The sequence below is a fragment of the Gordonia aquimaris genome (assembly GCF_026262595.1).
Lineage (GTDB): Bacteria > Actinomycetota > Actinomycetes > Mycobacteriales > Mycobacteriaceae > Gordonia > Gordonia tangerina.
The window spans coordinates 1-55,974 of the sequence record NZ_JAPKFM010000032.1 but is presented as its reverse complement, the minus strand read 5'-3'; the positions used below and the strand labels follow the sequence as shown (position 1 = coordinate 55,974).

The following is a 55,974-nucleotide window of genomic DNA, read 5'->3' as shown; positions in this document are numbered from 1 at the left end:
CGCCCGCCTCGATACTGAGCGACGATCCACCGCCAATCCTCACGTGACCAACGAACCGCACCGCCGATCGTCGAGTAGCCAACGAGCCGCTAGGCGAGGAGGCGTATCGAGACCACAAGACACACAGCAGATCTCGATACGGCCCTCGCCTAGCGGCTCGAACCTACTCGATCAGCGACAGAAGTCGAGCCCGACGCCGCCTCGATACTGAGCGACGATCCACCGCCAATCCTCACGTAACCAACGAACCGCACCGCCGATCGTCGAGTAGCCAACGAGCCGCTAGGCGAGGAAGCGTATCGAGACCACAAGACACACAGCAGATCTCGATACGGCCCTCGCCTAGCGGCTCGAACCTACTCGATCAGCGACAGAAGTCGAGCCCGGCGCCGATTCGATACTGAGTGGCGATGCACCGCCAATCCTCGCGTAACCAACGAGCCACACCGCTGGTGGTCGAGTAGCCAACGAGCCGCTAGGCGAGGAGGCGTATCGAGACAACAAGACACACAGCAGATCTCGATACGGCCCTCGCCTAGCGGCTCGGACCTACTCGATCAGCGACAACCCGCCGGGTCAGTTCCTGATCGCGCGCATCGGGCCGGGAGTCCACAGGCCGCCGTGGTCTTCTTCGGTCAGTACGAGCTCGGCGTCGACCTGGGGTTGAAGCGGGGTGAGCCGCTGCAGGCTGCCCCAGTCCTTGGCCCAGCCGTTGCGGAGATACGACGGCAGCACCACGGGCCGCAGTTCGTTCTCCACGATGCCGAGCGGACCACCGTAGTCACCGGCCATCCAGCGCCGTGAGTTCACCCGCTCACCTTCGGCATCGGGCGTGATCCGCCACTGCGGGGTCTCCCACACACCATTGACCACCGTCGCCGGCCGCTGACATGGGAAGGCGAAGGCGACCTCCCAGTCCAGCAGCACCGGATCCTCGCTGCCCACCAGCGAATTCAAGGTGACCAGAGGGGTCACCCGCGGCGGTGTCACAGCCAGCCACTGGGCCGGATTGCCCGAGGTGTCCTCGGCGACGATCCGCACCACCGACGCCCGCGGCGGGGCCTGATCCCGCGGGAACCGCAGGTTGCGCCATTCGGGGTCGTTGCCGATGTCCAACGGCACCATCGATGCCACGGTGGTGACCCGGCCGTCCGATTCGACGCGACCGAATTCCAGTCGCAGCTTCTGCCCCGGATGGGTGACGGCCAGTTCGTCGACGTATTCGATGGTCCCGGCCACCGACATGGTGACCAGCGGTGTGTCATCGGATCGCTCCGGCAACTGATACCAGTCGGACGTGAGTTGCCCACGCCCGGTAGGAGTTCCGTAGGTTCCCAACACCGGTACCCGGCTCTGGTCCAGACCGAACGGCAGCCGCACCGATGATCCGTTGACCCCGCGGGTCGCGGTGGTGCCGCCCCCGGTGTCCGCCGATCCCGCCGTACCGCTGGGTTCGGACTGGGCATCGGTGGGATCGGTCTGGGTCCGGTCGACGCCACTGGCGGTGGTGTCGGCTTCTGCTTCGCTCTCCAGATGCGCGGAGACCCCGTTCGGATCGAACCCTTCCATCGAACCGGTGCCTGCGCCGGCGAGCGCACCTCCGGGAGACCGATCACTCTGTCCGGCAACACGGGCCGGCGTCAGCAGACCCTCGTTGGGATCGGCCTCCACCAGCACGGCGTCGGCAAGTGCGCACGGCTCACCCTGTATCGCGTTCAGGTTGGAACTGGCCCATGACCACGAATCACGTTGTGTCTGATACGCCTTGGCGAACGAGACGAAGTTGAACAACAATACGGCCGCGGAGACGATGGCCAGCGAATACGTCGGCATCCGCTGGATCAGGCTCGGCGACGAACCGGCCTCCGGCTGCACGCCGCTCTCGGCCGCCCGGTCGTCGCGGTAGTACTGCCAGACGCCGAGCGCGGTCAGCGCCACCGCCACTGCGACGATCGGAATGAACAACCCGATGCCCGCGACGTTGGGGGTGTCATCGGCCCACGGGATCCCGTAGCTGCCGACGTACCACCACTGGTTGCGTCCGGCGAACGCCACCGCGAGGGCGTAGGCCGCCGCGGCGGCGATGAACGTCCGGTTGCAGCGCCGCCGCATCACCTCCGGGCGCAGGAAAACGGTCGCCGCAGCTGCGAGAACACCGGTGAGACAAGCGAAAGCACCCATCTGATGGGTGGCCTTGGTGGGCACGAAGGCCAGCACGGCCACCGCACCCGCCGCGACCGCGAGCAGCCGCCACAGCGGCGCCGTGGCCACCCCCGGCACTCGCCGCTTGCTGAGCAACGTGAGCACGATGATGATGGCGGCGAGGAAGGTGACGAAGATGCCGACGCGTCGCGCGATCGACCCGTCGGGGGTCGGGTTGAGCAGGATATAGTAGCGCATCGCCTCGGTCCACCATTCGTTGGTGGGGCCGACGACACCTTGCACGTCAACGCCTTCGAGGATGGTGGCCAGGGTCTGATCGACGAAGATCAGGAACAGCACGGCCAGGCCAGAGGCGAGTACCGGCATCAGCAGCGGCAGCAAGCCGTCGTCGGCGCGGCGTCGGCGCAGACGCCGCAGCAGCGGGCGCAGCGCCGCCAGCAGCGGCAGAATCGCGATCGCACCGGCCGGGTGAATCGTCAGGGTTGCCCACGCGGCCACCACCGCCAAGGTCAGTGGGAAGAATCGCCCCGTCGCGATGGCGCGTTCCACCAGCACCCAGGTCAGCAGGATGCCCACGCTCAGTGCCGGTTCCACCCGGAGTCCATTGTTGAACGGCAGCCACACGGCCAAAAAGCCGAGTCCCGCCGCCCAATACGCTGCCCGGGAGGTGCGAACCGCCCGACCGAGGCGGGGCAGTGCGAATCGACTGATCAGGAACCAGCCGACGAGCGCGAACAGCAACGGCAGCAACCGCAGCCACGGGGTGGCGGTGCTGACCTCCATCCACAGCGCCAGATAGCGGTAGTGCCAGCCGAACGGATCCTGTGGCGCACCGAAGTAGCGGTAGTAGTTGTCCAAATAGCCGGCGTCGGGCGCCACACGCCCGACGGTCACCTGGTAGCCGTCATCAGCGGTGTTGCCGCCGACGAACAGCCAACCGAACAGCACTGCGGTGACCACCCCGTCGAGCAGGGTCGGCCGCCACCACCGCGCCGGCAAGCCCAATCCGAACCGGTGCCCGTCACGCGAGTCGAGCACCGCCAGCGCGGCCATCGAGGCGATCGTCATCACGATGCCGACGATCAGCACCAGACCCTTGAGCAGGGTCGGGCTGGTACTGAACCTGGTGTCCACGGTGGAGGTGAACGAGAGTCCATCGGTCGGGGCGTCGGCCGGCAGATCGGTGTAGACACCGATGATCTGGGGTCGCGCGTTCGGATCGGCGAGGTCGAAGGTCGCCGGATCTCCGTCGGCGGGCGCGAATCCTTCGACCGATCCGCGGGTTCCGCTGGTGTCGGAGTCGATCACGATGCGGCAGTCCGCGCTCTGCGCCGCGGCGGCGCGGGGGACGTTGAGCAACACCGCGTTACGCTGCGTCACCAGCAGGCGGTCGGCGGTCGCGCGGATGAACAGGCCGACGGTGTTCGCCTCGGCACCGTTCTCGGGGACCGTCGACAGCAGCACCCCACCGGAGGGAGGCAGGTCGGAGGCGAGCGCGCACGGCACCGAGATGTCCATCGACACCGGCACATACGAGACGTTCGGCGCCGCGACGTTCTCCAGGCTGCTACTGCCGGGCTGCGGCCACTGCAGTTCGGCCTTGGTGTAGGTCACCGGTAGGAACGGCGCGAGGATCGCCAGCAGTACTCCGATCGCTCCGGCCACCACGGCGACGATCTTGGCGTTCTTCAGCTTTCGCGCCGACGGACGGCGTGCCTGCGCGTTCTCAGTCATCCTGTGCCACCACCCTGATCGCACCCGGGCGCATCCAACCCCAGGTCGACGACGTCCCGGTACTCACCCGGGCCGGCTGAGCCTCGGGCACCAACGGCGTCAGACGTCGCAGACCTCCCCAGTCCCGATACCAGTCGCCGTCGAGGTAGGTCGCCATGGTGGCCTCACGTGTCAGTGCCTCCGGGGTGGTCAGGATGCCGCCGTTGATCGCGGCCTGCCACGTCTTGGACTTCGAGTTGGTGGTGGTCTGGTCGGGCACGATGCGCCATTCGGGGATCTCGGCGACGCCGTGACGGGTTCCCATCGGATGCTGGCACGGGAATTGGCTGCCCACCGAGAGATCCAGCAGCACCGGCGTTTCTGTGCCCACCACTTGCTGCAGGGTCTGCAGTTGCGGTGCCCGAGGCGGGGTGATGGCCAGCCATTGATCGGGACTCACGTTGTTGTCCACTGCACTGATCCGCATGGCGGTGGCGTTCTCGGGTACCGCCGACATCGGGATGCGCAGGTTGCGCCACGGCCGATTCGGCCGCTCCGGACCGGGATCGATCGGCACATATGCCTCACCGACCTGGCGGAAGCCCTCGGGGCCGTCTCCGGCTCGCCCGAACTGTACCTTCAGCGAGCGGCCGCCGCGTGGCACACCGTCGGCGTCGACCGAGAACACCGGTCCCGCTGCGGTGATCACCAGCAGCGGCGAGGAGTCGCGGGCGGGCAGTCGGTACCACATCGACGTCAGCTCGGCGATACCGTTGTCGTGCCCGTAGGTACCCAACACGGGGGTGGTCTCGGCCGACAGACCGAACGGCAGTGCGGCGGTGGAACCGTTGATTCCCTCGGGGCCGCGACCGCCGGTGGTGCCCGGGGCACCGCCGGTGACGATGAACGGCCGCGACAGGTCCCCGGAGGTGTTGATGGTACCGGCGCCGAGCGCGGTGGGGTCGGGCATCAGGTCCCCGGCCACCCCGTCCGGCCCGAAGCCGGTGGATTCGCCGGCCAGCGCGCGGGAGATGTCGTCGGTGCCGATCGGTTGCAGTGCACCACGATTCGGGTTGTCCTCAACCAGCACGTCGTCGGCCATCCCGCAGGTGTCACCGGTCAGCGCCCGCGTGTTGGCACTGAACGTCGTGTAGGTGTCCGACCGCGCCACCGCGGCCTTGGCGAACAGCAGCAGTTCGACGATCACGACCAGCGTCGCGATCACCAGCATCGGCGCCGACGACACCGCCAACTGGGTGCGCGACACCGGAGCGTGATCGTCGCGGACCTTCCCCTTCTCCGCGTCCACGTCGATGCGCAGATGGAACCAGATGGCCACCGCCAGTGCGAGCGCGGTGAGTACCAAGAAGATCGACGACAGCGGGGTGCCGGCGATCGACGGCGCCTTGTCGAACCAGGAGATGCCGAAGTCGTAGGCCCAGCCCCAGGCGTTCTCCCCCGCCATGGCGAGCGCGCAGGCGAACATGAGCACCGCGATGTACATCCACAGGTTGCGCGGCGAGCGCCGCGCCGACTGGGCGACTGCCACCGTCGCCACCGCCGCCATGGCGGCACCCACCCCGGCGTAGATGCCGAATTGGACGGTCCACTTGGTGGGCGTGAACGACAGCAGCAGCACGGTCAACAGGATCGCGCCGATGACACGCCACACCGGACCCGGATCGACTCCGCGGATGTGTTTGCGCCGCAACATCACCGCCAGCGTCACGAACACCGCGGCGATCAGCAGCAACATCGGGACGCGGCGGACCAGCGAGCCGTCCTGGGTGGTCAGCGACAGGTAGTAGAACCGCAGCAGTTCCTGGTACCAGACGAGGGTGGGCCCGACGGTGTAGCGCACGCGCACCGCCTCGGCGACCGTGGCGAGGGTCTGGTCGCGGAACACCACGATCACCACCAAGGCCGCCGCCGCAGCTACCGGAGCGAGCAGTGGGAGCAGACCGTTCTCGGCTCGGCGCCGACGCACAGTGCGCAGCATGGGCCGCGATCCGGCGATGAGCAACGCGACCGCGATCAACCCGTGCGGCGCCAACGCGAGGGTCATCCCGGCGGCCAGCGCGGCGCCGGCCGCCGGCAGCATCCGGCGGGTGGCCACCGCCTGCTCCACCCCCCACCAGGTGAGCAGCGAACCGAGCACGATGATGCCTTCGCTGCGCAGTCCGCTGGCCAGCGGCATCCAGAACGCGACGAACACCGCAGCCGCGGTGAACATCGCCCACTGGGACCGGCGTACGGCGCCACCTAGTCGGGGCAGCAGGACCCGGCTGAGGATGAACCAACTGGCCAGGCCCGCGAGCAGCGCGGGCAGTCGCATCCACACACCGGCCGTCGACACCGCCTCCCAGTGCGACAAGAAGGCGTAATACCAGTCGAACGGCGCCTCGGGGATGCCGAAGAAACGGTAGTAGTTGGCGAGGTAGCCGGCGTCGGACGCGTTGCGGCCCATCGCCAGGATGTAGCCGTCGTCGGAGGATCCCGCGCCGAGGAAATGCCAGATCACCAGGGCCGCGGTGACCGCGAGGTCGGCGATCCGGGGGGCGAACAGCCGACGCAGGTCGAGTCGCCCGATCCGGCGGTGATAGCCGTGCGCGACGTCGAGGGCGGCGATGGCGACGAACGCGACGATCACCGCGAGCACTCCGATGATCATCACCAGCAGTTTGATCCACGATGGCGACGACTCGAACCGGTTGTCGACGTCGATGTGCACCGCGAGCCCGTCGTCGGCGGCCGCGCGGGTCACCGTCTCGGGATCGAGGTCGGTGAAGATGCCGGAGACCTGCGGACGGGCGGCCGGGTCGGCGGTGGCGACGATGCCGGCGCCGACAGCGCGCGCCTCGACGCCGTCGAACGACGCCCGGATGCGTAGCCGCTGGCAGTCGGCGAGCCGGTCGGACGGGATGCGCAACAACTCCTGTCCGCGCAGGACCACATCGACCCCGGTCGGTGCGGCCGTCACGAACAGCGCCTTCGCCGACGCGTCGGTACCGGCCGGCGGCATCGTCGACAACACCATCGTCGGCCCGTTGGTCGCCGCGGCGGCCAGCGTGGCACACCCGATCGTGACGTCGAGCCCAGCCGGTGTCTGTGCCACCAGCGGCGCGGTCACCGACGCGCTCGCGGCGCTCGTCAGGTCCCGGTCGGGCCAGTCGATGGCGGCGGTGCGCTCGTTCACCGGCAGCAACGGCGTCGGGACGGCGGCGAGGATCGCCACGAATCCGGCGACGGTGGCAATCGTCGCCCACGTGCGCGCCGGCAGCCGTCGGGAAGTCTCAGTCATCAGTCGGTGACCCTAATCGACAGTCCTGAAAGTACCGTGAGCCGCTCCGCGGAGATGACCGGCGGCTGCGACCGTTGACTAGGTACTCACCGCGAAGTCGCTTAGCATCAGACATCGTGCCTGTGACAGCCCCGAACGCGGCGCCCGACGCGGCGCAGCCCAGAACCAGGGTGTCCGCGGGCACCGCACGCACGGTGGCGATCGTCGCCGGCATCGTCGGGGCCGTCCTTTGTGCGATCGCCCCGTTTCTGCCGGTGGAATCCACTGACGCCTCCTTCGTCTGGCCGCAGGGTCAGCAGCTGTCGCCCGAGTCGTCGTCGGTGGTGGCCCCGCTCATCGCGCAGACACCGCAGTCCCTCGACGCCACCATCCCGTGCAGCGTGCTCGCCGCGGCGCCGGTCGGCGACGTGCTGACGACGATGCCCGCGGACGCTCCCCAGAGCAGGTCCTCGGCGCTGTATGTCACCGCCGGCCGCGACGCGGTGTCGGTCACCTTCCGTAACTCCCTGGCGGCGAGCGCACCCCGCGATCAACTGTCGCAGTGCAGTGATCTCCGTGTCTTCTCCGAGCCGTCGGGGCCCGGCGCCCAGTTCGTGGGGCTCGGTGAGCCCACCGTGCTGCCGCCGGACAAACGTCCGCAGGTCGACGGCATCTTCTCCGATCTCTCCACCGCGGAAGTCACCGCCGCAGCTCAGGACGGGTTGCGGGTGCAGGTGCAGATCGACAACCGCTACGTCAGCTCGCCGACGACCCTGAAGCTGATCGTGATGGTGCTCGCGGTGATCGCGGTGCTGGTGGCGTTGATCGCGCTCGGGTTGCTCGACCGCATCCACGGATATCACCGACGGATCGGCGTGCGCACCCGCCCACGATGGCGCATCGCGGTTCCCAGCCCTGCCGACATCGTGGTCACCGGCGTGCTGATGGTGTGGACGGTGCTCGGCGCCGGCACCGCCGACGACGGTTACATCCTCAATATGGGCCGTACCGCCGACGCCTCGGGCTACCTCGCGAACTATTACCGCTGGTACGGCATCCCCGAGGCGCCGTTCGACTGGTACTACAGCTTCCTGGCCCACTGGTCGGCCATCTCACCGTCATTGTTGTGGATGCATCTTCCGCCGCTGCTGGCGGGCCTGGCGTCGTGGTTCGTGCTCAGTCGAGTCCTGCTGCCCCGGCTCGGTGCGGCGGTGCGCCGCAGTGGCTGGGCGATTTGGGCTGCCGCGTTGGTCTTTCTCGCGTTCTGGCTGCCGTTCAACAGCGGTTTGCGCAGCGAGACGATGATCGTGCTCGGGTCCGTGCTCACCTGGTGGGCCGCCGAGCAGGCCATCGCGACCCGACGGCTGCTGCCGGCCGCGCTGGCGGCCATCGCCGCAGGCTTCACCTTGGCACTGGCCCCGCACGGCGTGATCGCAGTCGCCATCCTGCTGGTATCCGCACGACCGCTGCTGCACATCCTGCTCGACCGCCGCCGCGAGGCGGGCACCCTCGCCCTGCTGGCACCGATGGCCGCCGCCGGGTTGCTGGTGCTGATCGTGGTGTTCCGCGACCAGACGCTGGCCACTGTCGTGGAGGCGATGAAGATCCGCTACCAGGTGGGGCCGGTGATCAGCTGGCATCAGGAGTACCTGCGCTACTACTTCATCTCCGTCACCACCGACGACGGCACACTCACCCGCCGGGTGCCGGTCCTGCTCCTGCTTGCTGCGCTGATCGTGACCGTCGCCGTCCTGCTGCGCCGCACCGGCATCCGCGGAGTCGACCCCGGCCCGGCGTGGCGTCTCGTCGGCGCCGTCGGCGTCACCCTGCTGTTGCTGACGTTCACCCCGACCAAGTGGACCATCCAATTCGGCATCTTCGCCGGGCTCGCCGCCGCGCTGGCGGCGACGGCCACCCTGGCGGTTGCGCAGTCGGCGGCGCGGTCTGCCCGCAACCTGACGGTGTTCATCTCCGGCCTGTTGTTCGCCCTCGCCGCGGCGACCGCCGGCTACAACTCGTGGCCGTTCGCCTACGAATACGGCATCTCCTGGTTCGACCGCGCCCCTGTGCTGGCCGGCCGGCCGGTGTCGACGATGTTCTTGGTCCTGGCGGTCGTCGCGGCCGCGGTCGCGGTGTGGCAGCACCTGCGGCTGGACTACGTGGAGAACAAGGGGCTCGCGCACGCCGGTGAGGGACGTGACCAGAGTCGCGCCGACCGTCGTCGACTGTTCTTGGCGTCGTCGCCGATCGCGGTGGTCGCCGGCCTGATGGTCATCGCCGAGGTGCTGGTGTTCGCCAAGGCCGCCGTCACCCGGTATCCGGCGACCACCGTGCTCGCCGAGAACATCGACGCCCTCCGCGGCAACAGCTGCGGCATGTCGGAGAAGGTCCTGGTGGAGCCGGACCCCAACTCCGGCATGCTGACGCCGGCGAACGGGCAGTCGATTACCGAGGCGTTGACCGGCTCCGATCCGGTCGGATTCACCCCGAACGGCATCCCGAACGACCTCCTGCCCGATCCGGGTAATCAGCGCCCCGGCCAGATGAACGTATCGGCCAGTTTCTCGCGCCCCTTCGCGATCACCGGCGGCCTCGGTGCCGGGACCACCGGCGGGCAGGGCCCCCGGACGGTCAACGGGTCCACTGCGGCATTGCCCTACGGCCTGGACCCGGCCACCACACCCGTCCTGGGGAGCTTCGGCTATCCGGGTCAGGCCCAGATGACCACCGGCTGGTACGAGCTGCCGGCGGTACGAGCGGTGTCGCCGCTGCTGGTGTTCAGCGTCGCCGGAGCGGTGTCCACGATCGACACCTTCGGGGTCCGTGTGTTCGGACAGAAGCTGGTGGTGCAGTTCGGGCGACCTGGACCCAATGGTGAGTTCGTCCAGGTTGGCCCCGACGTCTTGCCGATCGACCCGGGCCCGGTCATCACCAACCGGCCGTGGCGCAACCTGCGGGTCCCGATGGGCGCCGCTCCGCCGCGGGCCACCGCGATGCGACTCGAACTCGCCGACAACAATCTGGGCCGCGACCAGTTCATCGCCGTCACCCCGCCCCGCGCGCCGCGGCTACAAACCCTGCAGCGGGTCGTCGGGTCGCGGGCACCCACGCTGATCGACTTCATCGTCGCAGCCCACTTCCCGTGCCAGCGCCCGCTGCACATCGCCAACGGAGTCGCCGAGGTACCGCAGTGGCGCATCATGGGCGACTATCCGCTGACCAACTCGCAGTCGAAGACGTGGCAGGCAGGCGCCGACGGCGGCCTGCTCTCGATCTCCGAGTCGACGACGTCGGCGCAGGCTGTGCCGACGTACTTGAAGGACGACTGGACGCGGGAATGGGGTGCGCTGGAACGGCTCACGCCGCTGGTCCCGGGGGCCGCCGACGTCCGGCTCGACACAACGCAATCGACGCAATGGGGCTGGTCGCGCACCGGTTCGATCAGGGTGGAGCCGCAATCCGATGACTGACACACCGACGACCGACGCGCCGTCGACCGGCACCCGTGCACCGCGCATCGATCACCGGACCGCCCGGATCGTCGCGGTGGTGGCCGGTCTGCTCGGTTTCCTCATGGCGCTCGTCACCCCGCTGCTCCCGGTGAATCAGTCCACCGCGGAACTGAACTGGCCGCAGGGAGAGCAGGTCGGTGACGTCGCCGCCCCGCTGGTGTCGTATGTACCCATCGACATGGACGTGACCGTGCCGTGCGCGCTGGCGTCCGACCTGCCCGACACCGGCGGGATGCTGCTGTCCACCATCCCGGCCGGCGGGCAGGATGCGGCGGCGCGGGCCCTGATGATCCGGGCCACACAGGACGCGCTGCTCGTCACCGACCGTGACGTCGTGATCCTCAACACGCCACGCGCCGCGGCGCAGGCGAATCCGAACTGCCGCATCGTGTTCCACGCCGATGGCGACGGGGTCAACGCCCGCATCGACAACGTCACCGGCGACGGCCAACACACCTTCTCCGTCCCCGACCACGAGTTGCGCCCGCAGATCGTCGGCGTCTACACCGATCTTCCGGCGACGGCATCGCGCGAGGGACTGTCGCTGCACGCCACCATCGACACGCGCTACGTCAGCACTCCGGCGCCGCTCAAGGTCGCAGTGATCGTCCTCGGCATCCTGATGACGATCCTGTCGCTGATCGCGCTGGGCATCCTCGACCGGGCCGACGGCCGCAGCCACAAGCGGTTCCTGCCATCGGGCTGGTGGACCATCCGCGGTCCGGACATCGCGGTGTTCGCGATCCTGGCGTTCTGGTGGATCGGCGGCGCCAACACCTCCGACGACGGCTACAACTTCACCGTCGGCCGCATCGCCGGCGAAGCGGGATACGCCGACAACTACTTCCGATACTTCGGCGTCCCGCAGGATCCGTTCGGATGGCACTTCCAGGTCATCTCGGCGATGACCCATGTGAGCCTCGCCGCGCCGTGGATGCGGTTGCCGGCATTCCTGCTCGGGCTGCTCGGCTGGTGGTTGATCAGCCGAGAGGTGATCCCGCGACTCGGGCGGGCAGTGCGCAACAGCACCCCCGCGGTGTGGTCGGCCGCGTTCGTGTTCCTGGCGATCTGGTTGCCCTACAACAACGGTCTGCGGCCCGAACCGGCCGAGGCCGTCGGCGCGCTGCTCACCTGGTGCTGTGTGGAACGCGCCATCGCCACCCGGCGACTGCTGCCCTATGCCGTCGCCGTGGTGACCGCCGCGTTCACCCTCGCGCTCGCGCCGGGTGGCCTGATGGCCGTCGCGGCGTTGCTCGCCGGAATCCGGCCGGTCATCAAGACATTGGTGACGCGACGTCGGCGCGACGGACTGCTCGCGATGATCGCACCGATCCTGGCCGCCGGTACCGCGGTGCTGTACCAGATCTTCTTCGACCAGCCACTGGCCCCGCTGATCGCGGGCAACAAGGTCGCCTCCGACGTCGGGCCCACGCTGGAGTGGTGGTCGGAGCCGGTGCGCTACTACTACCTGATACTGCCGACCGCCGACGGCACGCTCGCCCGCCGATTCGGTGTGCTGATAATGATCTTGTGCCTGGTGGTGGTGTTGCTGCGGCTACTGCGCCGCGAGCACCCCAACGGTGTTGCCCGCGCACCGATCTGGCGACTCATCGCAGTGACGCTGGGCACCATGTTCTTCATCGCGTTCACCCCCACCAAATGGACCCACCACTTCGGTGTGTACGCCGGCATCGCGGCCGGTCTGGCCGCGGCAGCCGGCGCAATGATGGCACCGGCAATACTCCGGTCACGCCGCAACCGCACCTTCTTCGCCGCCGCAGTCCTCGCGGTCACCGCGATCTCGTTCACCGGAACCAACGGCTGGTGGTTTGTCGGCAGTTTCGGTGTGCCGTGGTGGGATCGGCCACCGTCAATCGCCGGGATCAAGGTGGGCTGGGCCATCCTGGTGATCGCGGTGGTGACCGCGTTGGTCGGTCTGTGGTACCACTTCCGCGACGACTACGTCGACGAGCAGACCCGCACCCGCGGCGGCTCCGGATGGTTGTCGAAGCTGAAGTTCTCACCCCTACCGGTGATCTCGGCGTTCATGGTGATATTCATGGTCCTGTCCTTCGTCAAGGGCGCCTACGAACAACGCGACAGTTGGTCGTGGCTGAAATCCAACGCGCGGGCGTTGACCGGCAACGAGTGCGCCCTGGCCAACGACGTGCTGGTGGAGGCAGACCCGAACACCGGGTTGTTGCTCCCGGCGGCCGTGGACGGTCGCGCGGCGCCGGATATCTCGGCGGCGCTCGCCGGCTCGACCAACCCGCCCGGCTTCACCCCGAACGGCGTCCCCAACCGCCTGTCGATCGATTCCACCGAGGATGCCGACACCGCAACGACGTCAGCACAGAACACGGCCCAGACCGGTGCCGGCGCCGACGAATCCACCGAGACCAGCGAATCCGCGCAGGGCGGCACGGAGGGTGGTCAAGGCGTCCGCGGCGTCAACGGCTCCACCGTGAGCCTGCCGTTCGGTCTGAACCCGGCCAACACCCCGGTGCTGGGCAGCTATGGTTCGCCCACCGGCACCGGATCACTGACCACCGACTGGTATCAACTGCCGGCACGCAGCGCCGACGCCCCGCTGCTGACGATCGCGGCCGCCGGTTCGGTGGAGGCCGTCGACGGATTGGGGGTCGTACATTCCGGCCAGCAGGTGAACGTGCAATTCGGTCGCACCGAGGCCGACGGCAGTGTCACCCCGGTCGGGATGATGTCGCCGATCGACATCGGCGAGGTACCCATCTGGCGCAACCTGCGCTACCCGCTCGCCGATTCCCCACCACGGGCGGATGTGGTGCGAGTAGAGGTGCGCGACAGCGCCGGTGCGCCCTCGGAGTGGGTGGCCATCACGCCACCACGCGTCACCACCTTGCAGACACTCAACGACGTCGTGGGCACCACCGATCCGGTGTTCATCGACTGGCTTCCAGGGTTCGTGTTCCCCTGTCAGCAGCCGATGGCGGTGTCCGACGGTGTGCTCGAGGTGCCGCAGTGGCGGATCATGCCCGACGCCGAAGCCACCCGGAAGAACAGTCAGACGTGGATGTCGGGCAAGGCCGGTGGCCCGCTCGGCATCACCGAGGCCATGCTCAAGCCCACCCTGCTGCCGACCTATCTGCGCAACAACTGGGGCCGCGACTGGGGCGGCCTGCAACGATTCACCGAGATCGCGCCGGCGCCGCCGGCCGAACTCGACCTCGGTACGGCGCGCCGGTCGGGACTGTACGACCCGGCGCCGATGCGGTCGAGTGGTTACTGACGGTCGATCTCGATACGCCACTCACTTCGTTCGCGGCTACTCGATCAGCAGGAGATACCCCACTCACTTCGTTCGCGGCTACTCGATCAGCAGGACGCCCCAACCGCTGGTCGAGTAGGCACGAGCCGCTGGGCGAGGGCCGTATCGAGACCCGCCGGCGCATCACGGTTACGCCTACGGAAAGCTACGGTTTGTGCCGATTTTCGGCACAAACCGCGTCGTCGGTGCCCATGATGGGGCATGGCCACCATCGACCACTACCAGCACGCGCATGTCGCGGATGTCCGTGCATCCCGGCACCGTCGCCGCATCCGCCGCACCGGCGACTTGGTGACAGGACTGGGCCCCACGATCGCCGGCGCCAATGTCATCATGCAGCTGGCGAACCCCAGGGTCGGGTACGGCGTGGTGGAGAGCCGTGTGGATTCGGGCAGCGCGGTCAAGCACCCGATCAAGCGCAGCCGGACCACCGGCACCTTCCTGGCCGTCGCCCTGCTCGGCGACGACGAGGACCGGCGCTACGTCCATGACGAGCTGAAGCGAGTGCATGATCTGGTGTACTCCACTGCCGAGAGTCCGGTCCGATACAGCGCCAACGACTCCCGGCTCCAACTGTGGGTGGCGATCTGTCTACTCAAGTACTTCATCGACCAGTACGAGCTGCTCTACGGCCGCCTCACCGTGGCAGAGAAGGAACGCATCATCGCCGACGCCCGGTGGCTGGGCACCACCCTCAACGTCCGACCCGACCAGTGGCCGTCGAGTTACCGGCAATTGCAGGAGTACTGGGACGATCAGCTCGGCGACATGGCCATCGACCCACCGGTGCGCGATCTGCTCCAACAACTCTCGGATCTGTCGTTCCTGCGCCATCGCTTCGGCACCGCGGGCACGGTGGCGCACAAAGTACTCGGCCGGCCGATGAACTACCTGATCAATGCGGGGCTGCCACCCGAGTTCCGCGACATGATGCAGTGGCGATGGGGCCCCGGCGATGAGCGGCTCTATGCACGGACGCTGCGCGTGGCCCGCGCGCTCGATCCTGCGACCGGCCGACTCATGCGGGGCATGCTGTTCACCTATGTGCTCGACATGCGGTTACGACGGCGGTTGGGGCTGAAGGTGTTCTGACAGTCACGTTTGGCGCGGCTCGCCGCCGAGCACCTCGATTGCGCACCGTGGTCCGTGCGCTCGTGCCAGGCGGGCGTCCATCGTGAGGAGCGTGGCGTCCATGGCCTCCGCGAGCGTGACGTAGAACGCATCCCAGCCGCGAACCGAATCGCGCAGCTCCCACACCCTGTCGAGCATCCACCGATGTGAGTGCCGGTCACCCGGCCAGTCCCGAAGGTCGTCGACCGCCAACGCGGCCGCCGTCTCGTCGAGTCGTCCTCGAAGATATTGCGCGCGAATGACTCCGAGCACCTCAACATCGATCACCTCGGGAGCGGCATGATCGGTGTCCGACGCGAGGCGTGCGCGGATGTCGTCGGCCCGTGGGGTATCGGCGACCACCTCGAACAGGCACGACGCGTCAACGACGAGCATCCGGCCACTGCCCCCGCCAGTTGTCGAGCGCATCCAACGCTTCTGCGGTCGAGATCTGCGATGGGCGCCGCGCGGTGCGGCGCAGCCATTCGGCCACCGACGGACGTGACGCCATGCGGGTGGCCTCACGTCGGAGCAACTCCGGCACACTGACCCCCTCCTCCGCGGCGCGACGTGACAGCGCGGCGTACACATCGTCGTCGATGTCACGAATCTGCACGGTTTTGGGCATGTGTGCATGTTAACATGCGTTCTTGCATCACTGCAGGTAGGGCCGCCCTTCGTGACACTCGCAAGCTCGCTCCTCAGGGAGCGGGTGGCCATGCTGAGGCAACCTTTGCCTTGCTTGCGTGAATCGTCCTGCGCCAGTTGAGTTGACCCATGACCGTCGACCACGAGCATCAGCACCGCAACGAGCCCCACCGCGGATCGCTGGCCAACCGGCTCAACTGGCTGCGGGCAGGCGTCCTGGGCGCCAATGACGGCATCGTGTCCACCGCAGGCATCGTGGTGGGTGTCGCCGCCGCCACCGCCGACCGGGGCGCCATCTTCACCGCCGGCGTTGCCGGCCTGGCTGCGGGCGCGGTGTCGATGGCGCTCGGCGAGTACGTCTCGGTGAGCACCCAGCGCGACAGCGAGGAGACGTTGCTGGCCAAGGAGCGTCGCGAGCTCGCCGAGCAACCCGACGAGGAGTTCGACGAGCTCGTCGGACTGTACGAGGCCAAGGGCCTGAGCCACGAGACCGCGAGCCGCGTCGCCTCCGAGCTCACCGAGAACGACGCCTTCGAAGCCCACGCCGAGGTCGAGTTGGGCATCGATCCTCACGAGCTGACCAACCCGTGGCAGGCCGCCGCGTCGTCGGCGATCTCGTTCACCATCGGCGCCTTACTACCCCTGATCGCGATCCTCGTGCCCACACCGTCCTGGCGCATCCCGGTCGCCTTCGTGGCCGTACTGGTGGCGTTGGCACTGACCGGCGCGACGGGCGCGACGCTGGGCGGCTCGCGTCCGTGGCGTCCGATGGTGCGGGTGGTGATCGGTGGCGCGATCGCGATGATCGTGACCTTCGCGATCGGTCGACTGGTGGGCACGGCCGTCGTCTGACCGGGTACTCAGCTCATTCGGCACCGTTACCGCTCCGTGACCATCGGTCTCGGTTGAGTTGCCGATCACGGTCGAAGGTCGTTGGAACCGAGGAAGGTTCCTAACGTCGGGGACATGACTTCATTCACCGCTCCCGGATTGTCCGTCGAATCAGCAACCACCGTGTCCGATACCTTGCAGGAACGGCTCAGCGCGCTCAACGATCTGCACCTCACGCTCAAGCACATCCACTGGAATGTGGTCGGCGCCAACTTCATCGGGGTGCACGAGATGATCGACCCGCAGGTGGACCTCGTCCGCGGCTACGCCGACACGCTCGCCGAGCGCATCGCCACGCTGGGCTCGTCCCCGCGCGGCACCGCCAAGGCCATCGAGGACGACCGTTCGTGGGGCGACTATTCGATCGGCCGCGATACCGCCCAGGCCCATCTCGGGGCGCTCGACCTGGTCTACGACGGCTTCATCACCTCACACCGTTCCGCGATCGAGAAGATCGGCAAGATCGACCCGATCACCGAGGACATCCTCATCGGCCAGACTGCCGAACTCGAGAAGTTCCAGTGGTTCGTCCGCGCCCACCTGGAGAGCTACACCGGCGAGCTGGCCAACGCCGGCCAGTCCAGCGAGTCCGCTGCCGCGGAGGCCGCTCGCACCGCCAACTGATCGCCGCCCGCCTTCAGGTGGCCGATGCCCGCTGCCGGCCCTCCAGCCAGCCTCCGCTCGACCGGGGAGCCGGCACCACCTTTGTTATCCTGGCCGCAGAGCAGCATGCTTGCATGTTTGCACTGCACAGGATGTGAAAAAGACCGCATCCTCCCACTTCATCTCGGAGCATTCACAGCTCTGACGGGAGGCGCCCGATGATCGCTGTTACCGCATGACCCCCGAGGTCAGGCAGGCACCGGCCACCGAGGGCGGGTTCACCCTGTTCGAGGATCTGGAGCTCCACATGCAGTTCGCGCCGGTGTGCCGGCTCACCGACGGTGCCCTCGCGGCCGTCGAACTGCAACTCCGCGGCCCCTCCGGTACCCGGTTGGGGACCGCGGATGCGCTGCGTCGAGCCGCTCGGTTGATGGAGCAGCATCACGTCCTGGACCGTCGACGACGTGAGCTGGCCCGCAGCGCGCGGGCACAGTCGGTGGCCAAGATCCTGCCGATGCTGGTCGGGATGGATCTCGAATTGTTCGACGAACTCGGCGACGACACCGTTGAGGTGCTCGAGCGCCACGTGATGGTGGTCCTGCCGAGCGCTGTGGAACGCAGCCCACAGCGCACCCTCGCCCGTGTGGCCCGAGCACGGGCTGCCGGCAAGGTGATCTGCGTCGACGGGTTGAGCAGCAGCGACCACGCCGCGACGCTGCTGACGCTGATCGAACCCGACATCGTGATCACTTCGGCCGAACTGCTGAATCAGAACTCCAACCCGGAATCGGCCCAGCTCGCGCACACCCTGGCCGCGCACACCGAACGCAGTCAGGCGGTCGTGGTGGCCGAGGGCGTCGACGACGAGGCGCGCCGGGTCATCGCCATGACGATGGGTGCATCATTCGGCATAGGGGCCCTGTATCCCTCGGTCGAGAACCCCGAGTCGCTGGCCACTTCCACGATCGTGCCGCTGCCGGAGCTGCCGGTGTGGTCTACGCCGGCACCTGACCAACAGACGCCCTACGCCATCGCCGCAACCTCGCTGACGCCCCGTCTTGGTGACAAGCGGCTGCTGATCGAGATGAGCAAGGCACTCGAGCACCAGGCCGCGATCGGTGGCGCCTCGATTGTGCTGGGCACCTTCCAACACGCCGACCACTTCACCCGCCGCACCGCGGACCGGTGGCGTGACATGTCGGAGCAGACCGGGCTTGCCGGTGTGTACGGCGTGGGACTGCCGGATGTCCGGGACGGCAACGTCCACCGCGCACCGCTCGACCCCGACGATGACCTGGTCAACGAATGGAACGTCGCCGTACTCGGACCCCACTTCGCCGCACTTTTATCTGCGCGCGATCTGCACAGCGGCGCAAGCGATCTCGACCGCACCTTCGACTTCGTGCAGAGCTACGACCGGCTCACCGTCACCCAAGCCGTGCACTCGATTCTGCGGCGATTCGACTGACTCGTACCCGTCCCGTGTCCGGCGGGATCACCGGTGGACGCCGCCGACCGGATAATCCACCCGGCGACGCTGCACGGTGATCCCGGCGGACATTGGCCGATGACCAGGAACCGTCAGATCGGCATCAGGTAGTGCTTGCGGGGCGTCCGGTATTCGGTCTTGTCCCGCAACTGCGCCAACGCCTTCCGGAGCTGCAGCCGGGTCTCGGCGGGCTCGATCACGGCGTCGATGTATCCGCGTTCGGCGGCAAGGTACGGGGTTGCCATCATCGTGTTGTAGAAGTCGATGAAGTCGCGCCGCACCTTGTCGGCTTCGGCCGCCGACATCCCGTCGGTCTGCCGCCGCGTGAGCACCGCCGCAGCGGATTCGGCACCCATCACCGCGATCTTCGCGCTCGGCCAGGCCAAGTTGATATCGGCACCGAGCTGCTTGCAGCCCATCACCGCATACGCACCGCCGTAGGCCTTGCGCAGCACCACCGTCACCTTCGGGACGTCGGCCTCCACGTAGGCATACAGGAACTTGCCCGACCGCCGGATGGTGCCCTTCTGCTCCTCGGCGAGCCCCGGCAGGATGCCCGGTGTATCGACCAGGAAGATCAGCGGGATGCGGAATGCGTTGCAGATCCGGACGAACCGGGTCGCCTTCTCCGACGAATCGGTGTCCAGCACGCCCGACATCACCGATGGCTGGTTGGCCACCACACCCACCGATCGGCCATCCACACGCGCATAACCGGTGAGGATGTTCGGCGCGAACAGCTCGCCGACCTCGTGGAACGCACCATCGTCGAAGAGCTTGATGATGATGTCGTGCATGTCGTAGCCGGCGTTGTCGTTGTCGGGCATGAAGGCGTTCAACGACAGATCCGACTCGGTGATCTCCGGTTCCAGACCGGGGTTGATGACCGGCGGCTGCTCATACGCGCTCGACGGCATGTACTGCAGGTACTCCCGCACCCAGTCGAAGGCGGCGCGTTCGTCGGGTGCGACGTGATGGATGTTGCCCCAGCGCGCCTGGTTGTGGGCGCTACCGAGGTCCTCGGCCGAGATGTCCTCGCCGTTGACCTGTTTGAGCACATCTGGTCCGGTGACGAACATGTAGCTCTTGTCCTCGACGGCCACCAGGATGTCGGTGTTGGCCGGGGTGTAGACCGCACCGCCGGCACACTTGCCGAGGATCACCGAGATCTGTGGGGCCAGACCGGACAGCAGCAGGTTTCGACGACCCATTTCGGCGTACCACGCCAGCGAGGTGACGGCGTCCTGAATACGCGCACCGGCGGAGTCGTTGATGCCGACCATCGGGCAGCCGATCTTTCCGGCCCACTCCATCAGCGCAGACACCTTGCGGCCGAACATCTCTCCGACAGTTCCGCCGAACACGGTCTGATCGTGGGAGAACGCGGCAACTGGTCGGCCGTGCACCAGGCCGTGCCCGGTGACCACACCGTCGCCGTATCCCGAGTGCGCGGCACCCGGCATCTTGGCGAGCGCACCGATCTCGACGAAGGTGCCCGGGTCGAAGAGCATCGTCAGCCGTTCGCGCGGCGAGCAGATACCCTTCGCCTCGCGTTTGGCAATCGCCTTCTCGCCGCCGGGTTCCTGTGCCGATTCCAGCTTCTCACGCAGATCCGCCAGCTTCGCCGCGGTTGTCGCATTGGCCGGTGCTGCCGTCCCGACCTCGGTCGTGTCAGTCACGATGCTCGCTTTCTCCCACCTACCGAACTCACCGGCGTGCGTCCACTTCACGCAGTCGCCGGGTGAGATCCGCACCGATCTTGGCGATGAACGGCTCGTCGACGATCGACAGGTGATCGCCGCCGATGTGGATGATCTCCAGATCGTCCACGACCTCACCCCACCGGCCGTCTTCGTCGATGTTCGCCCACTGCGGTTCCAGTTCGATCGCACCGTCGTGCATCTTGTCGGCACGATAGAGGACCACCTTGCCGTCATAGTCGGTGGGTTCGATGTTGGTCAGCGCACGGTTGTCGAGGAACGACGTGCGCTGGTGTTCGATGATGCCGCCTGGGATCTTGGTGCCCGACATCGACATCATCTCCATGATGATCTGGAACTGCCCCTCGTCGTCGGCTTCCACGAGCCGGTCCATCGGGATCGGGATGTCGTCGTCGAGATCGTAGGTCTTGACCGCGAAATCGCGCCAACGCTCGAGCCGGGCACGCTTGGTCTGTTCATTCTCCACCACGGGTTTGGATGGCCGAACCACGTCGATCAGGCCGACGAAGGAGACCTCCTCACCTTCCTCACGCAGCACCTGGGCGCACCCGTAGGCCAACGCCCCGCCCAGCGACCAGCCGATGAGCACGTACGGGCCGTGCGGCGCAACCTCGCGCAGCCGCGGCAGGTACTGGCGCACCCGCTCCTCGATGGTTCCCTCGACGCGGTCGAAGCCGATCACCGGCTGATCGTCGGGCAGCCGTTTGAGCAGCGCCTCATACGCCGAGGTGTTGCCGCCTGCCGGGTGGAAGAGCAACGCCGGCACCGGATCTCCGGCGGTCGTGTCGTAGCTCTTCTTGCCGTCGACCACCCGCAAGAAGCGCAGGAAGCCGTCGGTGTCGGCGCCCGCATCGAGGTACTCGCGGACATAGTTCGACATCTCCTCGATCGTTTCCGAGTCGAGGATGTCTTCCATGTCGATGTCGCCGCCGGTGCGCTCATTGAGACGATCGGTGAGCTGTTGGGCCACTTCCTCTTCGAGCACCGGGAGTTTGTTGAACACGCCGCCCGCCGAAGTCTTGGTGACCACCGCGTAGACGCCGAATGTCAGGCGCTCGGCCGCATCGCGCGGCGGAACGTCGGAGCCGGTGGCGTCGGCGACGGCGGCTTGGTCGGCGAGGTCGGTGGGGGTCTGGTCGACTGGTTGCGAGGTCTCGGATGGTTGCGAGGTCTCGATACGCTCCTCGCTAGCGCTCGTCGCTACTCGACCAGCGGTAGGGGTCTCCGTCGCCACGCCGTCACCGGGCGCGCCGACGTCCTTCGCGTTCTGCTCATCGATGTAGGCGTTGAGCGCCGCGGTGTCGAGTTCGCCACCGCCCGCGGCATTGTCGGCGAGGTCATCGAGCTGATCGCGGTGGGTGACCGCGAACTCGACGAATTTCACCACATCGGCGAGGTTCGCCTGACGCATCGCCTGCAGTTGCAGTTGAGGGATGTCGAACTCGAACTCGACGCGATTCTTGATCCGCACCGCCATCAGCGAGTCGAGACCCAGTTCGATCAGCGGGATCTCGCGCGGTAGGTCCTCGGGGTCGTATCCCATGGACTCGCCGACGATGATCGCCAGTCGCTGCTCGACCGTCTCACCGCTTTCCGGGTTCCATTTGTTGTCGATGTCGTCGACAATCTCGTCCTCGGTGATCACCTTGTCGTCGGCGAACACCTCGGCCGGTGACGTCTGAGCGGTCTCGACAGCCGGGGCGCTCGCCTGTTCGGGCACGGCCCCGCCCGTGACGGCCGCCTCGAACAGCAACCGGAAGTTCTTGTCCTGCTTGGCATGCACCGTCACCGACGCGCCACCCGGATGCGGGCTCAGCGTGGTCGTCACCGTGCCCGAGGCCGGGATCTGCGCATGCGTGACCACAGCTCCCACCACGGCGTCGGCCATCACCTGCGCCGCCGCAGCCCGCACCAGCTCGCGCGTATCGGCGACCGCCGAGGCGTTCACCTCCCACGCGTGCCGGCCGTCCGGCAGTGCGACATGCGAACCCGGCACGGTTCCCGCCGAGCCGCCGCTCGCGAGCTGCGCCTTGAGCCAGAACTCCCGGCGCTCGAACCGAGTCCGCGGGATGTCGCCGAATGCGCCGGAACCAAACAGAGATCCGACGTTCACCGGATGTCCGTGCACGTACAGCTTCATCAGCGCATTGACGAGTCCGTAGCTCTCATCTTCCTTGCGTTTGAGCGTCTCCACCAGTTCGGCATCGTGCAGCCCGGCCGAGAATGTCACCGCGGCAACAGAGATCAGCACGGCGGGATTCGGCGAGAGCTCCAGGAAGGTGCGGTGCCCGTTCTCCACCGACTTCGCGATCGCCTGGCTGAACCAGACACTGTGCCGCAGCCCCTTGGTGAAGTACTCGATGGTGTGTACCGGCTCGTGGCCCGGTCGGTAGAACGTCTCCCGGTCCACCGAGCTGTAGAACCCGACGGTCGGCCGCAGCGGCTCGATACCGGTGAGCTCGTAGGCCAGTTCGCCGAGCAACGGGTCCATCTGGGAGGTGTGGCTGGCTCCCTTGGTCTGCAACTTGCGACCCAGCTTGCCCTCGGCCTCCGCGCGGGCGACGATCGCATCGACCTGCGACTCAGGGCCACCGATGACGGTGTGGGTGGGTGCCGCGTAGACGCAGATCTCGAGATCGGGGTAGTCGACGAGGACGTCGTTGATGTTCTCGGCGCTGTACTCGACGAGCGCCATCAGCCGGATGTCGTCACCCTGCAGCATCGACTCGCCCTCGCCCATGAGGCGCGAACGCTGGCAGATGACCCGCGTCGCGTCCTCCAAGGACAACCCGCCACTGATGTAGGAGGCGGATGCCTCACCCATCGAATGCGGCACCAGCACACCGGGTTCGGCGCCGAAATGCCGAAGCGTATCGGCGAGCGCAACCTGAATGGTGTAGATGCCGACCTGGCTCGTCTCGATGCCATAGGTCTGCTCGTCGTCGAGAAACATCTCGGCGATCGAATAGCCGAGCTCGCTGCGCACATACTCGTCGACCCGATCGACGTACTTCGCGAACACCGGGTTCTCGGTGTAGAGCTGTTTGGCCATCTTGCGGTGCTGCGAACCGAAGCCCGACAGCAACCACACCGCGGTCGCCGCGTCGGGCGAATCGGCCACGTAGACCAGCGGATTGCTCTTGCCCTCGGCGACCGCACGGACACCGGCGATGGCGTCGTCGTGGGTCCGCGCCATCACCACGGCACGGGAACGGCCGTGATTGCGGTAGGCCAGGGCACGACCGATGTCGACCAGCGGTGTCGTTTGTCCTGCCTCGGATTGCAGCCACACCAGCAGATCCTCGGCGGCCTTGCGGCGACGCGAGGGCAGGAATCCGGAGAGCACAAGTGGGACAACCGAGCCTTCCGCGGCGCAAGGTGCGAAGCCCTCGGCGGGGTCTTGTTCGGTCTGCTCGGCCGGGGCCTCGTCCTGCTTCGCCTGCGCGGCGAGGACGGCGCGCTCGGCCTCAGTGAGGTACTCGTCGTCGTCGAGGGCGTCGATGTCGATGTCGCCTGGTCTCGATACGGCACTCACTCCGTTCGCGCCTACTCGACCAGCGGGAAGGTCGTTCGCGCCTACTCGACCAGCGGGAAGGTCGTTCGCGCCTACTCGACCAGCGGGAAGGTCGTTCGCGTCTACTCGACCAGCGGACTCCGACTCCTCGGCAATAGGGCTCGAACCCAGATCGCTCGGCAGGACTTCGCGGACGATGACGTGCGCGTTGGTGCCACCGAACCCGAAGCCCGAGACGCCGGCGATGGCGTGACCGGAGTAGCGGGGCCAATCGCCTGCCTCCGCGTTCACCTTCAGCCCGTTCGCGTCGAACTGGATGTATGGATTGGGGCCGGAGTAGTTGAGCGAGGCTGGAATCTTGTTGTGCTGCAGCGACAGGACCACCTTGGCCAGCGCGCCCGCACCGGCCGCGGACTCCATGTGACCGAAGTTGGTCTTCGCCGACCCCAGCAGAGCGGGCGCACCGACAACCCGGCCACGCCCGACCACACGACCGAGTGCGTCGGCCTCGATCGGATCGCCGAGGATCGTGCCGGTGCCATGGGCTTCCACGTAGTCGACGGTGCGCGGGTCGATCGCGGCGTCGGTGTAGGCAGCGCGCAGCACCTCCACCTGCGCCTCTGGATTCGGGGCGAACAAGCCGTTGGACCGACCGTCGGAGTTGACCGCGGAACCGGCGATCACGGCCAGCACCTGGTCGCCGTCACGACGGGCGTCGGCCATCCGCTTGAGCACCACCAGTCCGCCACCCTCGGCACGGATCATGCCGTCGGCGTCGGCGGAGAACGCCTTGATGTGGCCGTCCTTGGCCTGCGCACCGACTCGATCGAAACCAAGCGTGACCGCGGGCGTGATGATCATGTTGACGCCGCCGGCCAACGCGACCGAGCTCTCGCCCGACCGCAGGCTGCGGACCGCCTGATGCACGGCCACCAGGGACGACGAGCAGGCGGTGTCGACCGCGATGGACGGCCCGTGGAAGTCGAAGAAGTAAGAGACGCGGTTTGCGACGATCGACGTGGCCGTACCGGTCAACGCATAGGCCGCGGTCTCCTCGACACCCTCACCGAGGCCCATCGTCGCCAGCATCTGATAGTCGTTGGTCGACGTTCCGAGGAACACACCCACCGGACCGCCCTTGAGGTCGCTGGCCGGGATGTGTGCGTGCTCGAGCGCCTCCCAGGTGAGTTCGAGCGCGAGCCGCTGCTGCGGGTCCACCATCTCGACCTCACGCGGACTCATCTGGAAGAAGTCGGCGTCGAAGCTCTTCACATCGTCGAGGTAGCCACCCTTGACGTTGGACGCGGCGATGATCTCGGCGATCCGCGGGTCATCGGTGAACTCGGTCCACCGGCCCTCGGGTAGGTCACTGATGCCGTCGACGCCGCCGATCAGCGCCTCCCACGTCGACTCCGGGGTGGCGCCGGCCTTCGGGAACCGCGTCGCGAGGCCGACGATCGCGATGTCGTCGTCGGCGCTGCGCTCACGCTGCCAGAAGGTGTCGGCGACGTCGTCGAGCATCTCGTCGGGATCACCCTCGATGATGCGCTTGGCCAGCATCGCGATGGTCGGATGGTTGTAGGCCGCAGTCGCCGTGAGGATCACGCCGGTCTTGTCCTCGACGTCGGCGGCCAAGGCGACGGCGTCACGCGAGGAGAGTCCGAACTCCTCCATCGGCCGGTCGTCGGAGATCTGTTCTGCGGGGATTCCGGTGGCGTCCGAGACCCAGGAACGCAGCCAGTCCCGAAGCTCGGCGACCGTCAGATCACCGGCGGTCTCGCCGGCGGTTCCGGTGGCATGCGACTGGTCGTCCGTGCTGGCGCCGGACTCGTCGGTATTCAGTTCAGACATCGCTTCCAGACTACTGATCGGGACCCTTCGTGGCTCGCAAGCTCGCACCTCAGGGATCATTTGTTGTGGCTCGCAAGCTCGCGCCTCAGGACGACACCTCAGAACGGCCGCGGAGGCCTGTTCGTCTACTGGGCGTCCGGGAACGCCGTCTGCTTGTAGCCGCCGCGCAGGCTGCCATCGATATAGGCGGTGCGGGTGGCGCGTCGCGCGATCTTGCCGCTGGACGTGCGCGGGATCGAACCGGCCGGCACCAGCAGGATGTCGCGCGCCATGACCCCGTGGCGCTGCGCGACGGCGGCACGCACGGTGTCGGCGATCTCCTGCGGGTCGTGCTTCTTGCCGGGGCCTCGCTCGGCGACGATGACCAACTGCTCCGAGGCATCATCGGCGTCGAAGGTCAGTCCACTGGTGGACTGCTCGAACACGTCGGCGGGCAGCTGGTTGGACGGCACCGAGAACGCGGCGACGAACCCGGGGCGCAGCGAGTCGCTGGCCTCCTGTGCCGAGTACTCCAGGTCCTGCGGGTAATGGTTGCGCCCGTCGACGATCACCAGGTCCTTGACACGACCGGTGATGTACAGCTCGCCGTCGAGCCACACACCGTAGTCGCCGGTGCGCATCCAGATCGCGTCGGCCGCGGTGCCCTCGGTGTGGCTGCCGTCGGCAAGCGGGTCGGTGATGCGGTTGTGGAAGGTCTGCTCGGACTCCTCCGGCTTGTTCCAGTAACCGGCACCGATGTTGATGCCGTGCAGCCAGATCTCGCCGACGTGGCCGTCGGCCTGCTCGGTGGCCGTCTCCGGGTCGACGATCGCGGCCCATTGACTCAGCGCGACCTGCCCACACGACACCTGCGCAACGGCGTTGTCCGCGTGCTGGTCGACGACCTTGAACCGGCCGGCGTTGAGCTCGTCGCGGTCGACGTAGATGACCTTCGCCTCGTTCTCGCGCTGCGTGGCGGAGACGAACAGGGTCGCCTCGGCCATGCCGTAGCAGGGCTTGATGGCCGTCTTCGGCAGACCATACGGCGCGAAGGCGTCGTTGAACTTCTTCATCGAGCTGACGGTGACCGGCTCGGAGCCGTTGATCAGGCCGATGACGTTGGACAGGTCGAGGTGTTCGCCCTCCTTGGGCAGACCACGTGCCGCGGCATGCTCGTAGGCGAAGTTCGGGGCGGCGGCGTAGGTGGGCGCGTTGTCGGACTCGGCGGCGAGTTCCTTGATCCAGCGGCCCGGGCGGCGCACGAATGCCTGCGGACTCATGATGGTGATGTACTTACCGCCCAGCGCAGGCAGGATCACCGTCAGCAAGCCCATGTCGTGGAACATCGGCAGCCATGTCACGCCGCGGGCATTGCGGTCGATCTCGATGCAGTCGTAGATCTGCAGCACGTTGGCGGCGACGGCCTGATAGGTGATCTCGACGCCGGCGGGCACTCGGGTCGACCCCGACGTGTACTGCAGATAGGCGACGGTGTCCTTGTTGTGGTCGGTGCCGGCGACGGGAGCGACCCAGCTCGAACCGACGGAATCCGGCACGGCATCCACGGCAATGACCCGTGGGCGTTCCTTGGCCGGCAGCGGCTTGAAGAAGTCCCGGACCGCCTCGGCCGATTTGGTGGAGGTCAGGATCGCAGTGGGCTTGCAGTCCTCGAGAACGGCGTGCAGCCGATCGGTGTGGCCGGGCTCGTCCGGCGAGAACAGTGGCACGGCGACATTGCTGGCGTAGAGCGCGGAGAAGAAGCCGATCACGTACTCGAGCGACTGCGGGGCGAGGATGGCGACCCGGTCACCCGGCTTGGTGACCTGCTGCAGACGTGCCGCGACGGCACGCAGACGCTTCCCGAACTGCGCCCAGGTCAGGTCTTGGGCCTCGCCGTCACGCTCGCGGCTGTAGTCGATGAAGCGATACGCGAGGGTGTCGGCCTCTTCACGTACGTTGCGTTCGACGTAGTCGACGAGCGTCGCGTCCTCGGTGAAGTGGATCTGTCCGTTCTCATCGAGGAACTGCTCAAATTCAGTGTTCAACATCCATTACTCCTGTGGCCCCTCGTGGACCGCGCTCTACCTCCCCGATCGCTGGCACGTCCCCCGTCATGCCATCGACCCACGCTTTCCACGCCCGTCCGTACTACCGCGGTCACGGTAGTCCAAATTGTTACCCGTTCGAAATGCTCGTGATCGTCAACCGCACCTTCGCGCTCGCACACACCGGGCATAAACCGCGGTCAGCCAGCGTCGATGCCCGCTCAGCGCGTCAAGTGCATTCAGGCCGTCGACAATTCTACTCCCCCTTGAGAAGCGAGATGACCGGCGCAAACGCGTCCATCTGCGTCGGGAAGACACCGACATAGGACATCGAGGTACGCCGACGCACCTCGCGGATCTGCTCGGCGATCTCCTCGAATGTGCCCATCGCCAGATACGGCGAGGCCATCACGTCGTCGACGGTGAACTCGCAGTCGCGTTCGATGTTGGGCGGATAGCCCTGTTCCAGGGCTTTCAACGCCATCTCGGCGGTGGCCTCGCGGTCGTCGGTGATGACGATGACCGCGATCGTCCAGTTGAGTTCGATGTCGTCGAACCGGTCGCCGGCGACCTCGCGGATCCGGTCGACTCGCTGCGCGGTCTTCTCGATCGTCATATCCGACAGCCGCATCTTGCCCTCGCGTGTCGTCGACGGCGCAACCGAAATGATGTCGGCATGCTTGGCCGCCAGTGCGAGCATCTTGGGCCCGCCACCGCCGACGGCGATCGGTGGCCGTGGGCCTTGCCGCGGTCGTGGCGATCCCTCGAGCCCGTTGATCTGGTAGAACTCGCCCGCGAAGTCGACGGTCTCGCCCCGCATCAGGCCATCGAGGATGGTGAGCGCCTCGTCGAGGCGCCGGATGCGGACACCGGGTGACTCGAACTCGATGCCGGCCTTGTCGAACTCTTCTTTCATCCACCCGGCGCCGATGCCCAACTCCAGGCGTCCCTTGGAGAGCACGTCGATCGTGGTGGCCTCTTTGGCGACCATTGCCGGATGGCGCCAGCCGTTGGCCAGCACCGATGTCGCCAGCCGGATGGTCGAGGTGGCCTGGGTCAGCGCGCCGAGCGAGGCGATGGGTCCGACCTGGTTGCCCAGGTGATCGGGCACCGCGAAGGTGTCGTAGCCGTACTCCTCGGCGGTCTGGGCGAGTTTGACGAACTTGCGCGCGCCACCCTCGTCCTTGTTGCCCTCACCACCGGCACCGAACCGGAACGGGCGCAGCTCCCCGGTCTCGCTCATTCACTGTCTCCTCATGCGCATGGTGCGCGTCTGCCCCCAGCGCAAGTCCCTGCGCATCGCGGGTATCGGTAGCCCGATCGCCCAATCACGGTAATGCAGGGCCAACACACCGCCAAACAGATCGCGGACATGCCCCGGCGGATAGTCGAGAATGCCACAACTGGGTCCATTGACCCACTCCGTGACCTGCGCGTTTTCGGGCCGGCGTGAGACGTGTCGCGTTTCACTCACGACGATGCGGGTACGGACACCGATATGACCGCAACAGTCGAACCCGTCCGCATCGTCATCGTGGGTGCCGGCTTCGCCGGCTTCGAGACCACCCGGCGCCTGCTGCGCCATCAGCGCTCGTCGACCGACCATCCGATTCGGGTCACCGTGATCTCGCCGGATGACTTCATGCTCTACACACCGCTGCTGCCCGACGTCGCCGGTGGGCTGCTCGATCCGCGATTCGTCGCCGTCCCGTTGGCCGACAGCCTGCCAGAAGCCGACCTCATCGCCGGCCGCGTGGAGAAAGTGGATCTGGCCGCTCGGACACTCGAGGTGCACAACCGCGAAGACGCCGTCGAAACCGTCGCCTACGACCGACTGGTGCTGACCCCCGGCTCGGTCACCCGACTCTTCGACATCCCCGGCCTCGCCGAACACGCCCGCGGGCTCAAGACCACCACCGAGGCGTTGTATCTGCGCGATCAGCTGCTCGAGCAGCTCGAATTGGCGTCGCGCGAAACCGATTCGGCGGTTGCCCGGGCACGACGCACCGTCGTGGTGGTGGGCGCGTCCTATGCCGGCGCCGAACTGACCGCACAGTTGCGCGCGTTGGCCGACGAGGTCGCCCGGCAACGTGATTTCGACCCGCAGGAGGTTCGTTTCGTGCTGCTCGACATGGCCGACCGGGTGATGCCGGAGGTGGGCGAGAAGCTCGGCGACAAGGTGCTCGAGGTGTTGCGCTCGCGCGGCATCGACGTGCGGTTGGGCACCACCATCGACCGGTTGACCGATGAGGTCGCCGAGCTGAGCGACGGCACGACGGTTGCCACGCACACCGTCGCGTGGGCCGCCGGAGTCAGCGCCAACCCCCTCATCGAGTCCCTCGGATTGCCCACGGAGAAGGGGCGACTGACGGTGCGCACAGACCTGTCGGTCCCCGACCACCCCGACGTCTTCGCAGCCGGCGACGCGGCGGCCGTGCCGGACACCACGAAGTCGGATTCGGCGGCGATCACACCGCCGACCGCCCAGCACGCCGTGCGTCAGGGCAAGGTGCTCGCACGCAACGTGCTCGCCTCGATCGGCACCGGGACTTCGACGAACTATCGACACAACGATCTCGGCCTGGTCGTCGATCTGGGGCCGCGGTTCGCGGTGGCCAATCCGGTCGGTGTGCACCTGTCCGGCTTCGCGGCCAAGGCAGTCACCCGCGCCTACCATCTGTTCTCGCTGCCCCGTGGCGCCAACCGCATGGCGGTGGCGGCGGCCTACCTGGGCGACGCCGTCTATCCGCGCCCGCTGGTGTCGTTCGGGCTCGTCAGTGCCGAGGAGGCATCCTTTGCGCGCAGTCAGGGCATCCGGATGTCAGACACCGAGTGACGCCCGTCGTCGCTCAGTTGTGGGCGGGGCGGGGTGCGTCGGAGATGACGCTGCTGGCCCAGCCGTACATCCACTGGGTGGCCGACGTCCCGTCGAGCGACCAGTAATCGGTGGTCGCATACATCGCGTGCACGGGGTTGTCGATCGCACCGGCGAGCTGGCTGACCGCCCGGATCGGGTTGGTGATGGTCGGCGAGTCGCAGATCAGATCGCCGGGGGCGCAGATGGACTGCACCCGATCGGCGAGCTCACCGAATCCGCCGGCACGCGGCCCGGTCATGGTGATGCCGGGCACGAGTCGACCCATCCCGGCCAGTGCGACCTCGGCTCCCACACCCTCCGGGGAGGGACCGATGTCGTTCTGCTTGCCCGATTCACGGCGGCCGTCGGCGATCAGCCCCACACCCAGCACCAGATCCTGGTCGGAGGCGTCCAGCACGCCGCGCCCGTTACCGATGTTGCTGGCCAGGTCGCCGGCGATCACCGCGCCCTGCGAGAAGCCCATGATCACGTACCGCGTCAGCGGACAATTCCGGTTGGTCTGGATGATCTTGCCGGCCGCCCGTTTGTAACCCTGCGAGCGAGAGAAATCGTAGTCACGCTGCCGGTCGGCCAGATTGGTCGGATTCCGGAACTGCGCCACGTAGGGCACGGTGTAGACGCTCGTGCGCGACGACGGGAACTCGTCGGCGAGCGCACCGGAGACCCGCAGCATCAACGACTGCGGATTCGCAGTCGGTGTGTAGGGATCGTCGTCCGCCGACGACTCCCAGGTACCGGGTATGACCAGGGTGAGCACGTCCGGGCAGTCGGCCGACTGCGCATCGGGCCGCTCCTTTGGTTCGGTGGTCGACTCTCCCGGGCCGATGGGAATCCGTGGCGGGCCTGGCTGCAGCAACACGATCACCAACACCACGATCAGGATGATCGCGACGACCGCGAGCAGCGCCAGGAACAGCAGCATCCTCGGCAGTCGCCGCTTACGACGCTGCGATCTCCGTGCGCTCACCTATCAGCAGTAATTCTCGTCGGCGGCCTTGATGACCTTGTCGGCCTTGGTGTTGGCCTCGACGACGGTGTCGGTGCCCGGTCCGACCGACGCGGTAACGAATGCCTTCACGGTCACCGGGTCGGTGCCCTTCTTGCGTTCATTGCACACGTACTCGGCCATCGTGAGGGCCACCGAATTGTCGGTGTCACCCATGAACGTGACGTTGTCGGCCTTCAGCGCCGCCAAATACGCCTTGCCCTTCGGCCCGATCTCCTGCCCGTCGGGTCCGGGGAAGCTCTGCGGGACGCCGGTGCCGGGTTCGGGTGCCGTTGCCGGCAATGCCGTCCCGCCCGGCTCCTGCGGCGCCGGTTCGTCGGGGGCGTCGGAGTCCGCGGTCTCTTCGGCCGAGGCCGTCGTCGACGGAGCCGCCGATGACGACGGCGTCGTCGAATACATCGAGGTGGTCGTCACCGGGTTGCTCGTGATCGGGGCCGTGGCCGTCGAGTCGTCGGAGCACGCCGACACCGAACCCACGGTGAGCGCGAGTCCCGCCGCGACCATCGCGAGTTGCAGAAACTTTCGGGTCATCGTCACTTCCTCGTCGCACCCGGCCCGGACGTCGTCGTCGGAGTCGGGTTCTCACACCTGCTGCCGCGGTCCGCTCCTGCGATCCGCCTGGCGTCAGGCTACCGTCTCCGCGGTGAGTCGCTTGCCACCCGACCCACCCCACCAGCAGAAACGTGCCGATTACTCAGTGAAGTCTCAGCACCGGCGACGGCTCCCGTTCAGCTTGGGCCGTCGCCGGGTGCGAGAGGTCACTTGGTGACCTTCGCTCCATCCTTGGCCGTCCAGACGATCCGGCCGTGCTCGAAGGTGTTGACGCGCCCCTTGCCGTCGCGGGTGGGCATCTCGTCACTGGTCGGCAGACCCAGCTTGCCGCCCGGCCCGCCGGCGGCGACGTACTCGCCGCCGATGCCGCCGCCGACCATCTTGGGCCCCTTCGGACCGGTGATGATCCGCCCACCGCGGAAGTCCTGTGCCTTGCCACCCGGTACGCCGTAGACCGGTGTCAGGCATTCACCGAGAACGTCCTTGTTGACGTTGTAGGCCTTCGCGAAGCCGACCTTGCACGCCGGGTGATCGTTCGTCAGGCCCAGGGCGCCCGCGGCCTGCGGCCACGACTGCTGCATCTCGAACTGCCAGTACGGCCAGGTGTGCGTCCCAGAAGGACGGTAGACCGCCTGACCGGGGATGCCCAGCTGGTTGAGCTTGATGGCGAACTGCTGCGAGGTCACTCGGCTGAGGATCTCCAGTCCGACACCCGAATAGTTGGTGGCCAGCATCGGGATGTCGGACGGCTTGTCGTGCGGGCCGACCAGTCCGTTGCCCGACGACACGTACAGGCTGGTGCCGCGCAGCTTCTCGGCCAGCAAGTACGGGTCATGCTCCTTCCAGGCCGGGTCGCTGGGCGGGCCGAACATCTTCATCGAGTCGTAGCCGCCACCGTCGCGCAACGCGAACTGTATCGCCTGCGGCATTCCGTAGGAGGTCATCTGCAAGATGCCCGAGTAGGACGCGGCGTACTTGTAGAAACCGGGGTTGCGGGCGGCCAGCATCATCGCCGCCGAGCCACCCATCGACAGGCCCTGGATGCCGCGGACGTCGGTGGAGCGCCAGTCGCCCTCCAGGATCGGCGGGAGCTCGGACTGCAGAAACGTCTCCCACTTGTAGTTCTTGCCCTTGTCGGGTTCTTTCCAGTCGGTGTAGAAGCTGGACTCGCCGCCGATCGGGAGCACCACGTTGACGTTCTTGTCGCGGTAGAAGTCCTCGATGTTGGTGTTGATGATCCAGCCACTCTGGTCTTCTTGTGCCCGCAGACCGTCGAGGGTGATCAGCTGCGGGAACTTCTCCTTCGGCTTGGCCCACCAGTCACGGGCCAGCAGCAGCTGGACCTGGATGTTGGTTCCCATCGCCGGCGAGTCGACCCACAGCGCGACACGGCGGTCGGTGTACCAGAAGGTGTTGGTCACCCGCGCGGGTTGGCTAGCGGCGACCGGGGCCGGTGGGGCCGACTCGGCCGCCGGCGGTGCTGCCGGCGCGGGGGCCGATGGCTGCACCGCGGGCGCGCCGGGCGCCGGGGCCGGCTCGGCGCCGGCGGGGATCGTGGGGGCGGCGAGCACCAGGACCGCGGCGGCCGCTGCTGCCGCACCGGTCGCCCACCGTCGGGCGGTGCCGGATCGACCGCTCTGACCTCGGTGCCCCCGGACGCCGTGCCCCCGAACATCGTCGGTCGTGTTCCGCGCGCTGCGCGCCACGACATACCGAACCACTTGCCAGTTCACCCTCTGACTCCTTCACACCACCTGAGCATCACGGCGTTTGACCAGGTGAGCGAGTAACTCTTTCCCCAGAAGTCACATCAACCCCACAGACAACAAAACGCCCTACGTGTTTCTTACACGTAGGGCGTTCTGTTTTGCGTGCGCCACGCTGTTACGCGTGGGATTTCTGTGACTGATGTTGTCCTGCGGTGCGATCGCCGGTCAACTCAGCGGAAGAACCCGCGATTCTTGGCGTTCCAGAGCATGTCCTGCCAGTAGCCCCAGGCGTGGGTGCCGTTGGAGTAATAGGTCATCAGCGGCAGTCCCTGGACCAACGCGGCCGCCTCGAAGGCCTTGGCCTGGGTGAAGGCGAGGACCTCGAGCGTCGAGCCCTTGAACAGGTCGTCGAAAACGTTCGGCAGCGAGTTGTATTGGCCGAACAGGCCGTTACCGGACCCGATGAAGATCTTCATACCGTGCATGCGGTTGATGTTCATGAACGGGTCGTTGGAGATCCATCGCGGGCTCCACGGCGGGCCCCACATGCTGTCGATGTTCCACGGCTTGGGGTCGACGTCGAACATCGCCAGTCGCAGCGCGGTGCGCATACCGGGCGCGTTCAGGAAGTTGTAGCCCGACAGCGACGCCGCGCGGTCGAAGTTGTGGCGGTTCTGCGCACCGATGACGAGGGCGGCATTACCGCCCGACGACAGACCGGCGATGGCGTACTTACGGCTCGCGCCGACCCGGAACCCGCGGCGGTCCAGTTCGCGGACCAGCGAGCGGGTGATGACGCAGTTCCACATGTAGCGGTACGGCTGGTTGTTGAAATTGCTGGGTGCGTCCCAGTCGGAGTAGAAGCTGGCCGGCCCACCGATGGGTTCCACGACGTTGACGCCGGAGCGGACCATCTCCTGGACGTTGGTGTTGATCTCCCAGCCGCTGTAGTCGTACTGGGCGCGCATGCCGTCGAGCAGGATCGCGGTCTTGTAGTTACCGGGACGCTTCCAGGCACGCACCTTCACGTTGGGCATGCCACATCCGTTGACCCAGAACTCCTGCTTGCCGATCTGGGTGCCACCGATCCGGGCGCTCGCGTCACCGGCACCGCCGATCACACCGGCCAGGCCGATCACGGTCGCCATCGCGATGATTGCCGCGACGGCTCGGTTTCGCGCCCAACCGGCTCTTGGCGGCCTGGCAGCAGCTTCACGCATCGACTGATATCTCCCTCTGTCATCCGGCGGGACGGGACAACATTCCCGAACCGCCGAATCCTCCTACGACACCCGGCCGCTGACATCCCCCGACGGCGCTGCGGGCGCACTGGCCCCGGCACGCGAAGCAATCGCGCGCCGAACAGCCCACATTCGGCCGTTGAGCACCGTTTCGGGAGCCTATTGCATCCCCCCAACGCTGACAAACGCTGTGACTGCTCTCACATCCGCTCGTCGGCGAGCCGTTATGCAATCAGCACACGGGTGTCCTGGTCACGTTGATCTATCGACCAAGTCGGGCCGAACGTTACCGATTCGAGATATTGATGGGCAAACCGGGCCTTCGTGACGGGCCTCCGCACGCTCCGGCCCTCCTCAGGCAGCGGATTGCGCGGACTTCCGCACGCGTCGGCCCCTCGCGGATGAGGTGAACGGTCAGCGCGGATGGATGCGGGGCGGCATCTGCAACCCACAGCGCGCGATTTCGTACTCGGGCTCACGTTCGATCCGGTAGTCGGTGAACGTGAACGACTCCTTGAGATTGCGTTTGAACCGCTCCCACGTCCACGCCGCCTCGTACGAGTCGAAACGATCCTGGGTTTCCGGGCATCTCAGCGCCACCTGCGCCTGCCGCACCAGGTCCTCGTCGAGATAACCCGGCAGGACCGGCTTGCGCGGGTAGGCTCCGGCCTCCGCGACGACCCATTCCGAGGGCAACACCTTGTCGTGACCGATCCGGCCGTCCTCGAGGCGCTCGGTGTGCGCGGCGAGCGGATATGCCAGGCCCATCTGGTCGATGACACGGACGTCGAGTGGCGCGTTCATACTCGTCATCCCCAGATTGAGGAAGTAGACGGTGAGCTTGCGGTCCTCGGGCGCGATATTGCCGGGCAGCTTTGCGATGTACCACTCGTCGTAATTGAACGACGGCAGGATCACTCCGCCCTCGTCGTGGTAGCGCTCGATCCACTCGGCCATCGCTCCCATACGCGGGTAATCGAGATAGTCCTCGGCAGTCACCGGGTTCTCGTTGCCCATGTTGGTGACGTAGAAGCGACGCTCGTCGACGATGCCGCTCCGGCCGATGTCGGTGCCGGCGTTGGGCAGCACGTTGTGGCTGCACACCGCGGCCCACGCGACGATGGTCACCCAGAACGCGCCCATGATCACCGACCCGGCGAGCTGTACCCGCGTCCGACGCCGCACGTCGGTATCGGTGCCGGTATCCGAGCGCCATGCCGCGCGCACGTGCGCCGGAATGGTCACCGGCACCACCATCAACGGCAGCAGCAGGGTGAACAACGGGACCAGCAGAACGCGACCGTGCATGAAGTCGCCGCCCTGCCGAATCCAGTAGATGCCGCCGATCAGCCCGGCCAGCATCACGGTGACCGTCGCCGCGGAGGGACTGTGTAGGGCGGCCGACCAGGACGCCACCCGCTGCCGCCAGGTGAGTCGGACGGACTCGCCGGGCTCCGGCGTCGGCCGCCCGCCCGCGAGACGTCGGCCGCCGACGATGAAGATGCCGGTCACGACGATCAGGACGACGGGCAGCAACAGCACGTACGGTCCGAACAAATTGGCCAGATAGAGCAACCCTTGATGCCACTTGGCGCCGCTGGCGTCCTTGGCCACGGCCGGGTTGGGCACCAGCAACGCGTAGTAACCCATCCGGAAGATCTGATAGCCCACCGGTAGCACCGCGGCCACCACGATCATGCCGATCCGCATCGGCCACGAGGTGGGTGCGAGTATCACCAGTAGCAAGACCAGTCCGCCGAGAATCGTCAGTTCCGGCCGGATCAGCGGCGCCAGACCGGCGGTGAACGCCAAGGTCAGCGTCGCGGCCCGCTGCCACCGCGACGGGTCGGTGACCGGGCGTCTGCTCCACGCCACCAACTGACCCCACAGGACCGCCACCCAGAAGATGCACAGGCCGTTCTCCAGACCGCTGGTCGCGAAGTCCCGGGCCGGCGGCAGCGCGACGTAGGCGATCACGCCGAACGGCAGCAACAGCGTCCAACCGTCCCCGGTCAGTCCACCGAGGCGGGTGCGATACAGCCGTGCGGTGGCATACATGGCGATCGGGATCGCCGCGACCGACAGCACCAGCGCCACCCAGAGGGCGACGTACTCGAGCTGACCGTCGGTGACCCAGGCCCAGAACCAGAGCACGTAGGTCCAGGCGGTCGAGGTGTTGGCCTCGACGCGTTCGCCGACGTTGAAGACCGGGCCGTTGCCTGCGAACAGGTTGCGCAGCGTACGCAGCACGATCAGTCCGTCGTCGGCGATCCAGCGTCGCTGCCACACCCCGATGGTGAACAGCGTGGTGACCGTGATCGTGCCGATCAGGAAACTGATGACGGGCACCCACTGACGGGCACCCCAGCTGCCGAGGCCACGGCCCGTGTCGGCGCCTGTCGTCAGCTCGGTGGCGACTGTCGATTCGGTGTCAGGGTTCCGCTCGGTGGCACGGCTCGACTCGCTGTCGGGGTCCGACTCGGTGACGGGGATCGCCTCGGTGGGGGCGTCGGCTGCCGCGTCGCCGACCTCACCGCCCTCGGAAGACCCCAGGTCAGGAGACCGCATAGACCGCGACACCAACACACACCAACCAGGCGACGGCCAGCAACTGCAGGACGCGGTCACCGAGCGCGATCTCTTCGGGCTCCCCGGCCTGACCACCGTCGATGTCGACGGCGTAGCGCAGGATCGCGATCGTGAACGGCACCATCGACACGGAGTAGGCGACATTCGTGTCGGCGTTGTCGAAGGCCCAGAGGCCGTAGAAGATCACCACCGCAGTCGCCGACAAGGTCCACACGAACCGCAGGTAGGTGGTGGTGTAGTACTGCAGCGCCTTGCGGATCTTGGCGCCGGTCCGCTCGGCCAGCTGCAGCTCCGCGTACCGCTTGCCGGCAGCCATGAACAGCGACCCGAACGCCATCACCAGCAGGAACCACTGCGACAGCTCGATCTCGGCGGCGACACCTCCGGCGATAGCACGCAGCAGGAAGCCCGACGAGACAATGCAGATGTCGATGACCGGCTGGTTCTTCCAGCCGAAGCAGTAGCCGAGCTGAATGCCGAGGTAGATGGCGATGACGACCGCCGTCTCCCAGTTGGCGAGCAGCGAGATCCCCAGCGCCGCCACCGCGAGCACCACCGCCAGACCGTAGGCCAGCGGCACCGGCACCACACCCGCGGCGATCGGGCGGAAACGTTTGGTCGGATGATTCCGGTCGGATTCGACGTCGCGAGCATCGTTGACCAGATATATGGACGACGCGACCAGGCAGAACGCGACGAAGGCGATGGCGACGGGCCCGAGCACATCGCCCTCGCCCACGCTGCCCGCCGCCAACGGCGCGGCGAGAACGAGGACGTTCTTCACCCATTGCCGCGGGCGGACCGCCTTGATCAGGCCGGTCGCCAGATTCTTCGGCGGTGCCAGCACCGGTTCATGCTCGATCGGCTCTTCGCTCATGTCCTCGGACTCATCTCGTAGCGACGTTGGTCGCGAACAGTCTGTCACCCGCCGTCACGGCCGCCGCGCTCGCCGCTCCAATGGCTGCTCCGGCGAGCACATCGGTCGGGTAGTGCACGCCGAGGACCAGCCGCGACAACAGCATCGGCGGAACAAGTACCGCGGGCAACGCCGCCGTCGGCAGTCCGGCCGCCCGCCCGATGAGGATGGCGGCTGCGGTGGTGGAGGTGGCGTGCGACGACGGGAAGCTGAGTTTGCTCGGCGTCGACACCCCGACACGGATGCGCTCGTCGTGTGGGCGGCGGCGGCGCACCACCCGCTTGATGATCACCGAGGCGGCATGCGCGCCGAACGCGCCGACCCCGGCCTCCGCCCAGCGCCGCACCTCGGGCTGATCGCCGCGTCGCCATGCGGCGGCAGCGCCGACGCCGGCGATCGCCAGCCAACCCAGTGAGTGTTCGCCGAAGTGCGACAGGCCTCGCGCCGCCGAGACCACGCCCGGACGGTCGGCGGCCACGCGTTGGACCGCGAGCAGTGCGGCGACCTCACCGGTCGCCGGTGGCAGCACCACCGGCGCCGAGACCGACTCAGTCGATTCCGAAGACACGCGCCCAACTCTCCTGACTCGTCAGTTCTGCATGCTTGGCCCGGTACTCCTCGCGCATCGCCGGGAAGCGGTCCTTGAGTTCGCGCACGAGTGCCGCCGACTCTCTGGCCAGCGCAATCATCTTGTCGCGGTCACGTTTGCGGTAGACCACGCCGCGGCCGTCGGCGGTGGTCACGGTGACGCCGTCGACGCGTCCGAGGCTGAACCAGCGTGCCTCGATCGGCGGGAAGTTGGCCTGCGGCACCTCGTGGTGACGCGGGTCGGCCGGCTTGGCGTTGCGCACCAGCGCGGCGGTCAGCGACTTGAGCTTGGCGACCTTACCCTCCGGGATGTTGGTGCCCAGGTGGGTGGCCTGTCCGCTGGTGCGCGGCAACTCGGTGGCCGACGGCAGGACGACGGCGTCCGGGTACTGCTTGCGCATCGCGGCGATCTTCGGCAGCGCGGTCGGCAACAAGCTGCGGATGTGATCCGGCCCGGCCAGGAAGTCGCGGATCGCCTCGTTCTGGATGGCGACCGTCGAATACTCAAGGCACAGTAAATGTTTCGCGGTCGCCTTGACCATCGACTTGACGATTCCGTCGATGGGGCCGTCCTTGGTCAGCGACGCGACCACCAACCGGTTGCGCAGGTGGAAGTAGGCCTGCCAGTCGATGGCATCGTCCTTGTCGCTCCACGCCATGTGCCAGATCGCGATACCCGGCACGGTCGCCGTCGGGTAGCCGGCCTTGGCGGCGCGCAGCGCGAACTCCCAGTCGTCCCACTTGATGAACAGCGGCATCGGCAGACCGATCTCCTCGGCGCACTGCCGCGGGATCATGCACATCCACCACCCGTTGCCCTCGACGTCGATCCGCCGATGCAGGTTCTTCGAGTTCTCCCGGTCGCGCAACGGGTATTTCGCGAAGTTGTGGTCGTAGGAGACGAACGGCGCCGCGGTCCACATGAACTTGTCGCGGTTGATGACCTCACCCATGCAGTGCAGGTGGCTGCGGTCCTGCAGGTTGAGCATCTGACCACCGACGAGCATGGGGGACTTGGCGAATCGCGACATTGCCAGCGCCCGCAGAATCGAGTCGGGCTCGATCATGATGTCGTCATCCATGTAGAGGATGTAAGGAGAGTCGGTGCGGCGCAACGCCTCGTACATGATCCGGGCGTACCCGCCGGAGCCGCCGAGGTTCGGCTGGTCGAAGATGTGCAGCCGATCACCGAGTGCGGCGGACGCCTCGGTGTAGCCGGGTTCGTCGACGACCTTCTTGTTGCCCTGATCGGGCATCATGACGGCATCGATCACCTCGTCCACCAACGGATCCGAGGTGAGCGCGGCCAGCGCGTTGACCGCATCGGTGGGCCGGTTGAACGTCGGGATGCCGATGGTGACGCGTTTGGTCTCGTCACCGGTTGCTGCCGGCTGCGCCGAATACCACCCGGCCGCGACGATCTCGGTGTCGGTGTCGGTGGTGATGTCGAACCAGATCCAGCCGCCGTCCTCGAACGGCCCCAGGTCGAGCTCGAATTCGGCCACGCCGCGGCCGTTCTCGTCGGTGGCGATCAGGTCGCCGCCGATGCCGATGCGTGAGCCGTCGATCTTCGAGCGATACAGATCGACTCGGCAGGTGCCGACCACCTCCACCCGCAGCACCACCGACGTCAGCACACTCCAGCGACGCCAGTAGGCAGCGGCGAAGGCGTTGAAGTAGGTCTCGAAGCTCACCTCGGACTCGCCGGCGAGCGACACCGATGTCCGGCTCGGTGCGTGCGCGCGTCGCGAATTGTTCGGCGATTCCACCAGATACAGCGACCGCACGTCGATCGGTTCACCGGCGCGCGGGAAGATCACCCGCTGCAGCAGTGCGGTCGCCTTCGACGGGCCGGCGCCCGCCTCCGGGATGTCGGTCTGGTTCACAGGGGTCACTGTCATGTATTCCGCCTCATCGGTTCACACCCGGTCACTGCCCGTCGGACGTCGAGAGCGGGGCGCCCTCGGCGAGGTGCGGCGCCAAGGTGTTGTCGAACATGGTGAGCGCACTGGCGATCGCCATGTGCATGTCCAGGTACTGGTAGGTGCCCAGCCGACCACCGAACAACACGTTGCGCTGTGCGGTCTCGGCTTTCGCGAGGTCGCGGTAAGCCGAGACCTTCGCACGATCCTCCGGGGTGTTGATCGGGTAGTAGGGTTCGTCGTCGGCTTCGGCGAAGCGGCTGAACTCGCGCATGATGACCGTCTTGTCGGCCGGGTAGGAGTCCCGCTCAGGATGGAAATGCCGGAACTCGTGGATACGCGTGTACGGGACGTCGGCGTCGTTGTAGTTCATCACCGGTGTGCCCTGGAAGTCCCCGATGTCAAGTACGTCGGTCTCGAAATCGAGTGTGCGCCAGCCGAGTCGGCCGGCCGAGTAGTCGAAGTAGCGGTCCAGCGGGCCGGTGTAGACCACCGGGGCGTCCGGCGAGATCGCCCGCAACTCGTCGCGCACGTCGAACCAGTCGGTGTCCAGGCGCACCTCGATACGGTCGTCGGCGGCCATCTTCTCCAGCCACGCCGTGTAGCCGTCGACCGGTAGCCCCTCGTAGGTGTCGTTGAAGTAGCGGTTGTCGAAGGTGTAGCGCACCGGTAGCCGGGTGATGTTACCGGCGGGCAACTCCTTCGGGTCGGTCTGCCACTGTTTGGCGGTGTAGTGCTTGACGAACGCCTCATACAGGGGCCGCCCGATGAGGCTGATCGCCTTCTCCTCGAGGTTGCGGGCCTGCGCGGTGTCGATCTCGGCGGCCTGCTCGGCGATCAGGGCCCGCGCCTCGTCGGGCGAGTAGTAGCGGCCGAAGAACTGCGCGACGAGGCCGAGTCCCATCGGGAACTGGTAGGCCTGGCCCTGATACATCGCGAAGACGCGGTGCTGGTAGCCGGTGAAGTCGGTGAACTGGTTTACGTAGTCCCAGACCCGCTTGTTGGAGGTGTGGAACAGGTGTGCGCCGTACTTGTGGATCTCGATGCCGGTGGTCGGCTCGGGTTCGGAGTACGCGTTGCCACCGATGTGTGGTCGGCGGTCCAGCACCAGCACACGCTTGTCGAGTTGGGTCGCGGCCCGCTCGGCGATCGTCAGTCCGAAGAACCCGGAGCCGACCACGATCAGGTCGACGGGGCTGCGGTCCTCACCATTTCCTGCCACGGGTGTTCAGGGTAACGGACCGAACCTGAGTAATCGCCGTGCACACGGCCGCGTGGTGGCGTCGACCTGCACATCCGATCACCGGCCGGGCGGGTGTGAGTCACCCCGGATCTGGGTACCCGCGAACCGGTCGGCCTGAAACCACCGGGCATCGACGTCGTCAGACAACCGTGGAGGGCCCGGTGACCGATGTGCACGTTCTCGATGATCACTCGCCGATGGAACGGGTGGTGGTCGTGGTTCCCGCGCACAATGAAGAACTCCTGCTCACCCGCTGCCTGACCGCGCTGACGGTGGCGGCCGACGCTGTCGCGGTCGAGGTGGAGATCGTGGTGGTCCTCGACGCCTGCACCGATGCCTCCAGCCGGCTCGTACCCGCGCACATCACCGCCCTCACCTGTTCGGCACGGTCGGTGGGCGCTGCGCGTCGTGCCGGTTTCGCCTACGCCGCGAGTCACGATCGCCAGTCGACGCCCGATGAGCACGTCACCTGGTATGCCACCACCGACGCCGATTCGGAGGTTCCGCCGGACTGGTTGGCGACGCACCTGAGCGCAGCGGCCGACGGGGTCGACGCGTTCGTCGGGACGGTGGTCCCCGATGGCTGGGCCGACTGGCCCTCCTCGGTCGCGGAGCTTTTTGCCGACCGTTACCTGGCCGACGACGGCCACCATCACGTACACGGCGCCAACCTGGGGTTTCGCGCCGACACCTACCGCCGGATCGGCGGCTTCGCGCCGCGGACCGGCGACGAGGATGTGGACATCGTGCGGCGGCTGATGGCCTCGGGTGCCCGGGTTCGGCGCAGCGCCCGCTCCCCGGTGGCGACCTCGACGCGACGCGACGGACGCACCGACGCCGGATTCGCCGGCTACCTGCAGCGACTCGAGATCCTGGACCGCGCAACACCGGTCCGGCGCTCTGCCGACCGACCCGCCGACGATCCGGAGGTGGCCCGATGATGATGTGTGATGCCCCGGCGCTCGCGGTGCGCATCGTGACCGAAGGAGACCTCGACGTCCCACTCCCGGGCCGCGGCGACACCGCCGATCGATTCCGCATCCTCACCGAACTCTGCCATCGCGACATCTCGATGGGTCGACTCGTCGAGGCCCATCTAGATGCGGACGCGATCCTGGCCGACATCGTCGGCGAACGCACCGGGTTCGGCGAGTTCTGGGGCGTCTGGGCGGCCGAGCCCCCGGAGCCGATGGTGACCGCCGAACGGCACTCCGGGCGGTGGGAGCTCTCCGGGGCCAAGCCGTGGTGTTCGGGCGTGGTCAGCTGCACACACGCCCTGGTCACCGCCCGCGACGGTGATCAGCGGCGGATGTTCGCCGTCGACCTGCAGCAGCCGGGGGTGCGCCCGGAACGGGGTGGCTGGACCGCCGCAGGCATGCGCACCACCGAGACCGGAACCGCTCGCTTCGACCGGGCGGAGGCCCGTCCGATCGGCGCACCGGGCGCCTATTTGGAGCGGGCGGGGTTCTTCCACGGCGGGATAGGCGTCGCGGCCTGCTGGTTCGGCGGCGCCCGGAAAGTGGCCGGCGCGCTGTACACCGCTGCCGGGCGGCGCCGCGACGACGACATCGCGATGATGCATCTCGGTGCGGTCGACGCCCTCCTGGCCCAGGGCCAAGCAATACTCAGTCATGCCGCGATGACGATCGACGCCGCTCCCGACGACATCGATCGGGCCCGCCGGTTGGCCGCGCAGGTCCGCTGGAGCATGGAACAGATCGCCACCGACGTCATCGACCGGGTGAATCGGGCGTTGGGGCCCGAACCGCTCGTGCATCAGCGCGAGCACGCGCAGGCCGTCGCCGACCTCGGCGTCTACATTCGCCAATCGCACGCCGACCGCGACCTGGTGAACCTCGGTCGGCTCGTCGTCGACGACCGTAACCTTCCGGAGGCCCGATGTCGGTGACCGAACCCGATTCCACCGCGAACGGCCTGGTCGGCACACCGGTCACCACCGACGGCACCACGGAGGACGCCTGGGTCAGCTGGATGGACGCGCAGGAGCCCTGGCCGGAACTGACGCTGGACATCGAGCGCCTGGTGGTGCTCGGCGCGCACCCGGACGACGAGGTGCTCGGTGCAGGCGGGATCATGGCCGCGGCCGCGCAGGCCGGCATCGAGGTCGTGGTGGTGTGCATGTCGGATGGCCGCGCGTCGCATCCGGGGTCGCCTACCCTGTCGCCCGATCAGCTCGCCGACCGGCGCCACATCGAACTCGACACCGCCACCGAGCTGCTGGGTGTCGCCCCGCCCCGATGGTGCGGGCTGCGCGACGGTGCGCTCGCCGAGCAGCGGCACACGATCGGCGGCATCGTCGAGTCGATCGTCGCCGAAGCACCGACCCTCGCGACCGGCCTGCTGTCGGTGTGGTCGGCCGACGGGCACCCCGATCACGACACGGTCGGCGCCGTTGCTGGTGAGGTGGCCGCACGCCTGGACGTGCCGGTGTGGTGGTACCCGATCTGGATGTGGCATTGGGCCGCTCCCGGCGACCCCACCATCCCGTGGCACCGGCTGCGTGCACATCGGATCGACCCGGCGATCCTGGCGGTCAAGCATGCGGCGATCAACGCCTTCGACACCCAGGTCCGGCCACTGTCCGACGACCCGGCAGACGCGGCGATCCTCCCGCCGCACGTGCTGGCCCACCTGATCCGTACCCGCGAGTTCGTGTTCACATGACGCGCGACACCGGGTTTCGGCGAACGATGGCCGACGACTACTTCCATGACATGTACGCACGCAGCGACGACCCGTGGGGCTTCGCCGAGCGGTTCTACGAGCGTCGCAAGTACGCGCTGACGATGGCCGCGCTGCGTGCCGACCATTACGAGCGGGTTTTTGAACCGGGCTGTTCGATCGGAGTACTCAGCGACCAGCTCGCCGCCCGCAGCGATCAGCTGCTGTGCACCGACCTCAGCCCGCGAGCGGTGGAGTTGGCCACCCAACGGCTCGCCCACCACGGCGGTCGCGTGCAAGTACGAACCGCCGACCTGGTGACCGGCTGGCCCGACGAGACGTTCGACCTCATCGTGCTCAGCGAAGTGCTCTACTACCTCGATCCCGTCGCCCTCGACGCTCTGCTGACGCGGCTGCCCCGGTCGCTCCGGCCCCGCGGCGAGGTGATCGCGGTGCACTGGCGGCGTAAAGTCGAGGAGTATCCGCAGTCGGGTGACGACGTTCACGATCGCCTGCTGCACGGAGCGTTGTCCCATGCCGGCGGTTACCGCGACGCCGACCTGCGCCTCGACGTGTTCACCGCCGACGCCGGACCGTCGGTCGCGCAGCGGGAGAATCTCGTACCCTGATCAGGTCACGAGGGCACCCGTAGCGGGGGCGGGCAGCGATCCGCGGAGGAATGAAAATGGACAGCGTGCAGACGACCAGGATGGCCGAACTCATCCGGGAGATCCGAACCGAGGGCGACGACACTGCCGCCGTACTCGGCCGCATCTCCACCGCCGCGGTCGACTCCGTCCCCGGTACCGAATACGCGAGCGTCACCATGGTGACCGCGGGCCGCATCGAGACCCCGGTGGTGGTGGGTGATCTCGCGGGCAAATCCGACGCCCTGCAGCGCGAGTTCAACGAGGGCCCGTGCGTGCGCTCGGCCGTCGACGACACCACGATCATCATCGACGACATGCGCCGCGAGGACCGCTGGCCGCGGTATGCCGAAGCCGCCACCGAACTCGGCATCGGGTCGATGGCCTGCTTCTGCCTCTACATCGACGGTCACGATTTCGGCGCCCTCAACCTGCTGAGCACCACCACCCACGCGTTCGAACCGGACGCGATCGCGGTCGGTCAGCTTTTCGCCGCGCATTGCGCCACCGCGTTCTCCGCGGTCCGCGAGAAGGACCAGCTACTGACCGCGCTGAGTTCGCGCGACATCATCGGGCAGGCGAAGGGCATGATCATGGAGCGCTACCGGATCGACGCCGACCAGGCGTTCCGGCTACTGGCCCGACTGTCGCAGGACAGCAATACCAAACTGGTCGACGTGGCCAAGCAGATCATCGAAGCGGGACCGGGCGTCGACTGAGGCGTCGCAACAGAACTCAGCGCAACCGGTCGTCGTCCGGAAAGCCCTTCACCGGCTGCCCGCCGCCGGCAAGGTAGTCGGCCATTCCCCGTCCCACGAGCGCGTGCGCGCCGGTCTGCTCGCTGAACAGCAACATGCCGCGCTGGAAGAGCTGCACCACCCCGTTGCCGTCGGGGGTCAGGTTCGGTACGCCGATGGCCTGACCGAGCGGGCCGGTGACGCCACCGAGGTCGTCGTAACGGCCGTTGATCGCCTCGGTGCCCGTCGACAGCAGTTGCGAAGCGCCCGGCAGGAGTTGGTCGGTGAGGCTGAGCAGGTTACTCAGGTCCAGCCCGCCACCACCGGGCATGTCGGGGCCGGTGGGAGGCTTCACGATCTTCGGCCGGATGGCCTGCCCCTTGACCGAGAAGAACGCCGACTTGAGTCCCAGGCGGGTGCGGGCCTCTTCACCGCTGACCTCGACGGTCCCGCCGGAGCCGACGGCGCGGACCTTGATCGCGCGGCCGTCTTCGGCGCCGAGACCGTTGGCCTCCACCACCTCCAACGCGCGTAGCGCACCGACACCGAAGGCAGAGCCCACCTGGCCCGCACCGATCGTCGCGGTCCAGTTGTGGTTCGGCGAGACCGTGTCTCCGTCGTCACGCACCGCCGGGAACCGTCCACCGGCCGTGTAACCGCCTGTGGACGCGGAGAATTCGGTGAAGGCGGGCTTGCCGCCCTGCAGCAGAATCTGCCCCGGGGTGGCGTCGGCGGCGCGGTTGGTGCGCGGATCCTCGCCCGCCACACCGCCATACACCTGCGAGTTCTGGGTGTCGTCGATCTTCTTGCCACCGGCGATCGCGGCCAGCGCATAGGTGCGCGCCGCGACCGCTTGTGCCTTGAGCGCTTCTGCCCCACCGGAATCCGCCCATCCCGGCACGCTCTCCTTGGGGATCACACCCTTGACGTAGTCGTCGATGTGGACGCGGTTGCTGACGCGACCGCCGTCGTAGCCGAGAGCGCCACGGTAGGCCTGGTTGGAGCCACAGAACTTCAGGAACTCGCCAGGTGGCCGACTCGGACCCATGTTGACCGGCTCGACCCATTGCGCCGGAACCGACCGCACGACACCGCCACCGCACCCGCTGGTGATGGTGGCGGTACCCCCGGACAGGCTGACCGCCTGTCCGGGAGCCACCATTTGGCCACCGACTCGCATCCCGGCGTCCGCGTGCACATTCACCGAGTTCTTCCCGGTCAGAGCGACCGTGATCTCGGGCCTGTCCACCTTCCCCGCGGTGGTGCCGCCGTAATAGTGGCGCAAAATCTGTGTCGCCGACCAGCCCTTCTGGGCGTAGCCGTAGGCACCCCATTGACCCATCCCGCGGCCGTGGCCGTGTCCATGGCCGATCAGCGTCACCTCGGAACCGGCCGACAATGTCACGTCCTCGGACAGGATCGGCGGTGCGGTCAGCAGCCCGCCGACGAGCAGCGCGGGCACCAAGCCGATCGCCGCCAGTGGCAGCGATCGAGCACGTGTGTGCCGGGGACGTGCGGAAACCAACGTCGCGAGACCTTCCGTGAGCGCGTGCCTGACCGAAACATGAGGTGCGTGTTACTGGTGTGACTAATGTGACGATAGTTAACGATCGCACCGCACAACAACCTCAGCAGGTCACAACCGCATCACGAGTTTCGACGGCTCGGCAGTACTTAGTGGGCGGCCATACGGTCGCCGAGGATGTCGCGCAGTTGGGTACGCGCCCGGTTGAGCCGCGACTTCACGGTCTGAATCCCGACACCCTGCTGCACGGCGATGTCGGCGTAGGTGAGGTCACCGAATTCGCGCAGCACGATGGCCTCGCGGAACTCCGCGGGGAGCTGGGACAGCGCGTCACGCAGCGAATCCCGAAGAGCAATGTGTTCGTCGAACCGCGGAGCGGCATCGTCGTCGGCGAGTTGGACGGACTCTTCCGGATCGCTGAAATCGGCTATCTGCGTGTTGGTTTTACGTTTGCGCACCACCGTCAGCGCGTTGTTGGCGGCGATGCGGTGCAGCCAGGTGGAAAAGCGCGCCTCGCCACGAAACTTGTGCAGGTTCTGCCAAGCCGCGACCAATGTGTTCTGCAAGGCGTCCTCGGCGTCGTGCGGGTTGCCGCAGATGTTGAGACACACCGCCCACACATGATTGCGGTGGGCGGTGACGACCTCGGCGAAGGCGCGCTGGTCGCCTTCGCGTGCCTGCATGAGCAGCGCAGCCTCGTCCATCAGTGGTTCCCGCCCGTCACATCCCCCACCTCAGCTCAGAGATCGTAGTGGCCGTCGTCCGGACCGGCACCGTCATCGTGGGACTCGGCACCGCTGTGATCAGCGGGCCCGGTCGCTGCGTTGTCGTCGAGGGCCGGGTCCTCGAGGGTCGGGTCGCTGGAGGTGGGACCGCTGAGGTCAGGGTCGCCGAGGGCTGGTTCGGCCGCCACGACATCGTGGTCCGATACCGACCCGGACTCGCCTCCGTCGTGGGTGCCCTCGAGCACGGCCGGCTCCACGATGATCTCGTCGTTAGCGGCGAGCGTCGGTGGTTCGTCGTCCATCTCCGGAACCGTGTCGGGATCGGCGGTCGCCGACGGATCGAACGCTGCCTGCAGCGCAGCACTCCAGACATCGTCGGGTGGCGCCGGCGAGGCGGCGGGGTCGATGCCGAGCGAAGCCAGGATCGACGGCTCCTCCTGCATGTGATGCCCTCCGTTCGGATGAATCCGAGGTCGCCACCGCATGGTGGCCGGTCCCCTATGTGATGCTACGGGCCGTCGGGAATGTTCCCACAGCGAAGTGCCGATGGCCGGACATGCCGAGCCGTCGAGAGATTCGAGTCAGGCACATTCGTGCCCGTAATCTCAACGGCGAGCCGGCCACAATCGAGGCGCGATCGCCGGCGCCATCCTCGGCGGGGTTGGGGGCCTGGGTCGCTCCGGGACCGGGTGGTGCGCTTGCCTGGCACCCACCGGCCCCGACGATGACCGGCCCGAGCTCGACCTCGCCGGCTACGTGCAGCGCGGCGAAACGCTCTACGCCTCTCACGCGAAGGTGTCGGCTCAGTCGGCCCGCTCGTGGCAGCCCTGACGATGGCAGCCACCAATACCGCCGAAGCCATCGCGACCGACTCACCCGGCGGGCGGTTGCGGGTGCCGATGCTGTGCGCACTCGACGAGGCAGCCAACGTCCTGCGCTGGCCTGATCTGCCGAAGCTGTACTCGCACTTCGGGTCGCGCGGCATCATCATCTTGACGATCTTGCAGTCGTGGTCCCAGGGGATCGGGATGTTCGGCGACCGCCCGATGAAGCAGCTCGAATCATCGTCGAACATCTACATCTACGGCGGCAACGTCCGCGAATCGGCCTACCTGGAAAGCCTCGCCAAACTCGCCGGCCAGTACTACCGCAAAGCCCGCAACATCTCCGACTCCACCGGCCGCGGCGGCGGTGGCATCGATCCACACCACGTTGGAGAACATCTTCACCGCCCGCGACCTCGCATCGTGGCCACGAGGTCGGCTGCTGCTGTTCTCCGCCGGCAACCCGCCGACGATCCTGCAAACAGTGCCGTGGTGGGACAAGCCCAACGCCGCCCTCATCACGCAGTCACTGGCCGAATACAGCCCCGACACCACAACCTCGACAACCGAGGATGCACCCGATGACCAGTCAGCCGCCTAACCCGGCCACTCTCGATACGAAGACAAGACACGTCGATGAGTAGTGAGCTGTTCGCCGACGAAGAGTTCGACGACGTCGATGCCGACAGCGGCTCCGAGGACACCGAACAGGAGCAGGGGCCGGCGCCCGAGTTTGAGTCGGTGTATGAGTTCGTCGACACCCACCTGGTACGGATCTACGCCCGCAAAGTCACCCATAAACAAGACCGACGGTGGTGTCCACGCTGGTTTGAACATCCCGAAGCTGCACCTGGACTGCGACGGCCGCTGGGCATAATGGTCACCGGCGGCAACATCAACGACGCCGCGGTGATGACCTCCGTGCTCGAGAACATCCGCGTGCCTCGCGACGGGAAGGCCCCCCGCACCCGCCCCGACCGGGTGCTCGCCGACAAGGGGTACCCGTCGAAGGCGAACCGCGCCTCGCTCCGCGACCGAGGGATCGCGGCGACCATCCCGGAGCGTGATGACCAGATCGCGCACCGCCGCAAGAAGCCGGGCCGGCCGATCGACTTCGCCGACCAGCAGCAAGGACGATACAAGGGCCGCAACGTCGTCGAGCGCTGCTTCAACAGGCTCAAGCAGTGGCGCGGCATCGCGATGCGCTCCGACAAGCTCCTCCGCAGCTACCGAGCGGCATCCGCAGCTACCGAGCGGCCGTCAACCTCGCCGCAACGCTCAACACGGCCTAGACGTTGTAGCCGATCGTCCTCAAGATCGACGTCTGCATCCGAGAGCCAACCGTCGATCTGCGTGACCGCTACAGGTTCTAGGGTAGGCTCGCTATCTTGAGCCAAGCCATCATCACCATCGGAACGGCCGGGAGGATCGATGCATGGCTATGTCTCCGGACTGGCGAGTAAAAGACACTCCGAAGCCCTTCGGGTGTCTCTTACTCTTAGCTTAGATCTGAGTCTTTCTGGATCGACAGTCCGACAGCGGTTGTAACACGGCATCGCGAACTGTCACCCGAGCCACGACTCGATGTTTCCGACAACGATGCTCGCGTCGTTGGCCTCGAAGTTCAGAAGACTCGTATCAACTCCCCAGAAAGTTCGGTGGTTGCGATCGAGAATCAACGTTCCTCCGCTGCGCTTCGCGACCCATGGCAGCGCTGCGGTGTGAGGATTCACTGCCAACATCCGTCCTGATGCTTGGGTGGAACCGGGACCGCGGGACATTCGCCACGCGCGGAGATGTCCTGCGCCAGTGAACATTGCTTTCATAGACTCTGTTGCGTCGGCGAAAGTGAGCGTCACCTCGGTGGCTGGGGGCACGAGGAGCGGGAAGGCAATGAGGTCTGCGTAGGAGAGAGTCCCAGCAGTTGATCCGCGGAGCACTTTGAGATCCTGCCGCCGGGAACGATGAGTGTTATCAATCCGGTGGCAGGAGGCCAACACCGAGGTTCCGACAGCAGGGAGAATCAGCGTGATCGCCTCCAACAGGGGCGACTTCTTGGTGAAGTGCACGATGATGTCACCGTGGTCGAGCCTGGTCGCGATGTAAGGTGCGTGGAAGCCTGCCGAACCTTCGGGCTCAATTGCCACTCGGTGCTGGTTGAATTGATGGCGGATCAGCTGCGACTCGCCGTCGAAGTCGATATCGACGACGGCACCGTCAAGTGACACTTGACGGAAACCTGGGAGGTTGCTGGCCAGCACCATAGAAACGGTTCAGCCTCCGGCGTCGTCTAGCAGCAACCGAAGCCGTAGCTCAGCGGCCGGTTGAAGTCTCGTCCATGCCTCCACGAAACATGCCCGTGCTTCGGACCGAGGCCACTGCCGTGGCAACACCGAATCCGGAAGGTCAGGATCCTGCCTGGGGAAGACACGCCACTCATCCATAATCCGGGTGCGCGCGACAAGAGCCTCCGCCGGCGCGACGAGCCCTTTTCGCGCTCGGTCGATGAGAGGAGAGACCGAGCGAATCAGAAGGTGGTACCGTTCCGCCAGCTCATCGAGGTTCCACGACTGCCGAAACTGCGCCAGGATCGAAGCGGGGTCTCCGGCGATGGTTCCGCGAATGACTAACGCGTTGGTGACACCGGCATCCGCCAACGCACGTTGGGCGGAATCCACACTCGCGTGTGCTGCTGTCCATAGCCCGTCGTACAACGGAGCGAAACCCAACGCACGCAGCTGTGTACGCAGGGTGTGTCGTCGAGCCCGCTCGGACTCGACGACGGAAAAGGCGACCAATGTCCAGAGTCCGTCCCATGGCCGATCCTCTCCAAAAGCAATGATGCGGCTGGTGTCCTCGTCGATCATCTTGATCGCCTCGTCGGTCATGAAATACGAGGTGGTGCGGCCAGACCTAGTGCGCTCGAGGATGGACTTCTTCACGAGACGGCTCAGGGCCGTACGTGTGGCGTCGGGGGCGATGTCGAAGTCCTGGAAGACAGCTACTAAGACGGACGAGGGCACGGTGTCCCCCAGCACGTGCCGGTAGTCCGCCAGCAGCGTCACCAGCAGACGCTGCGGCAGGGAGTCCGTGGGTTCTCGCAGCATTGTTTAATCCTCGCTTGTCAGACCATACCGCCTTCCGCACACTCTACTGATTGCCATATCGCATGACGCCCGTAAGCACTGTGTTCTCCGGGGTGCTCGACGAGAGGCGTCGTAGCGTCCGCCGTACCGTGAAGGCATGGCATCACGTTTAGGTCCTGGTTGAGACCGAAGATTATCCATTTCATCTGACGCGTAATGATTTACAGATGCCACGAGCTACCTACGGTCTCAGCGGACCGACTAGACACCCTGCTTGGATCGACACCGGATTCATGACGCATCTATTGCGTACGTCCATGTGATGTTATATGTTGATCCACATCACAGATGCGAGTTGGTCCACCGCCCGTCCTACCATCACGGCACCGCAGGCCTTCGCATGCATGCATGACAGCTCAGGCTCGCGATCTCGTCTCCCAGGAATGTGGACCAGGGCGCCAGCGCCAGCTGTGAAACTCATTGCCTAAAGAAAGAGAACGTAGTGCCCCCCAATCAATCTTTGCGACGCAACGCCATCGGCGTTCCAGGCCTGGTGTTTCTCGTCATCGCCGCAGTTGGACCGGTAGGGGCCGTGCTTGCTGCCACACCCCTGGTATTCATGCAAAACGGCGCTGGTGCGACGGGTACTTACGTGCTTGCAGCAGCCCTGTTTGGGGTCTTCTCTGTCGGATATGTCGCGATGAGCCGCTACATGGGCACCGCAGGGGGCTTCGTTACCTACATTGCACGTGGATTCTCGCCACGAGTAGGCGCAGCCGCAGCATACGCGGCGTTACTCGTCTACTGTGCAATGCTCTGCGGTCTGTACGGGGCCTTCGCTGTCTTCACCAAACAGACCATCGACGAGTATTTCGGAATGGACGTCCCGTGGGAACTGATCACGCTGATCACAATCGCTTTATTGGGAACACTGGCATACAACAAGGTTGAGTTCAGCACCCGAATTCTGGCGGTGCTTCTAGTTGTCGAGGCCGCCGTCATCCTGATCCTCGATATCTCGATCGTCGTTCGTGGCGGAGATGGTGGTGGAGCACCTATGTCATTCATAGGTTTTACCCCTGCAGCGATGTTGACCGGTGGAATCGGAATCGCGTTCCTGTTCGCGCTATCGTCGTTCGGCGGCTTCGAAGCCACTGTGGTTTTCAGCGAAGAGGCACGCAACCCGAGACGCACTATTCCCCTGGCGACCTACGCCTCGATTCTGTTGATCGGCGGGTTCTATGCGTTCAGCACGTGGGCCATTGCCAACGGTGTAGGCATCGAAGAGGTACAGCAGACCGCGCAGACTGATCCCGTCGGATTCATCCTCGCGTTGAGCGACCATTACGTAGGGCCGGTGTGGTCCGACCTGATGGGCATCCTCGTCGTAGCCAATTTTATCGGAATACTTCTCGGGTTCACTAACATCCTCAGCAGGTACGTATTCGCGATGGCGCGGGTTGGAGTCTTGCCTAGAGGATTGTCGCGTACGCATACCAAGTACCAGTCTCCACACAGGGCTAGCCTGGTGGTTTCCGTAGCAGCAGCCCTGGTGACAGGCGCGTTCATGATCGCCTCGGCCGATCCATTCTCCACGATGTACTCGCTCCTGTTCGCGTTAGCCTCAGTGGGACTGCTATCGATCATCGCGGCCACAAGCCTGTCGGCCATCGCATTCTTCCGCAAAAACCGGACTCCTGAACGCATTTGGGGAACAACGATTTTCCCCATCCTTAGTGCCATAGGCTTCACTGTTGCGATCTACCTGAGCGTCGCCCACTTCGACGTACTGACCGGCGGCCAAGCCGGATTGGCAGGGTTGATCTGGCTTCTGATACCTGCGGTTGCTGGCGTCGGCTACGTGGTGGCCCTTGTCCGGGGTGACGGGCAAATTGACTTCACTCGTGCCGAGAGTGATCCATCCCCCTTGCCTTCACGGGCGGCGTAGATCGACCCGCACTGGGTACGCAGCCGGCCGAATCTCAACAACCTTACGAAACTGTAGGCGCCCGCCCTCCCCCACTCAGGTCCACTTGTCCACTCTACGAAGAACTCGCACCTCCAACCTGCTACAGAGGAGAACAGCATGACAGACGCACCTGTCGTACTCGGCCGATCACGGATCGACGTGACCGACTTCGTTCCGATGACGATCGCTGGTGAGCGACACGGAAGCGTGCACTTCATCCGTGACGACAGAAGAAACGACCGAGTCAACCGGGTTGCCGTGTGGGAGCTGACCGATGATCAGCTCCCCTACGAGGCGGCGTACGAATTTCGCTCCGACGAGACCATGCTGATCGTGCAGGGAGAGTTGCGCATCACTTTTGCGAATGGCAGTTCTACCGTGTTCCGGGCCGGCGACATAGTGTCCGTCGCCGCGGGCACCAAATCGACCTGGCGGATCAACGAACCATTCAGAAAGTTCGTCGTCGAGACGGGAGTGGCGCATGAACAAGCACACTGATGTCCTCGTAGTCGGAGGCGGATTCGCGGGTGTCACAGCTGCCCGCGAACTTGGGACAAGCGGCTACGCTGTGACCCTTCTCGAAGCGAGAGATCGGTTGGGTGGTCGAACTTGGTACGAGCGAGATCGGATCGCAGGATTCGACGTCGAAATGGGCGGAGGCTGGCTCGGTGACGACGAGGCTTTTGCAATGGCCGAGGTCGATCGGTATGGCATCCAGCTTCTTCGTGATGACGCCGCGCCACAACAACTTCTGTGGCGGTCAGTGCACGGAGTAAGGCGGAGTGTGCTGCCCGTGCCGTTCGATCAACTTGCCGACCTCGAGCGCGCTGTGCTCCGAATGAATCAGGTAGCCTCGCGTATTCCGCAAGACTTGGTTTACAACCCTGCAGAGCTGGCCAGCCTGCACGACCTTGAGATCCCTCTTCCCCAACTGTTTGAAGATCTGCAGCTACCTACCGAGACTCACGCGGTACTCGAAGGATTCTGGTCAGGTATCAGTTCGGCGCACTGGAGCCAGATGTCAGCACTGCATGCCGCCCGGCTGATCGCCGCCTCGGGAAACACGTTCATGGGGTTCATGTGACGAGGCTCAAGAAAGTTCCCCAGGTGTGCTCACTGAAATTCCCCACCTGTGGGCGGCTTCTACTGTAGCGACCTTCGGGTGGGGGCGGTGGCGGTGCGCTGGTTTTGGGTGCGGGCGTGGTGGTCGCGTAGCCGGTAGGAGTCGCCGTCGAGTTTGAGTACGACTGAGCGGTGCAGCAGGCGGTCGAGCATGGCGGCGGCGACGGTGGTGTCGCCGAGTACCTCG

40 protein-coding genes are annotated in these 55,974 nt (G+C 66.5%); 17 read left to right on the top strand and 23 right to left on the bottom strand.

Features of this window, described 5'->3' with window-relative positions; genetic code table 11:
- Positions 1-576: 576 nt before the first annotated feature.
- Positions 577-3,897 (bottom strand): arabinosyltransferase domain-containing protein, encoded by a 3,321-nt coding sequence (locus tag OSB52_RS22165; RefSeq protein ID WP_266063541.1) that lies wholly within the window; start codon positions 3,895-3,897, stop codon positions 577-579.
- Entirely contained in the window at positions 3,890-7,177 is a 3,288-nt protein-coding gene (locus tag OSB52_RS22160; RefSeq protein WP_266063540.1) for an arabinosyltransferase domain-containing protein, read from the bottom strand. The genes OSB52_RS22165 and OSB52_RS22160 overlap by 8 nt, the downstream gene beginning before the upstream one ends.
- A gap of 116 nt (positions 7,178-7,293) precedes the next feature.
- On the opposite strand from OSB52_RS22160, the gene OSB52_RS22155 reads away from it, so the two are divergent.
- From OSB52_RS22155 to OSB52_RS22145, 3 genes are all read left to right on the top strand, one after another.
- A complete protein-coding gene (locus OSB52_RS22155; protein ID WP_266063539.1) occupies positions 7,294-10,626 on the top strand; it encodes an arabinosyltransferase domain-containing protein in 3,333 nt (1,110 codons plus the stop codon).
- Complete coding sequence (locus OSB52_RS22150) at positions 10,619-13,936, top strand: arabinosyltransferase domain-containing protein (protein ID WP_266063538.1); 3,318 nt, start codon at positions 10,619-10,621, stop codon at positions 13,934-13,936. The genes OSB52_RS22155 and OSB52_RS22150 overlap by 8 nt, the downstream gene beginning before the upstream one ends.
- Before the next feature lie 240 nt (positions 13,937-14,176).
- Positions 14,177-15,067 carry an oxygenase MpaB family protein gene (locus tag OSB52_RS22145; protein WP_266063537.1) on the top strand — a complete coding sequence of 297 codons (891 nt, stop codon included), beginning with the start codon at positions 14,177-14,179 and terminating at the stop codon, positions 15,065-15,067.
- A 3-nt stretch (positions 15,068-15,070) separates the two neighbouring features.
- On the opposite strand, the gene OSB52_RS22140 is transcribed toward OSB52_RS22145, so the two are convergent.
- The gene (locus OSB52_RS22140; protein WP_235723323.1) at positions 15,071-15,481 is read right to left on the bottom strand and encodes a type II toxin-antitoxin system VapC family toxin; all 411 of its coding nucleotides are present in this window, start codon (positions 15,479-15,481) and stop codon (positions 15,071-15,073) included.
- Entirely contained in the window at positions 15,468-15,713 is a 246-nt protein-coding gene (locus OSB52_RS22135; RefSeq protein ID WP_235723322.1) for a FitA-like ribbon-helix-helix domain-containing protein, read from the bottom strand. Before OSB52_RS22135 ends, OSB52_RS22140 begins: the two co-directional genes overlap by 14 nt.
- Positions 15,714-15,862: 149 nt before the next feature.
- On the opposite strand from OSB52_RS22135, the gene OSB52_RS22130 reads away from it, so the two are divergent.
- The 3 genes from OSB52_RS22130 to OSB52_RS22120 all read left to right on the top strand — a co-directional run bounded on the left by OSB52_RS22130 (position 15,863) and on the right by OSB52_RS22120 (position 18,695).
- On the top strand, positions 15,863-16,585 hold the full coding sequence (locus OSB52_RS22130; protein WP_235723321.1) for a VIT1/CCC1 transporter family protein: 723 nt from the start codon (positions 15,863-15,865) through the stop codon (positions 16,583-16,585).
- Between the two features lie 114 nt (positions 16,586-16,699).
- Positions 16,700-17,248 carry a Dps family protein gene (locus tag OSB52_RS22125; RefSeq protein WP_235723320.1) on the top strand — a complete coding sequence of 183 codons (549 nt, stop codon included), beginning with the start codon at positions 16,700-16,702 and terminating at the stop codon, positions 17,246-17,248.
- Between the two features lie 214 nt (positions 17,249-17,462).
- On the top strand, positions 17,463-18,695 hold the full coding sequence (locus tag OSB52_RS22120; RefSeq protein ID WP_235723319.1) for a DICT sensory domain-containing protein: 1,233 nt from the start codon (positions 17,463-17,465) through the stop codon (positions 18,693-18,695).
- Positions 18,696-18,808: 113 nt separating this feature from the next.
- Here the strand turns inward: OSB52_RS22120 and OSB52_RS22115 are convergent, their stop codons facing one another.
- The 4 genes from OSB52_RS22115 to OSB52_RS22100 all read right to left on the bottom strand — a co-directional run bounded on the left by OSB52_RS22115 (position 18,809) and on the right by OSB52_RS22100 (position 29,069).
- Positions 18,809-20,395 carry an acyl-CoA carboxylase subunit beta gene (locus OSB52_RS22115; protein ID WP_235723318.1) on the bottom strand — a complete coding sequence of 529 codons (1,587 nt, stop codon included), beginning with the start codon at positions 20,393-20,395 and terminating at the stop codon, positions 18,809-18,811.
- Positions 20,396-20,423: 28 nt separating this feature from the next.
- Positions 20,424-25,802 carry a polyketide synthase Pks13 gene (pks13, locus tag OSB52_RS22110; protein WP_266063536.1) on the bottom strand — a complete coding sequence of 1,793 codons (5,379 nt, stop codon included), beginning with the start codon at positions 25,800-25,802 and terminating at the stop codon, positions 20,424-20,426.
- A 125-nt stretch (positions 25,803-25,927) separates the two neighbouring features.
- Positions 25,928-27,829, bottom strand: coding sequence for a long-chain-fatty-acid--AMP ligase FadD32 (gene fadD32, locus OSB52_RS22105; protein ID WP_235723316.1), 1,902 nt, complete (start codon positions 27,827-27,829; stop codon positions 25,928-25,930).
- Positions 27,830-28,082: 253 nt separating this feature from the next.
- Entirely contained in the window at positions 28,083-29,069 is a 987-nt protein-coding gene (locus OSB52_RS22100; protein WP_266063535.1) for an LLM class F420-dependent oxidoreductase, read from the bottom strand.
- 255 nt (positions 29,070-29,324) lie between these two features.
- On the opposite strand from OSB52_RS22100, the gene OSB52_RS22095 reads away from it, so the two are divergent.
- The gene (locus OSB52_RS22095; protein WP_266063534.1) at positions 29,325-30,662 is read left to right on the top strand and encodes an NAD(P)/FAD-dependent oxidoreductase; all 1,338 of its coding nucleotides are present in this window, start codon (positions 29,325-29,327) and stop codon (positions 30,660-30,662) included.
- 13 nt (positions 30,663-30,675) lie between these two features.
- Here the strand turns inward: OSB52_RS22095 and OSB52_RS22090 are convergent, their stop codons facing one another.
- From OSB52_RS22090 to glf, 9 genes are all read right to left on the bottom strand, one after another.
- Positions 30,676-31,626 (bottom strand): cutinase family protein, encoded by a 951-nt coding sequence (locus tag OSB52_RS22090; protein WP_268900160.1) that lies wholly within the window; start codon positions 31,624-31,626, stop codon positions 30,676-30,678.
- 48 nt (positions 31,627-31,674) lie between these two features.
- Positions 31,675-32,241 (bottom strand): DUF732 domain-containing protein, encoded by a 567-nt coding sequence (locus OSB52_RS22085; RefSeq protein WP_235723312.1) that lies wholly within the window; start codon positions 32,239-32,241, stop codon positions 31,675-31,677.
- Positions 32,242-32,468: 227 nt separating this feature from the next.
- Positions 32,469-33,833 (bottom strand): alpha/beta hydrolase-fold protein, encoded by a 1,365-nt coding sequence (locus OSB52_RS22080; protein WP_266063544.1) that lies wholly within the window; start codon positions 33,831-33,833, stop codon positions 32,469-32,471.
- A 368-nt stretch (positions 33,834-34,201) separates the two neighbouring features.
- Positions 34,202-35,191, bottom strand: a complete 990-nt coding sequence (locus OSB52_RS22075; protein WP_235723311.1) for an alpha/beta hydrolase — start codon at positions 35,189-35,191, stop codon at positions 34,202-34,204.
- Between the two features lie 435 nt (positions 35,192-35,626).
- Positions 35,627-37,780, bottom strand: a complete 2,154-nt coding sequence (locus OSB52_RS22070) for an arabinofuranosyltransferase AftB family protein (protein WP_266063533.1) — start codon at positions 37,778-37,780, stop codon at positions 35,627-35,629.
- Positions 37,767-38,678 carry a decaprenyl-phosphate phosphoribosyltransferase gene (locus OSB52_RS22065; RefSeq protein WP_235723309.1) on the bottom strand — a complete coding sequence of 304 codons (912 nt, stop codon included), beginning with the start codon at positions 38,676-38,678 and terminating at the stop codon, positions 37,767-37,769. Before OSB52_RS22065 ends, OSB52_RS22070 begins: the two co-directional genes overlap by 14 nt.
- Positions 38,679-38,688: 10 nt before the next feature.
- A complete protein-coding gene (locus tag OSB52_RS22060; protein WP_235723308.1) occupies positions 38,689-39,285 on the bottom strand; it encodes a phosphatase PAP2 family protein in 597 nt (198 codons plus the stop codon).
- On the bottom strand, positions 39,266-41,206 hold the full coding sequence (locus OSB52_RS22055; protein ID WP_235723307.1) for a glycosyltransferase: 1,941 nt from the start codon (positions 41,204-41,206) through the stop codon (positions 39,266-39,268). The genes OSB52_RS22060 and OSB52_RS22055 overlap by 20 nt, the downstream gene beginning before the upstream one ends.
- 28 nt (positions 41,207-41,234) lie before the next feature.
- Positions 41,235-42,449, bottom strand: coding sequence for a UDP-galactopyranose mutase (glf, locus tag OSB52_RS22050; protein WP_266063532.1), 1,215 nt, complete (start codon positions 42,447-42,449; stop codon positions 41,235-41,237).
- A 182-nt stretch (positions 42,450-42,631) separates the two neighbouring features.
- On the opposite strand from glf, the gene OSB52_RS22045 reads away from it, so the two are divergent.
- From OSB52_RS22045 to OSB52_RS22025, 5 genes are read left to right on the top strand one after another with little or no spacing between them, the layout of a single operon-like run.
- Entirely contained in the window at positions 42,632-43,411 is a 780-nt protein-coding gene (locus tag OSB52_RS22045; protein WP_266063531.1) for a glycosyltransferase family 2 protein, read from the top strand.
- Positions 43,412-43,413: 2 nt separating this feature from the next.
- A complete protein-coding gene (locus OSB52_RS22040) occupies positions 43,414-44,379 on the top strand; it encodes an acyl-CoA dehydrogenase family protein (protein WP_372474991.1) in 966 nt (321 codons plus the stop codon).
- Positions 44,370-45,155 carry a PIG-L deacetylase family protein gene (locus OSB52_RS22035; protein WP_266063530.1) on the top strand — a complete coding sequence of 262 codons (786 nt, stop codon included), beginning with the start codon at positions 44,370-44,372 and terminating at the stop codon, positions 45,153-45,155. Before OSB52_RS22040 ends, OSB52_RS22035 begins: the two co-directional genes overlap by 10 nt.
- Positions 45,152-45,781, top strand: coding sequence for a class I SAM-dependent DNA methyltransferase (locus tag OSB52_RS22030; protein ID WP_266063529.1), 630 nt, complete (start codon positions 45,152-45,154; stop codon positions 45,779-45,781). Before OSB52_RS22035 ends, OSB52_RS22030 begins: the two co-directional genes overlap by 4 nt.
- 56 nt (positions 45,782-45,837) lie before the next feature.
- On the top strand, positions 45,838-46,518 hold the full coding sequence (locus OSB52_RS22025; RefSeq protein ID WP_266063528.1) for a GAF and ANTAR domain-containing protein: 681 nt from the start codon (positions 45,838-45,840) through the stop codon (positions 46,516-46,518).
- Positions 46,519-46,534: 16 nt separating this feature from the next.
- Here OSB52_RS22025 and OSB52_RS22020 read toward each other — a convergent pair whose 3' ends face one another.
- The 3 genes from OSB52_RS22020 to OSB52_RS22010 all read right to left on the bottom strand — a co-directional run bounded on the left by OSB52_RS22020 (position 46,535) and on the right by OSB52_RS22010 (position 49,229).
- Entirely contained in the window at positions 46,535-48,061 is a 1,527-nt protein-coding gene (locus tag OSB52_RS22020) for a SpoIID/LytB domain-containing protein (protein WP_266063527.1), read from the bottom strand.
- Between the two features lie 149 nt (positions 48,062-48,210).
- Positions 48,211-48,765 (bottom strand): RNA polymerase sigma factor, encoded by a 555-nt coding sequence (locus OSB52_RS22015; protein ID WP_266063526.1) that lies wholly within the window; start codon positions 48,763-48,765, stop codon positions 48,211-48,213.
- A 35-nt stretch (positions 48,766-48,800) separates the two neighbouring features.
- Positions 48,801-49,229 carry a hypothetical protein gene (locus tag OSB52_RS22010; protein WP_266063525.1) on the bottom strand — a complete coding sequence of 143 codons (429 nt, stop codon included), beginning with the start codon at positions 49,227-49,229 and terminating at the stop codon, positions 48,801-48,803.
- Positions 49,230-49,619: 390 nt separating this feature from the next.
- On the opposite strand from OSB52_RS22010, the gene OSB52_RS22005 reads away from it, so the two are divergent.
- Both OSB52_RS22005 and OSB52_RS21995 read left to right on the top strand, forming a co-directional pair.
- Positions 49,620-50,195 (top strand): TraG/TraD/VirD4 family protein, encoded by a 576-nt coding sequence (locus OSB52_RS22005; protein WP_266063524.1) that lies wholly within the window; start codon positions 49,620-49,622, stop codon positions 50,193-50,195.
- A gap of 51 nt (positions 50,196-50,246) precedes the next feature.
- The gene (locus tag OSB52_RS21995; protein ID WP_328715522.1) at positions 50,247-51,002 is read left to right on the top strand and encodes a transposase; all 756 of its coding nucleotides are present in this window, start codon (positions 50,247-50,249) and stop codon (positions 51,000-51,002) included.
- Between the two features lie 173 nt (positions 51,003-51,175).
- On the opposite strand, the gene OSB52_RS21990 is transcribed toward OSB52_RS21995, so the two are convergent.
- A complete protein-coding gene (locus OSB52_RS21990) occupies positions 51,176-51,871 on the bottom strand; it encodes a hypothetical protein (protein ID WP_266063523.1) in 696 nt (231 codons plus the stop codon).
- 12 nt (positions 51,872-51,883) lie between these two features.
- Positions 51,884-52,717 (bottom strand): PaaX family transcriptional regulator, encoded by an 834-nt coding sequence (locus OSB52_RS21985; protein ID WP_266063522.1) that lies wholly within the window; start codon positions 52,715-52,717, stop codon positions 51,884-51,886.
- Between the two features lie 481 nt (positions 52,718-53,198).
- On the opposite strand from OSB52_RS21985, the gene OSB52_RS21980 reads away from it, so the two are divergent.
- The 3 genes from OSB52_RS21980 (at position 53,199) to OSB52_RS21970 (ending at position 55,749) form a co-directional block, all read left to right on the top strand.
- Positions 53,199-54,644 (top strand): APC family permease, encoded by a 1,446-nt coding sequence (locus tag OSB52_RS21980; RefSeq protein WP_266063521.1) that lies wholly within the window; start codon positions 53,199-53,201, stop codon positions 54,642-54,644.
- Positions 54,645-54,824: 180 nt separating this feature from the next.
- Positions 54,825-55,163 carry a cupin domain-containing protein gene (locus tag OSB52_RS21975; protein WP_266063520.1) on the top strand — a complete coding sequence of 113 codons (339 nt, stop codon included), beginning with the start codon at positions 54,825-54,827 and terminating at the stop codon, positions 55,161-55,163.
- Entirely contained in the window at positions 55,147-55,749 is a 603-nt protein-coding gene (locus OSB52_RS21970; protein ID WP_266063519.1) for an FAD-dependent oxidoreductase, read from the top strand. Before OSB52_RS21975 ends, OSB52_RS21970 begins: the two co-directional genes overlap by 17 nt.
- A gap of 59 nt (positions 55,750-55,808) precedes the next feature.
- On the opposite strand, the gene OSB52_RS21965 is transcribed toward OSB52_RS21970, so the two are convergent.
- Positions 55,809-55,974, bottom strand: a 166-nt coding sequence (locus OSB52_RS21965; protein WP_266063542.1) for an ATP-binding protein, incomplete at its 5' end; no start/stop codon positions are given.

Coding starts and splice junctions, on each gene's coding strand:
- OSB52_RS22165 (WP_266063541.1), bottom strand. CDS start 3,897: ATGACTGAGAACGCGCAGGCACGCCGTCCGTCGGCGCGAAAGCTGAAG.
- OSB52_RS22160 (WP_266063540.1), bottom strand. CDS start 7,177: ATGACTGAGACTTCCCGACGGCTGCCGGCGCGCACGTGGGCGACGATT.
- OSB52_RS22150 (WP_266063538.1), top strand. CDS start 10,619: ATGACTGACACACCGACGACCGACGCGCCGTCGACCGGCACCCGTGCA.
- OSB52_RS22145 (WP_266063537.1), top strand. CDS start 14,177: ATGGCCACCATCGACCACTACCAGCACGCGCATGTCGCGGATGTCCGT.
- OSB52_RS22140 (WP_235723323.1), bottom strand. CDS start 15,481: ATGCTCGTCGTTGACGCGTCGTGCCTGTTCGAGGTGGTCGCCGATACC.
- OSB52_RS22135 (WP_235723322.1), bottom strand. CDS start 15,713: ATGCCCAAAACCGTGCAGATTCGTGACATCGACGACGATGTGTACGCC.
- OSB52_RS22130 (WP_235723321.1), top strand. CDS start 15,863: ATGACCGTCGACCACGAGCATCAGCACCGCAACGAGCCCCACCGCGGA.
- OSB52_RS22125 (WP_235723320.1), top strand. CDS start 16,700: ATGACTTCATTCACCGCTCCCGGATTGTCCGTCGAATCAGCAACCACC.
- OSB52_RS22120 (WP_235723319.1), top strand. CDS start 17,463: ATGACCCCCGAGGTCAGGCAGGCACCGGCCACCGAGGGCGGGTTCACC.
- pks13 (WP_266063536.1), bottom strand. CDS start 25,802: ATGTCTGAACTGAATACCGACGAGTCCGGCGCCAGCACGGACGACCAG.
- fadD32 (WP_235723316.1), bottom strand. CDS start 27,829: ATGTTGAACACTGAATTTGAGCAGTTCCTCGATGAGAACGGACAGATC.
- OSB52_RS22100 (WP_266063535.1), bottom strand. CDS start 29,069: ATGAGCGAGACCGGGGAGCTGCGCCCGTTCCGGTTCGGTGCCGGTGGT.
- OSB52_RS22095 (WP_266063534.1), top strand. CDS start 29,325: ATGACCGCAACAGTCGAACCCGTCCGCATCGTCATCGTGGGTGCCGGC.
- OSB52_RS22090 (WP_268900160.1), bottom strand. CDS start 31,626: ATGCTGCTGTTCCTGGCGCTGCTCGCGGTCGTCGCGATCATCCTGATC.
- OSB52_RS22085 (WP_235723312.1), bottom strand. CDS start 32,241: ATGACCCGAAAGTTTCTGCAACTCGCGATGGTCGCGGCGGGACTCGCG.
- OSB52_RS22075 (WP_235723311.1), bottom strand. CDS start 35,191: ATGCGTGAAGCTGCTGCCAGGCCGCCAAGAGCCGGTTGGGCGCGAAAC.
- OSB52_RS22070 (WP_266063533.1), bottom strand. CDS start 37,780: ATGCGGTCTCCTGACCTGGGGTCTTCCGAGGGCGGTGAGGTCGGCGAC.
- OSB52_RS22065 (WP_235723309.1), bottom strand. CDS start 38,678: ATGAGCGAAGAGCCGATCGAGCATGAACCGGTGCTGGCACCGCCGAAG.
- OSB52_RS22055 (WP_235723307.1), bottom strand. CDS start 41,206: ATGACAGTGACCCCTGTGAACCAGACCGACATCCCGGAGGCGGGCGCC.
- OSB52_RS22040 (WP_372474991.1), top strand. CDS start 43,414: ATGTGTGATGCCCCGGCGCTCGCGGTGCGCATCGTGACCGAAGGAGAC.
- OSB52_RS22035 (WP_266063530.1), top strand. CDS start 44,370: ATGTCGGTGACCGAACCCGATTCCACCGCGAACGGCCTGGTCGGCACA.
- OSB52_RS22030 (WP_266063529.1), top strand. CDS start 45,152: ATGACGCGCGACACCGGGTTTCGGCGAACGATGGCCGACGACTACTTC.
- OSB52_RS22025 (WP_266063528.1), top strand. CDS start 45,838: ATGGACAGCGTGCAGACGACCAGGATGGCCGAACTCATCCGGGAGATC.
- OSB52_RS22015 (WP_266063526.1), bottom strand. CDS start 48,765: ATGGACGAGGCTGCGCTGCTCATGCAGGCACGCGAAGGCGACCAGCGC.
- OSB52_RS22010 (WP_266063525.1), bottom strand. CDS start 49,229: ATGCAGGAGGAGCCGTCGATCCTGGCTTCGCTCGGCATCGACCCCGCC.
- OSB52_RS22005 (WP_266063524.1), top strand. CDS start 49,620: ATGGCAGCCACCAATACCGCCGAAGCCATCGCGACCGACTCACCCGGC.
- OSB52_RS21995 (WP_328715522.1), top strand. CDS start 50,247: ATGAGTAGTGAGCTGTTCGCCGACGAAGAGTTCGACGACGTCGATGCC.
- OSB52_RS21985 (WP_266063522.1), bottom strand. CDS start 52,717: ATGCTGCGAGAACCCACGGACTCCCTGCCGCAGCGTCTGCTGGTGACG.
- OSB52_RS21970 (WP_266063519.1), top strand. CDS start 55,147: ATGAACAAGCACACTGATGTCCTCGTAGTCGGAGGCGGATTCGCGGGT.